We start from the raw sequence: 57238 nt of genomic DNA, 5'->3' as shown, positions 1-57238 counted from the left end.
CGACGACGTCGAGCGATCCCCCGCCGGCGCGCGACAGCTCGACGCAGCTCGGGCACGTGCCGCACGGCACGTCGGTCGGTCCTTCGGCGCAGTTCAGGCATCGCGCCAGGATGCGCGCCGAGGTCGTCTTGCCGCAGCCGCGGGGTCCGGAGAAGAGGTACGCGTGGCCGACCCGGTCGCCGCGGAGCGCGGTCATGAGAGGGTCGGTCACCTGGGACTGCCCGATCATCTCGCCGAACGACTCGGGGCGGTAGCGGCGGTAGAGGGCTGTGGTCACCACTCCAGCCTACGGCGTGCCGCCGACATCGAGGCAGGCCGAGCGCACAGCATCCGCCCTCCGATCCTGTGGGGTCGCCGACGACCGCGTGCACGCCGAGACACCCCTCTGCCGCGCGTGCGCCCGAGGGGCGTCAGCAGGCAGAGGGGCGGCGGCGCACCGGCGTGCGCGCGGGACTCAGTCGGTCGACTCGATCACCGGGATCGCGGTCGTGATGACGGGCACCGACGCCGACAGACGCGTGCCGTCCTCACGGAGCGCATCGGCGAACTGCCGCAGCGTGGGGCGTCCCGGCAGGATCGGCCCCTGGTCGGCCAGCGGAACCACGACGTCCTCGCCGACCGCCGCGATGTAGGCGACGTCGCGCACCGTGAACGGCACCGGCTCCCCCGTGCTCACGTGCACCCGCAGCTCATTCGCGGTGATCGTCACCTGCAGCGCCGACCCCTGCCACTGCAGCGGGTACGACAGCGACGGCCAGTCCGCCGGCAGACGCGGGTCGAAGCTCAGCTCGCCCGCGTAGTCGCGCATGCCGCCGAAGCCGCACACGAGAGCCGTCCACACTCCGCCGGCCGAGGCCACGTGCACGCCGTCGGCCGCATTGTGGTGCAGATCGTGCAGGTCGACGAACAGCGACTGCCGGAAGTACTGCAGCGCGAGGTCCTGGTAGCCGACCTCGGCGGCCAGGATCGACTGCACGACGGCCGACAGCGTCGAGTCGCCCGTGGTGAGCGGGTCGTAGTAGTCGAAATCGGCCTTCTTCTCCTCGGGCGTGAAGTGGTTGCCCTGCAGGAACAGCGCGAGCACGACATCCGCCTGCTTGAGCACCTGGAACCGATAGATCACCAGCGGGTGGAAGTGCAGCAGCAGCGGGCGCTGCTCCTTGGGCGTGTGCGCGAGGTCCCAGACCTCGCGCTCGAGGAACAGCGAGTCCTGCGGGTGGATGCCGAGGCTCTCGCTGAACGGGATGAACATCGCGTCGGCCGCACGCTCCCAGCCCTCGGCCTCACCCTCGGCGAGTCCGGTGCGCTCGACGACCCTCGCGAACTCCTCGCCGTTCGCCTCGCGCGCCTCGCGCACGACCCTCGCCGCATAGCGGAGGTTGTAGCGCGCCATGACGTTCGTGTACAGGTTGTCGTTGACGACCGTCGTGTACTCGTCCGGCCCCGTGACCCCGTGGATGTGGAAGGTCTCGACGCCGTCGTCGTTCGTGTCGGCGACCAGGCGCGAGGTGCGCCAGAAGCCCAGCGTCGCCCACAGTCGCGCCGTCTCGATCGCGATGTCGATGCCCTCGCGCCGCAGGAAGTCGTCGTCTCCCGTCGCACGCACGTACTTGCCGAGGGCGAAGCTCACGTCGGCGTTGATGTGGTACTGCGCGGTGCCGGCGGCGTAGTAGGCCGAGGCCTCCTCGCCGTTGATCGTGCGCCAGGGGAACAGTGCGCCGGCCTCGTTGAGCTGCGCCGCCCGGCGACGGGCGGCCGGGAGCATCAGCACACGCGCACGCAGCGCGTTGCGCGCCCACTGCGGCGACGTGTAGGTCAGGAACGGGAGCACGTAGATCTCGGTGTCCCAGAAGTAGTGGCCGCTGTAGCCCGACCCCGAGACGCCCTTCGCGGGCACACCCGTCCCGTCGGCGCGAGCCGATGCCTGGGCCAGCTGCAGAAGGCACCAGCGCGTCGCCTGCTGGATGTCGTCGTGCCCGCCGATCTGCACATCGCTGCGCTCCCAGAACGCGGCGAGCCAGGCGGCCTGCCGCTCGAACTGGGCGTCGACGCCCTCGACCCGCACCCGGTCGAGCGAGCGACGGCACCGGTCGACGAGCTCACGCGGGGGCACGCCGCGCGAGGTGTGGTAGCTGACGAGCTTGGTCACCGTGATCGGCACACCCGCCTTGGCCTGCACGCGGAAGACGTTCTTCGAGATGTCCTCCTCGATGAGCGTGCGCGAGGTGTAGTCGTTCTCGGTCTCGATCACGTGGTCGGCCACCACCGCGACCGTCATTCCGGATGCGGCCACCGAGTACGACAGCGCGGAGCGGAGTCCGTCCTGCCAGTGCTCGGCCGGCTCGAGCACGCGCTCGGCGATCTTCTCGGCCTTGCGCGGGTCGAAGCCGCTCTTCGCCTCGGCGGGGGTGCCCGCATAGACGCCGGCACCGTCCTGGCGGTTGATCATCTGACAGCTGACGGTCACCGGGGCGTCGGCGTTCTCGACGACGACCTCGAGGCGCAGCACGGCCAGGTGCCGCTCTTCGAAGCTGACGATGCGCTCGTCGCGCATGCGCACGCGCTTGCCGGACGGGGTCTCCCACACGACGATGCGCTCGAGCACGCCCGTGCGCATGTCGAGCGTGCGCCGGTACTCGCGCACGTCGGCCTCGTCGAACGAGATCGGCTCGTCGTCGACGTACACGCGCATGACCTTGGCGTCGGGAGCGTTGACGATCGTCTGCCCGACCTCCGCGAAGCCGTACGCCTGCTCGGCGTGACGGATCGGCCAGGTCTCGTGCAGCCCGTTGATGAACGTGCCGTGCTCGTGCGCCCCGCGCCCCTCGATGTGGTTGCCGCGCAGACCGAGGTAGCCGTTGCCGACGCTGAAGAGCGTCTCCCCCACCCCGTTCTCGGAGTAGCGCGTCTCGATGAGACGCCAGGGGTCCACGGGGAAGCGGTCGCGGTCGATCATGCGGTCTCCTCGGAGTCGGGTCGGGTCTGCGCGTCGGCGGGCGCGTCGGAGTCGGAGAGGAAGGCGTCGAGATCGTCCACGACGACGGTCGCGCCCGCGGCGCGCAGCGCATCGGCGCCGGTGCCGCGGTCGACGCCGACGACGGTCGCGAATCCCGCGGCCGCGGCGGAGGCCGCGCCGGAGGTCGCGTCTTCGACCGCGACGCTGGTGGCGGGGTCGACGCCCAGCGCGACGGCGCCCGCGGCGAACATGTCGGCGGCGGGCTTGGAGGCGAGTCCGTCACGTTCGGCGACGACGCCGTCGACCACGATGCGGAAGAAGGAGCGGATGCCGGCGGCTCCGAGCACCTCTTCAGCGTTCTTCGAGCTCGAGACCACGCCGAGCGGGATGCCGGCGGCGGAGAGCTTCTCGACGAGCGCGAGGGAACCGGGGTAGGGCGCGATGCCCTCGGCACGCAGCGAGGTCGCGAACGCGTCGTTCTTGCGGTTGCCGATGCCGCAGATCGTCTCCGCCTCGGGCGGATCGTCGACCGCTCCCCAGGGCACCTCGACGTTGCGGCTGTGCAGCAGGCTCGCGACGCCGTCGTAGCGCTTCTTGCCGTCGACGTAGTCGAAGTAGTCGGCGTCGGTGTACGGCGGCTCGATGCCCCAGCGGGCGAACACGTCGTCGAACACGACCTTCCAGGCGCGCATGTGCACCTCGGCCGTGGGCGTGAGCACGCCGTCGAGGTCGAACAGGACACCGTCGGCGCGGAGCAGATCGGGCAGTGCTTCGGGCACAGGAGCCTCCAGGAGAAGGACGAGGGGTTCCGGCACCTCTCCGTGCCACTGTGCAAGCGTAGTTGCGGCGAGGCATCGGCGGTAACCCCCGAACGGGATTCCGGTGGCCGGACGGACGATCGGTCTATGCCGCTCAGAGCATCCGCGCGGTCTGGCGGGCGATCTCGAGCTCCTCGTTCGTGGGGACCACGAGGACCGTCACGGGCGAGGCGTCGGTCGAGATGCGGCGGATGCCGCGCTCCCGCGCCGCATTGCGGCCGAGATCCATCTCGACGCCCGCGAACCCGAGCGTCGCCATGGCCTCGGCGCGCACGGGAGCGGCGTTCTCGCCGACTCCCGCGGTGAACGAGATGACGTCGACCCCGCCGAGCTGGGCGATGTACGAGCCCGCGTAGGCGCGCAGCCGGTGGATGTACACGTCGAACGCCAGCGTGGCCGCCTCGTCGCCCGCCTCCCGTCCGGCGAGGATGTCGCGCATGTCGCTGCGTCCCGCGAGACCCTGGAGACCGCTGCGGGAGTTCAGCAGCGCGTCGAGGTCGTCGATCGAGTACCCGGCGCGGCGCGACAGGTGCACGAGCGCCGCGGGATCGAGGTCGCCCGAGCGCGTCCCCATGACGAGCCCCTCGAGCGGCGTGAGGCCCATCGACGTCTCGACGGAGCGGCCCCCGTCGATCGCGGTGACCGAGGCGCCGTTGCCGAGATGGAACACGAGCTGGCGGAGCGTGCCGAGGTCGCGCCCGAGGAACGCGGCCGCCGACTCGCTCACGAACTGGTGGCTGGTGCCGTGGAAGCCGTAGCGGCGCACGCGGTGGCGCGCTGCGAGCTCGGCGTCGATCGCATAGGTGTAGGCCGCGGGCGGCAGCGTCTGATGGAACGCCGTGTCGAACACCGCGACGTGCGGGACGTCGGCGAACACGGCCTTCGCGGCGAGGATCCCGGCGAGGTTCGCGGGGTTGTGCAGCGGGGCGAGCACCGCGAGCTCCTCGATCTGCTCCTCGACGTTGCGCGTCACGAGGGTCGGCGCGTAGAAGCGCGCTCCGCCGTGGACGACGCGGTGCCCGACCGCGGCCGGGGCGTGCTCGACGAGGGACGGGCCGTGCGCCTCGAACTGCTCGAGCATGACCGAGAAGGCCGCCGCGTGATCGGCGACCGCGCGCTCCTCTTCGTACGACGCGTCGAGCATGGCGACGACGGCATCCGCTGTCGTGTCGGGCCGCACGGTGTGGGTGATCGCACCGGCATCCTGCCCGATGCGCTCGATCAGGCCGCTCGCCAGCTCGTTCTCGTTCTCGATGTCGAGCAGGCTGTACTTCAGCGAGGACGACCCGCTGTTGATGACGAGGATCGCGGTCACGATGCCGTCCCTTCGGCCTGGGCCTGGATCGCGGTGATCGCGACGGTGTTGACGATGTCGTCGACCAGCGCGCCGCGCGACAGGTCGTTGATGGGCTTGTTGAGCCCCTGCAGCACGGGCCCGATCGCGACGGCGCCCGCAGAGCGCTGCACCGCCTTGTAGGTGTTGTTGCCCGTGTTGAGATCGGGGAAGACGAAGACCGTCGCACGTCCCGCGACCGCGGAATCCGGCAGCTTCGCCTTGGCGACCGCGGCATCCGCCGCGGCGTCGTACTGGATGGGCCCCTCGACGAGCAGCTCGGGAGCCCGCTCGTGCACGAGCGCCGTCGCGGCGCGCACCTTGTCGACGTCGGCGCCCGAACCCGACTCCCCCGTGGAGTACGACAGCATCGCGATGCGCGGCTCGATGCCGAACTGTCGGGCGGTCGCCGCCGACGAGATCGCGATGTCGGCCAGCTGCTCGCTGGTCGGATCGGGGATCACCGCGCAGTCGCCGTAGACGAGCACCCGGTCGGCGAGCGCCATGAGGAACACGCTCGAGACCACGTTCACGCCCGGCTTCGTCTTGATGATCTCGAAGGAGGGACGGATGGTGTGCGCCGTGGTGTGCGCGGCTCCCGACACCATCCCGTCGGCGAGACCCAGGTGCACCATCATGGTGCCGAAGTACGACACGTCGGTCACGGTGTCGGCGGCCTGCGCGACCGTGATCCCCTTGTGCGCGCGCAGCCGGGCGTACTCGGTCGCGAAGCGCTCGACCATCTCGGGGTCGGTGGGGCTGATCACCTGGGCGGCGGTGATGTCGACACCGAGCTCGACGGCGCGGGCGCGCACGGCGGCTTCGTCGCCGAGGATCGTGAGGTCGGCGACCTCGCGAGCCAGCAGGGTCGCGGCGGCGCGCAGGATGCGGTCGTCGTCGCCCTCGGGAAGCACGATGCGCCGGCGGTCGGCGCGCGCCCGCTCGATCAGGCCGTACTCGAACATCAGCGGAGTGACCACGCGCGATTCCGCGAGGCCGAGCTGGGTGGTGAGCTCGGCGATGTCGACGTGCGTCTGGAACAGGCCGAGGGCGCGGTCGTAGCGCGTGCGCGACTCGGGCGAGATGCGCCCCCGCGCGCCCATGACCCGCACGGCGGTGTCATAGGTGCCGAGGTCGGTCGCGATGATGGGCACGGTCGAGGGGAACCCGTCGAGCAGCTGCACGATGGGCTCGGGCAGCGGGAACGGCCCGTTGAGGATGATGCCCGCGACCCGCGGGAAGGTGCCGGAGGCGTCGGCGAGCAGCGTGGCGAGCAGCACCTCGGTGCGGTCGGCGGGGATCACCACGACCGCCTCCTCGGTGAGGCGCGGAAGCACGTTGACCATCGACATGCCGGCCACGACGATCGTGAGAGCCTCGCGCGCGAGCCGGTCGGGGTCGCCCTTGATCAGGCGCCCCTCGACCGCCGAGAGGATGCCGCGGATCGACGGCGCGACGAGGGTGCGGTCCTCGGGGATCGCCCACACGGGGGTGCTGCGCGCGGGACGCACCGCCGCGACCGCCGCCTCGATGTCGGCGAGCGCGTCGGGGTCGGCGCGGTTGACGACGACCGCGAACAGCTCGGCCCGCTCGGCCTCGAGCTCCGCCAGCGCCAGAGCGCCGATCTGCCCGACGGCCGCTGCCGTGCGCGCGGTCGTCGTGCCGAGCTGCTCGGCCTGACGCTGCTGGTCGCGACCGCTGAGCACCAGCAGGACCGGCGCCGCCAGGTTCGCGGCGATGCGGGCGTTGTAGCCGAGCTCGGCGGGACTGGCGACGTCGGTGTAGTCGCTGCCGATGATCACGACGGCATCGCACTGGGCCTCGACGGCCTTGAACCGGGCGACGATGGTCGACAGCGCCCGGTCGGGGTCGTCGCGCACGTCGTCGTAGGTGACGCCGATGCAGTCCTCGTAGTCGAGCTGCACGCCGTCGTGCGCGAGCAGGAGCTCGAGCACCTCGTCTCGCTCGGTCACGGAGCGCGCGATCGGGCGGAACACGCCGACCCGCGGGGTGACCCGCATCAACGCATCCAGGACGCCGAGGGCGATCGTGGATTTTCCGGTATGGCCTTCGGCCGAGGTGATGTAGATGCTCTGCGCCACGCCCCCAGCTTAGGTGCACCTCACCATGGATTCGCTGGGTCTCCGACCGTGAGAATCACGGCTCCGCGACGACGGCTCTCCGGTCGTCAGCCCGCGACGACGATCAGCACGCGGCCGACAGCGCGTCGACGACGGTGGTCGCGTCGGCGCCGTAGCGCGAGTAGTACATCGGGTCGAGATTGATCTGCACCCGGTGGATCGCCAGTGACGGCTCGAGCGCGTGCCAGTCGGGCACCCGCGCGAGCCGCTCGTAGAAGAGGGTCGCGGCGGTCGCCGGATCCATCCGCTGCTCGGCGCTGCCCCACCACTCCTGCTGCTGGAACAGTCCGATGCTCGTGGTGCGGCTGCCGTCGGGGTTCGTGAACCCGCTGGTCTCCCAGTCGCCGTAGTCGATGTTACGCAGGCTGCTCTCGCCCATCGCCGTCATCACCCCGAGGATCTGGCCGTCGCGCCCGAACCCCAGAGCGGATGCCGTCTGCATGATCGTCGCGGCGTTCTCGAGCTGCTCGCCCTCCCAGCCCGCGATGCCGGCCTGCGGGAAGGTCGTCGGGTCGCTGAGGCAGATCGCCACGGGCTTCTCGTGCGCGAGGCTCAACGGGATCGCCACGGCGGCGGCTCCGGCGACCACGAGCACCACCGCGGCGGAGATCGCCAGCCGGCGCAGCATCCGCCGACGCTGCAGGCGCTGCTGCGCCCGGCGACGCGGCGACACCCGTCGGCGTGCTCCCGCACGCGGACGTCGGCGCGCGGACGACCGCGATCGCGACGGCGCGCGCTTCTTCGTGGTGCCGGCTCTCGGACTCACGGCGATGCCGTCGTCATGCGCGGCGACCCCGACCGCGGCCGACGAACGCCGCGAGACCGCCGCCGATCGCGCCGAACAGGTGCGCCTGCCAGGAGATGCCGTCGCGCACGCCCACGACACCCGCGATCATCGAACCGCCGTAGAGACCGATCACGAGGAGCGCGATCACCGCGTAGAGGATGCGGTGCGAGACGCGTCCGGGGGCGAAGACCCGCATCACGGTGTAGCCGAAGTATCCGAAGACGAGGCCCGATGCTCCCACGGTGAGCGCGCCGGGAGCATTGACGATCCACGTGCCGACGCCGCCGATCACCGCCGCGAAGGCGGTCACCGCCCAGAACCTGCGTGCGCCCTCGACCGCCACGAGGCAGCCGAGCACGAGGAACGGCACGGAGTTGGCGATCAGATGCGCCCAGCTCGCGTGCAGCAGCGGAGCGAGGACGATGCCGGGAAGCCCGGAGAGATCCCAGGAGCGGAGGCCGAAACCCGTGAAGGACACCGGGAGGATCGCATCCACGAGCTGCACCAGCCACATGGCGGCGAGCAGGAGGACCGGCGAGGCGAAGCGTCCGAGGGCACTCGCACGCGGGGATCCGGCGGTGCTGGTCATGTCGGGCCTGGTCACATCACGATCCTGGCAGGGCTGACCCGGAGGACGCTGACAACCCGGCGACGGACTCGGGGCCGCGGGGGCTGAGCGCCCCGGACACGGCCGGAAAAAGAAAGTGACTCTCCGCGCACCCAGCAGAGCCCGGTTACCCTTGCTGCGTTTCCGCCCTGGGGGAATTGGCCTGGATGCCGCCACGCGGAGAGCCGAGAACAGTCTAGCCGATCTCCGCACCCGCTCTTTGACAGACTGGGCAGGTCATGGACTCCGCCACCGCCGCTCCCCTGTCGACCTGGCGTTTCTCCGGCACGCTGCGCACCTACCAGGCCGAGGTGCTCGAGCGACTCGCCCCCGGAGCCGCCGGCCCGCTGCACATCGTCGCCCCGCCGGGTTCGGGCAAGACCCTGCTCGGCCTGCTCCTGGCGGCCCGCGAGGGCCACCGTGCACTCGTGCTGTCGCCGACCGTGACGATCCGTCAGCAGTGGCTGCGCACGGCTGCGGACCTGGCCCCCGAGCAGGCATCCGTCTCCGACGACCCCGAGCGGCTCGGCGATCTCACGGTCCTCACGTATCAGCTGCTCAGCGTGACCGGCGACGGGTCGCCCTTCGACGAACTCGCACGGTCGCTGTGGATCGACGAGCTCGTGGCGAGCGGCCGCGCCGAGGCCGACGCCGCGACCTGGCTCGCCGAGCTCGCGGTGGACAATGCCGGCCGGTATCGATCCGGCCTTCGACGCCGCGCACGGCGTCTGCGCTCGCAGTTCGCGCGGCGGCGGCCGGATGAGCTCGCCCGTGTGCTGCATCCGAACGCCGTCGCGCTCATCGACCGGATCGTCGCGGCCGGAGTGCGCACGGTCGTGCTCGACGAGTGCCACCACCTGCTCGACCACTGGGCGATCGTGGTCGCCTACCTGGCGGGACGCATCCGCGAGACCGGCGTCGACCCCCTGCTGATCGGACTGACCGCGACGCTGCCCTCGCCCGATGACGAGACCGAGTTCGAGAACTACAGCCAGCTTCTCGGCGAGGTCGATTACGAGGTGCCGACGCCGGCCGTGGTGAAGGAAGGCCACCTCGCGCCGTACCGCGACCATGTGCTGTTCACCGAGCCCACGCCCGCCGAGGCCGCGTTCATCCGACGGCACGAGAGCCTGCTGCACGATCTCATCACGCAGGTGCTCTCGACGCCCGATGCCGTGTCGCACCTCGAAGCGCAGCTGCAGCCGGCCGACGCCGAGGCTCCCGGCGGCGAGGGCGACGATGGGGATGCCGGCGGTGACGGGGACGGCGATGACGACGAGACCCGACGGGCCCGACTCGACCGGGCGTTCTCGGCGGACTTCGCCCTCACGCGGGCCAGCGCCGTCGTGCTCCGGCAGATCGCGCCGCAGCATCCGCTCGTCGCCGCGATCCCCGCGGTGCTGCTCGACCGCTGCACGACCGACGATCTGCTCACCGTGCTCGCACGCTTCGCGCACACCCGTCTGCTCGCCGATCCCGCAGCCGCGCGGCAGTGGGAGTACGTCCGCCGCTCTCTCGCCGACTTCGGCTACGCGCTCACCGACCGCGGCATCCGTCGCGGGCGCGATCCGGTCGAGACCACGCTGGCGTTCTCGGCGTCCAAAGACCATGCGGCGGTCGAGATCCTCCACCGCGAGCTCTCCGGAGCCGACGGCGAGCGCATCCGCGCCGTCGTGGTGACCGACTTCGTCGAGCACGGCAACACCCGAGGTCTCGCCGGCGACGCTCCCGCCGGCGCGCTGCGGACGTTCGATCGGCTCGCCGCCGACCCGGTCATCGCGCGTCTGCATCCGGTGCTGCTCACCGCCCGGCATCTGCGCGTGCGTGCCGAGGATGCCGCTCGTCTCGCGGAGTCGCTCTCGGAGATCCTCGGCGCACCGGTCGAGCCGCTCGACGGCGTCGGCCCCGTGCGCGATCTGCAGGCGCGCGGCGTCGGCAGCGGGCGCGTGGTGAGCGCGGTGTCCGAGCTGATCCGTCGAGGCGACGTGCGTCTGCTCGTGGGCACGCGCGGTCTTCTCGGCGAGGGGTGGGACTGCCCCGCCGTGAACACCCTCATCGACCTCACGACCGTGGCCACCGCCTCGGGCACGCAGCAGCTGCGCGGACGCACGCTGAGACTCGACCCCGCCTGGTCGGAGAAGGTCGCCCACAACTGGTCGGTCGTGTGCCTGATCCCCTCGGACGTCGGCCTCGACGACGGCTCCGAGTCCGCGCGGCTGCGTCGCCGGCACTCGCATCTGTGGGGGCTGAGCGCCGACGGCGACGGACGGATCGTGAGCGGAGTGGCCCATGCCCTCCCCACCGCGGGCATCGAGGCCTGGGAGCGCGTGCTCGACAAGGATGCGTCGACGTCTGTGGCCGATCTCGACGCGCTCCTGCGCCGGCAGTCGCCGACGCGCAGCGAGACCCGGCGGCAGTGGCGCATCGGCGACCCGTACGAGGCGCGCGAACGCGAGGTCGTCTCCGTGCGCCGCACCGCGCGCGCTCTGCTGCTGCGCACCGGCCGGACGGCGAGCGCAGGAGCCGTCGGCGCCTTCGTGCTCGGCGCCGCGGGCGCGGCGGCGATCGTGGGGATCCTGGCGATCCTGGGACTCGGCGCGCCAGGGCCTGTGGCCGTCGGGGTCGCGGCGGGAGGGGGCCTGCTCGCGGCCGCGGCGTGGGGCCTGCGGATGCTCGGCCGCGCGCTGCGTGATCGGTCACGGCCCGCCGAGGTCTACCGGTCCGCGGCGACGGCCGTCGCCCGCGCCCTTCGCGATGCGGGGCGCATCGGCCCCGTCGACGAGACGGCGATCGTCGCTCGGCCCGACGGCGCCGATCCGACGCGCATCCGCATCGAGCTGGGCGCCTCGGCGGACGATGCCCGCGTCATCGCGGCTGCCGTGGAGGAGCTCTTCGCGCCCGTGCGCACACCGCGCTTCCTGCTGCGCGTCGACGCCGCGGGCCTGCCGCGGCTGCGCGTCGTCGAGCGCCTGGCCGATCGCCTCTCCCCCGGCCGCACACTGCTCGCCGTGCCTCGGCTGATCGCCCGCCGTCGCGGCGACGCCGAGCGATTCCGAGAGCACTGGCAGGAGCTCATCGGCAGCTGCTCTCTGCATGAACTGACGGGGATGCAGGGTCTGGCGCTACTGCGCGTCGCCCGCAGCGCGGACGGCCGTCTCGACAGCGCAGAACCACGGGGACGGGTCTGGGGCTGAGGCTGCCGTGGGTTCCTCCGGTTGTCACCCCATCCGCAGGGAGCGGCGATACGATCGGTTCACGCGCACCGCAGCGCCCACGTGAGAGGGAACGCATGCCAGAGAATCCGCCCCTGATCCCGACCGTCGTCGGCGCCGACCAGTTCGCCGCGCAGACCTCGGCCATCATCGACTCGATCGGACGGGTGATCGACGGCAAGCCGGATGCCGTGCGGAGCGCGATCGTGTGCCTTCTCGCCGAGGGGCACCTGCTCATCGAGGACGTGCCGGGTGTGGGCAAGACCATGCTCGCCCGAGCACTGGCCGCGAGCATCGACGCGACGGTGCGCCGCATCCAGTTCACCCCCGACCTTCTTCCCGGCGACGTCACCGGCGTGAGCGTGTACAACCCGGTCGACCGCGAGTTCGAGTTCAAGCGCGGCGCGGTGTTCGCGCACATCGTGATCGCCGACGAGATCAACCGCTCGTCCCCCAAGACGCAGTCCGCGCTGCTCGAGGCGATGGAGGAGGGACAGGTCACGGTCGACGGATCGACTCACATGCTCCCCGACCCCTTCCTCGTCGTGGCGACCCAGAACCCGCTCGAGATGGAGGGCACCTACGCCCTGCCCGAGGCGCAGCGCGACCGCTTCATGATGCGCATCTCGATGGGCTATCCGGATGCCGCGGCCGAAGCCGAGATGCTGCGACAGCGCGACACGGTCAACCCGCTGGCATCCGTGCGAGCCGTCGCCGATGCGGCATCCGTCTCGGGTCTGATCGCCTGGGCGCGATCGGTGCACGTGGCACCCGCGATCGAGGAGTACACGGTCGCGCTCGCGCAGGCGACCCGCACCGACCCGAACCTGCACCTCGGCGCGAGCCCGCGGGCGACCCTGCAGCTGATCCGCGCGGCGAAGGTGTGGGCGGCGCTCGACGGCCGCGACTTCGTGATCCCGGATGACGTCACCGCCCTGCTGATCCCCGTGCTCGCCCACCGGCTGCTCCCCGCGCGCGGCGCCCACCGCGCCGGCGCCCAGCCCGTCGAGTCGGCGCTGCGTCAGATCGCCGAGCGGGTGCGCGTGCCTGTGGCCGTGCGCTCCTGATCCCCCTCTCCGTCATGCGTCGCCGTCGCACTCTCACCCTCCGGGGCACGGGTGCGCTTCTCGCCGGGCTCGGCTGCGTGATCGCGGCGAACCTCCTCGGCGCGGCCATCCTGCTGTACGTCGGTGTCCTGCTGCTGGCGCTCACCGTGCTGTCGATCCTCGTCGTGGTCCTGCCCCGCCGCTCGGGCACGGTCGCACGCCAGATCTCGACCGATCTGCTCACCGTGTCGGAGACCTCCCGCGTCACGCTGCGATTCTCGCTGCGCGCTCTGCGGATGCCGCGCGGCCTGTGGCGTGATGTGCTGCCCGACGCCGTGACCGGCGACGCCGCCGGCGAGTACCCCTCCGAGACCGGACGGCTGAGCTATCTCCTCACCGGTGTGCGCCGCGGCGTCTGGCCCGTCGGCCCCCTGGTGCTGCGCACGGTCGACCCGTTCGGGCTGGCGCAGCGCGAACAGGAGTTCGGTGAGACGCGCACGGTGACCGTGGTGCCCGAGGTGTTCACCCTCGCGCCGCTGACGGTGCGCGTCGGGGCCGCCGGGGGCACCGCGCAGACGTCGTCGAGCAGACTCGGACAGGGCAGCGACAACCTCTCGCCGCGGCGCTACATCTCGGGCGACTCCATGCGACGCATCCACTGGCGAGCCACCGCTCATCGCGGGCAGCTGATGGTGAGGCAGGAAGAGGAGGAGTCGAGCCCCGACGCCCTCGTGGTGCTCGATCGCAGCGCCGCGCGCTGGAGCGACACCGGGACCGAGGTCGACCTCGCGTTCGAGACCGCCGTGTCGCTGTGCGCCTCGGCCGCCGTGCACCTGATGCAGGAAGGCTACGGGGTGGACGTGATCGACAGCGCCGGCGTGCTGCTCGGGACCCTCCGCGGGCACGAGGACGATCGTGACGGGCTGCTCGTCGCCCTCGCACTGGTGAGCCCGCGGGGCGACTCCCGCGATCTCGCCGCCCTGGTCGGGGGCACGCCTCCCGGCCCGCTCGTCTACATCACCGGCGAGATCGACGAAGAGGATGCCGCGCTGCTGCGACCGTCCGGTGCGGCCGCGCCGATGCTGTTCGCGACCGCACCCCAGCGCGGTGCCGAGGCGGCCGCGACGCAGCTCGGGTGGCGATTCGCGGTACTGGGCGACGACATCGCCGAGGCATGGGAAGACGTGCTGCCCGAGCGGCAGACCATGTCGACGGCGGATCGTCGGGGGGATGCCGATGTTCAAGGCTGAGGCCACGACACCGCCGACCGCACCCGCATGGCATCGCGAGCACGACCTGCCCCCGAGCGTGATCGTGCCCTCGGTGCTCGCGGCGGCGGCGGCGCTCGTCGCGATGTGGCCGTACACGTCAGTGATCGCACCCGGCGCCTGGTCGGCCACCGTGCTGCTGATGATCGTCGTCACGGCGCTGACCGGCATGATCATGCGCACCCTGCTGCGGCGCCGTCGGGCGTGGCAGCGTGACCTGGCGACGATGGCGGTGCAGGTCGTCGTGGCGTGCGGCACCCTGACCCTGCTCGTCGCCGGGGGCACCGCTCTGTTCGGCGTGATCCCGACCGAGAGGACGCTCGTCGTCTTCCAGGGACTCGCCGTCTCGGCGTGGGACGAGGTCGTGCACGGCGTCGCCCCTCTCGAGGCGTCGCCGGGGCTCGCGGCCGTGATGGGCCTGGGTTTCGCGTTCGTCGCGATCGTGCTCGATGCCCTGGTCGCGCAGCGCGGCGCGGTCGTCGCCTCGCTGCTCACGGCCGCCGTCGGTGCGACGCCGATGATCGCCACCCTCGGAGACGCGAACATCGTGTGGTTCGTGGTGCTCGGGGTGCTGATCCTCCTGCTGCTGCGATACACGAGCGTGCAGCATCCCGAGTCGCCCCGGCGCACGTCGACCGCGCTGGCCGCCGGCGTCGGTGTCGCCGCCCTCGCCTCGACGATCGTGATCGCCCCGGCGCTGCCGCTCGGCGCCGGCGTCGCCGGCACGGGAGTGGGCGTCACCGTCGATGCGTCGCTGCGTCTCGGCGACGACCTGCGACAGCCGAACCCCGTCGAGGTGCTCACGCTCGCCACCACTGCCGACACCGCCCCCTATCTGCGCCTCACCACGCTGTCGCAGTTCGACGGCCGAGTCTGGGAGCCCGATCGCGGTGACCTGCAGGCGCAGAGCGAGGGTTTCGGCCCCGACGAGTGGAGCCCCGACATCGCGACGAAGGAGCAGAACACCTCGATCCGCGTCATCCGGATGTCGAGTTCGTGGCTGCCTGTGCCCTACCCCGCGACGAGCATCCAGGGGGTGCCCTCGACCTGGCGGGTGAGCCCCGAGAACCGCACCCTCGCCTCCCGCACCGCCGATGCCGTCGGCAACGACTACACGGTGCGGTCGACCCGCGTCATCCCGACGCTCGAGCAGATCAGGGCCATCCCGGCCGCCGAGCCGGATGTCGACCCCGATGCCGAGCCGGTCGAGCTGCCCGAGGTGATCGCCGCGACCGCGCAGGAGGTGACAGCCGGGGAGACCAACGACTACGACCGTCTGATCGCCCTGCAGTCGTGGTTCCGCGGCCAGTTCAGCTATTCGCTCGAGACGCCCGTCGACGAGGGCTTCGACGGGACGGGCGCCGACGCGGTCGCGCGGTTCCTCGAGGTGCGCTCGGGCTACTGCATCCACTTCGCCGGGGCGTTCGCACTGATGGCCGAGAGCCTCGGGATGGACGTGCGCATCGTGGTCGGGTACCTGCCGGGCGCCCTCACCGACACGAGGCGCGGAGACGAGGCCGTGTACTCGGTCTCCAGCGATCAGCTGCACTCCTGGCCCGAGGTCCTCTTCCCGGGCGTCGGCTGGGTGCCCTTCGAGCCGACGGCGTCGCTCGGCGTGCCGACGGCCTTCGCGGCGGGCGCCACCACCGGGGGTGGGGGCACCGGAACGACCGCGCCCGCTCCGACGAGCGCGCCGAGCACCGAGCAGACCACCGCTCCCGAGATCGACCGCGGCGACGCCGGCGACAACGCCGGCACGACCGGCGAGCTGCGTCGGCTCGATCCGACTCCGGTCGTGCTCGTCACGCTCGGCGTGCTCGTGGTGCTGTTCCTGCCCGCCGTGATCCGCCTTTCGATCGGCGCGGTGCGCCGCGGGCGCGCGCGGGACGGTGATGCGGCGTCGGCGTGGACCGAGCTGCGAGCGACCATGCTCGATCTCGGCGTCGCGCTCTCGGACGCCGAGAGCCCACGCATGCGCGGAGACGATCTCGTGCGCGACAACGGGGTGGACGCCGCGGCGATGCGCGCCCTGACGGATGCCGTCGAGCGCGCCAGCTACGCACGCCCCCACCCCGACTCCACCCGCGCTGATTCGGCCCGCCCTGAGGCGGCGGTCGACCTGGACGCGCCGTTGCGCACGGTGCTCCGCCAGCTCAGACGCAGTGTCGACACGCGGACGCGGGTGCTCGCGTTCCTCGTGCCGCGATCGCTGTTCGTGGCGCGGCGCTCCGACGGGGTCTTGGCGGCCTGACCTGGCCCTGATCCCTGGCCTTCGACCCCTGAGTCCTGTCCTTCGGCCCCTGAGTCCTGGCCCTGATCTCTGCGCGGGTCAGGCGGCGGCGTGTGCGTCGCAGCGCACCTGGTCGCACGACTCACAGACCACGAACTGCGTGCGGCACGACGGGTCGGGGCAGTTCGCCGTGCGCTTGGTCGCGGTGCCGCATCCGACGCATTCGCCGATGACGGCGGCGTGGTCGGAGAAGTCGACCGATCCGCGCTTGTCGAACACGTAGAGCGACCCTTCCCACAGGCCGTCGTCGCCATACTGCTCGCCGTAGCGGACGATGCCGCCCTCGAGCTGGTAGACCTCGCCGAAGCCCCGCGACGTCATGAGGCTCGAGAGCACCTCGCAGCGGATGCCGCCGGTGCAGTACGTGACCACGGGTTTGCCCTTGAGATCGTCGTAGGCGCCGGAGTCGAGCAACTGCACGAAGTCGCGCGTGGTCTCGGTGTCGGGGACCACGGCTCCTCGGAATCGCCCGATCTCGGCCTCGAGCGCGTTGCGCCCGTCGAAGAACACGACCTCGTCGCCCCGCTCGTCGATCAGCTCGTGCAGCGCCTCGGGTGTCAGGCGGGTGCCTCCGCCGACCACGCCGTGCTCGTCGACGCGCAGCTCGCCCGGAGCTCCGAACGACACGATCTCGTCGCGCACCTTGACGCTGAGTTTGGGGAAGTCGGTGCTGCGACCGTCGGCATCGACCCCGGTCCCCTCGCTCCACTTGATGTCCGCATCGGCGAACGGCGCGTACGAACGGAAGGAGCGCGCCCACTTCTTCAGAACAGGCAGGTCCCCGCCGATGGTGCCGTTGACGCCGTCCTTCGAGATGATCAGTCGCCCGCGGAGCCCGAGCGCCTCGCCGAGATCCCGCTGCCACACCCTGATCGCCTCAGGGTCGGCGAGCGGGGTGAACACGTAGAAGAGGACGATCTTGGGGGTTGCCACCCAGCGATTTTACGTGCTCAGGCTGCGGCTCGGTCCGCCCTCCGCTGCTACGTCACGTCTCTGCTCAGGAACGAGACCCCGCCGGAGGCGACCGCCACGAACACCCACCCTGCCGTCACCAGCACGGCGGTCGTGTGGTCGAGAGCGCCCGCCGACCGGATGCCCAGGGCCGTGACGTCGAAATGGAAGGCCTCGAGGATCGCGAGGAGGGGCAGGTAGACGGCGCCGTCCGCCCAGAGCATCGCGACCAGGAGGGCGACTCCCATCGACATCGGCACGACGAAGAGCGCGAGCAGATGAGCCTGCACCACCATCCCGAGGCCCATCCCCCAGAGACCCGCCACAGCGCCGATCACGAGGGTGCGCCCGACGGATGCCCCCTCCACCGGGATCCCTCCCATCGTCACGGCCAGGGCGGTGTGGCCGCCGACGACGGCGGCGAGCGCGACGAGGGCTCCGCCGAGGACCGACGTGGGCACCCTGACGAGCAGAGTCGCCCGCCGCGACTGCAGCATCAGGCGCTGGGCGATGACTCCGTCGCGACGGTCGACGGTGTACCGGAAGGAGCCGTACACCGCCGCGAGCACGGCTCCGTATGTCGCGAGCACGGCGCTGAAGGGCGTCGTGAGCGTCTCGCGCACGCCGGCCGGCGCGTCCGCGAACTCCGGCGGGATGCTCGTCGCCAGAGAGAGGGACATGACGAGGGCCGCGGCCGCCACTCCGACGAGGACGATGTCGCCACCGAGGCTGCGCGCCTGAGCGCGAAGGGCGCGGCCGATCACGAGCCCCTCCGTCGTTCTCGCGCCCAGGCGACCGCCAGCAGACCGACGACCCAGACGAGGGCGACGCCGAGGGCGGGCACGACGTCGAGCAGCCGGTCCTCGTAGCCGGGAACGCTCAGCGCGGCCAACGCCAATCCGGGCGAGAACCTCGCCATCTCGGGCGCCGTGCGCAGCAAGGCAAGCTCCACGGCCATCGGATAGACGAGGACGAGCGCCGCGGTCGTGTAGTAGTTGCGGGTGATCCAGCCGACGGCTCCTCCGATGAGCGCACCGAGGACCGTGCCGGCCACGGCACCGGCGTAGATGCGCCACGCGTCCGGGGTGAGAGTGAGGCCCAGCCCGGCATCCGCCAGGAGGAGGGAGGCACCCGCGGTCCAGAACACGAAGATGCACAGCCAGAGCCCGAGCGACACGAGCACTCCGGAGACGAGCTTCGCCGAGAACGCGCGCCCAAGGCCGACCCCCGTCAGCGTTCGATCCATCGAGGCGTAGTAGCACTCGCGAGTGACGCCGTAGGCCCCGACGAAGGCGGCGGAGATGCCGCACCAGGCGAGCGGTTCGAGCAGGCGGACGGTGGCGGCGCCCGCATCGAGGGCGCCGACGTCGAATCGTGAGCCGTCGGAGACCAGCACAAAGACGGGCATGAGGATCGCGACGAGGTACACCGCCACCAGGGAGAGCCCGCTCACGGAGCGCAGCAGTTCGCTTCGCACGGCGTACATCATGCGGAGGCCCCCTCGACGAGATCGAAGTACTTGCTCTCGAGAGAGTCGACCTCACTCGTGACGAGGTCGCCGAGCCGCCCCGCGAACAGCGCCCGCTGCTTGATGACGACCACCTCGTCGACCACCTGCTCGAGCTCGGAGAGCTGATGGCTGGCGATCAGAACGGTGCCTCCGGTCTCGGCGTATCCGCGGAGGAACCTGCGCAGCCACCGGATGCCGTCGGGATCCAGCCCGTTCGCCGGCTCGTCCAGGATGAGCGTCCGCGGAGAGCCGATCAGCGCGGCGGCCAGGCCGAGCCGCTGGGCCATCCCCGTCGAGAAGGTCCGCACACGGCGTCGGGCGTCAGCGGCGAGACCCACCTCGTCGAGCACCTCGTCGACGCGGCCGCGTGGCGCGCCCGCGGCGAGGCGGCAGATCTCCAGGTGCCGCCGCGCCGTGATGCCTCCCTCGAAGCCGAAGCCGTCCATGTGCACGCCGACGTGCGACGCCGGCTCGTGGAGCGCAGCGAACGGCGAGCCGTCGATCAGGCTGTCGCCGCTCGTCGGCGCGAGCAGACCGACGATCATGCGCAGCGTCGTCGACTTGCCTGCTCCGTTCGGCCCCAGAAGCCCGACGATCGATCCGCGTGGCACCGCGAACGTCAGATCGTCGACGGCGATCCGGCGTCCGTATCTCTTCGTGAGGCCCCTGACCTCGATTGCATGCGCGTTCATCTTCATCCCTCTCTACTTCTCGTCCTGTCGTCCCGAGAGCGGCAGCACCACACCGGTCGTCCAGAGCGTCTGCCACAGGTTTCTCGTGCCGAACTCGACTCTCGCCTGCCCCGTCGGCGGCAGCTCCGCGCTCGGTCCGAGCAGGTCCACCCGCGCGACGATGGTCGCGGAGATCGTCACGCCGTCGGCTTTCACGGGGAACAGGGCGTCGACCGGAACCGTCGTCGGCTCCGCTCGCTGCGGCTGGACGGTACCCTCGCCGACCTGGCCGTTCGCGAGGATCCCGTTGCTCAGCAGCACCACCGGGGCGCCCTCGGGCACCGTGCGATCGACCTCGCCACCTCCGCGCACGAGGAGGACGCGGTCGCCGTCCACGACGAAGCCGTACGTCGCCGCGACCGGCATGGGGATGACCGATCCTGCGAGCACGACCCCCGCGACCAGAGCGATCCCGACGGAGACGAAACGGACGCGCGATACCCCCGACCGGAGCACGCGATGCAGCGCCCCGGCCACGAGGGCGACGCCGACGAGGGCGACGGCGGCCTCGAGCGCGACGACGAGCAGACCGAGAACCGGTCCGCCCCCGGCGAGCGCTCGCGCGATGCGGGCGACCGCGAAGAGCACGAGCACGACGGGGGTGAGAAGGCTCGCCAGACCGAACGGCACACTCCACCAGGTGGTGAGCGCCGGTCTGGTCGGCGGTCCCCCGAACAGGAGACGGGTCACGAAGTCCGCACCGTCGCGGATGGTGCGGCCGCGGAGATTGGGCTCGTCGAGAGCGCTCATGAGAGCGATGTACCCGTCGAACCGCACGAACGGGATCAGGTTGAGCACGACGATCGCGGCGCAGGAGAGCGCCAGCAGCAGCAGGGTCTCGCGGAGCGGCGGATGGCGCAGCACCAGCGCGGCGAGCAGCGCGAGGGCGGCGACGACCGCGTGCACGGCGGGGCCGGCCAGCGCGACCGCGACGCGGTGCCGTCGGTCGGGCAGGCGCCAGCCGTCCGTCACGTCCACGAAGAAGGCCGGGGTGAGGTAGAAGAGCATGACGCCCGCTCGGCGAGGCCTGCCACCGAACCTCGTGAGCGTGAGTCCGTGGGCGCCCTCGTGCAGCAGGGTGATGAGCGAGAGCACCACCACGAGGACCACGAGGCCGGACAGCGACATCGGCGCGATGAGCACGTCGTGCAGCTCGTGCCGCTGGAGGAGCGCGGCGAGAGCACCGAGCACGAGAACGACGACCAGGGCCACCATGACCGTACGGCGTGAGAGCGAGACGATCAGACGATCCAGCCGACGGAACAGGGCGGGCGCACGCAGCGTCGCGATCTGCACCGTGAACGGGGGACGGTAGCTCAGGCGACCGGGAGGGCGCGTCGTCTGCCCCTCGAAGAGACCACTGGCACGGAATCGCTCGATCAGAGGGAGGAAGCTCTCCCAGGGTTCGGACGCGGCGAAGCGCCCGTGCAACTCGCGGAGGGCCGTCTCGCCGTCCATCGCTCGGAGCAGGGCGACGACCGCGCGTGAGACCCTCGACGACGGCACGCCGTGGAGCACCGCGATCCAGACGGCGTCATCAGCCGTGGGCTCGAACGCGACGCCGGTCGCGAGACGAGGACGGGTGTCCGGCGTGAGAGGGGTGAGCGCACGGGAGCGGCGACCGCGGGAGAGGCTAGTCGGAGGCATGATCCTCCCCTCCGCTGTGGGCGCCCGCCCACGTCGTCGTCAGCAGCAGGATGTCGTCACCGCGATGGGTGCGCACGGGCTCCACGTCGGGTTCGGCGAAACCGGCGCCGGTCAGCTCTCGCGCGAGGACCTCGGCGCTGAGCACTCGTAGACGGCTCGTGAGCACGGTCACCTCGCCGCCGTCGGCGAGATCCGAACTGCGCGCCCAGTTGACCAGCCGTGCCGCACCGTCCTCCTCCATCTGCTGCGAGAAGAGATAGGGCTCGTCGCCGTCGGGCCCCGGCACTCTGATCTCGAGCTCTCGCGACACGGCGAGTTCCGCCGCGGCGGCACCGCCGGCGACGGTGAGGGCGAAGACGCCGCCGTCGGCGAGGTGACGCCGCACGTTCGCGTAGAGAAGCGAGCGCCCCGCCCGATCGAGCACGGTGATCGACGTCGCGCCGATGATCACCAACCCGTAGCGGTGCGCCAGCGAGAAGTCCCGCATGTCGGCGACGATGCACTCCACCGACGGGTGCTCGGGCAGCGCACGTCGGAGGTGGGAGAGCATGTCGTCGGACAGATCGATCGCGGTCACCCTGTTCCCCGATCGCACCAAAGGGATCGTCACTCTGCCGCTCCCCGCGGCGAGATCGAGGATCGGCCCCTCGGTGCGCCGGGCGAGCGCCAGCACTTCGCGGATCTCGGCGCGGTCGGGGCCGACCAGACGCTCGTAGAACTCCGTGCCGGCGCCTTCATACAGGTCGTGCACGCGGGGAACCGCACCCGACGCCTCGAGTCTCGCCCGCATGGCGGCGGTGAGAGAGCCTGACATCCGCACACCGTTTGACATCCGCACACCGACTGACATCCGCACCTCGCCTTTCATCGTGCGCACCGCCTTTCATCGAGAGAGGACTCGGGATCGAGTCGAGAGGGATGGGGTGCGGGCGTGTGAGGGCCGCCCGCACCCCTCGGTCAGGTCGCGATCGCCGCCGCGCCACCGATGATGGCGATGATGTAACTCGCGTGCTCCCACCACTCGAGCGGCGCGTCGATGTGTTCGAGTTCGAGGAACTCGAGCGACTCTGCGTGCATGTCCTACCTCCTCAGTTCATCTGCGAGCACTGTGCTCAGGTCAGGGCGAGAATCCCGATGATCACGCCTACGGCAAAGCCGCGAACGTAGTCGTCCGTGTCATTCAGCGCTTCCATGGCCTCGAGTTCGACGAACTCGAGCGTCGGCTGTGTTGCTTGCATCTCCACCTCCTCTCGGTGCGATCTGCTCGTCGTCGGTCGCGGTCAGGTCGCCGCGGCCGCGCCGATGCCGATGAGCACGAGTGCGCTGATCGCGCCCCGGTAGAAGCTGTCCCAGCTGGGCGCATCCATCTGGTCCAGTTCCTCGAACCGGATCTGCATGTCGGTGCTGCTCTTCATCTCTTTCACCTCCTCCGCATCGATCGTCGGATGTCGGCACGGAGGGGCCGACCGGCTGAGTGCTCCACTGGGAATCGCGGAGCAGGTCACGGAAGTCGTCGGCGACGAGCCCGGGAAGCATCGGGTACCGATCCCCCCAGGACTCCTCGGTGGCGGCGGCGATGCGATCGATGTCACCAGCGGTCGGCCGCGGCGGGAGCGGTATCTCCCAGCGTTCGAGAAGCGCGGAGATGCCGGCGGCCGGATCGAGCGGCAGCGCCACCCCGGGCGCGACACCCGACCAGAACTCGTCGAGGCTCGTCCGGTCACCCCAGCGGAGATCGCCCGCGGAGATGCGACGCCAGACCGCGGCGACGACAGCCGCCGTCGCGACGATCTTGCGGCTCTGCAGCACGAAGGAGACCTCGTTCGCGACATACCAGTGGCGGGCGCTGTAGGGGTCTCGGCCCCGCAGCGCCGCGCTGCGCTGCGTCGCTGCGCTCAGACGCGCGAGACGCAGTCGCGACCCCGCAGAGGTCGTGTCGCGTGTGGCCGTCTCGAGCAGCGCCTTCCCCAGGGCGACGGCGTCGCTGTGCTCCCTGGCGCCTCTCTGCGGACTCGTCGATGCCCCCGCCAGTCGCAGAAATGCCTCCATCGCCCCTTCCCTGACCGTCGCGGGAGCGAGGGTCATCAGGTTGCCGGGATCGATGATGGCGTGGCGCGGTCGCAGAGCGCGCCCGACGATGAGACGGTAGCCGCTCCCGTTCTTGAGGATGCCGACGCTGTTGGTCTCGGACGAGGTGCCGAGCGTCGTCGGAACCGCCACGACATCGACGGGTGACGGACCGTCGGGCAGGAAGGTCAACGCCGACCTCGTCGCGCGTCCGACGGCGAAGTCCAGCACCCGACCGGGGGCGAGCGCGAGCGCGGCGATCTTGCTCGCGTCGAGAACGGTCCCGCCTCCGACGGCGACGATCACCGTCGGTCGTCGCCGGGCGATCTCCCCGGCGAGCGAGACGACCGTCGACACGTCCGTCGAACGAGCATCCACGCGTATCGTCCTGCCCGATCTCCCGGTGATGACGGGGACGTCCGTCTCCGAGTCCGCGATCACCAGAGCGTCACGCCCCGCGGTGAGTCGCGTCGTCATCGCACGCGTGAGCCCGATCCCGTGCCAGAGCGTCGGGACCCGGCCCGTGAACGGCGCCGTCATGCGAACACCTGCGCTGCCTGGTCGAGCCCCGTGCGCACGGCGGAGTCCAGCTCGTACAGCTCGTCCGGAGCGAAGGCGTACGCCGGGATCAGCTCGATGGCGCTCGGGCCGGGATGCACCAGCACGCCGTTCTGCGCGATCGCGGAGACGACCCGATGCACCTCCGCACCGGAGAGCAGACTCCCGTCGTCGTGACGGAGGGAGAGCCCGAGAAAACAGCCACGGCCCGTGACCCCGGCGATCAGACCCTCTTCTCGCCACTGCCTCGCCCGCCGCGACAGAGCAGCCGCGAGCTCCTGCGTGGTGGACTCGACGTCGATGCGCTGCAGCTCGTCGATCACCGCGACGATGGCGGCCGTGCACGCCGGTGTCCCTGCCTGCGTCTCGCCGTGCACGAACGTCCAGCCGCCGCGCACGAAATCGGACGCGACGCGGTGCCCGACGAGGAGCACGGCGGCTCCCATCGCCCCGTTCGTCAGAGCCTTCGAGAGGATGAGCACATCGGGCGCAGCGGCCCAGTCGTCGGTGGCGAACATGCTCCCGGTGCGGCCGAATCCCGTCGCGACCTCGTCGGCGACGATCAGGAACCCGTACTTCTCGCGGAGCGCGAGGAGGCGGGCGACGAACGCGTCGGACAGTGCGTGCGCGCCGCTGCCGAGCACGGGTTCGACCACCACCGACGCCACCCGGGGCCCTTCTCTCGTCAGCAGCGTCTCCAGCTCCTCGCCGTCGTCGGTGTGGGACACATGCCTCACCGATCGGCGATCGACGGCGTAGACCGACTGCAGCAGGTCGTCGCCGCTCAGTGCATGACTGCCGTACATCGTGCCGTGGTAGCTGCCCCTCAGGCCGACGACCAGCGACCGGGATCCTGCTCCCTGCTGCGCCCAGTACTGGCGCGCGAGCTTCATCGCGGAGTCGTTCGCCGCCCCGCCCGAGGTCGAGAAGATGACGCGGCTGTATCTGCGCGGATTCGCGAGCTCGATGAGCGCCTCCGCCGCGACCTCGGCATGCCGATGGGGTGTACGGAACAGGGACAGATACGACGCGTCGTGCGTCGCTCTGCTCACCGCGTCGGCGACAGCCGGGTTGCCGAAGCCGAGAGGGACGTTCCACAGTCCGCTCGTCGCGCAGAGGCGAGTGGACCCGTCGGCGAACTCGATGCGGTTCCCCGCGGCGCCGACGGCCACCTGATCGCTCGTGAAGGTCGCGTCTGCGGGCACCATCGAGGTCCAGAGCGCATGCGGACCGCTCGTGCTCCGGGCTCCCCCGTCGGGCCTCATGCGTCGACCCGCCCGCCGACGTGGATACCGAGCCTCGTGGCGGCTTCTCGGCAGAGATCGTCGGCGTCGGAGAACGGGAGGTCGAGGATCCGGGCGATGCGCTCGGCCGCCACCCCGGGGGCGCTCGACGTCTGCATGACGGCGACGACCTGGGCTGTCACGGGCGACAACAGCTGCCGCCGCAGCGTCGTCGTGTCGGCGAGCACGAGGCCGTCGGCGGTCTCGAGCAGGAACGGATCCGCGGCCAGCGGCTCGGCATCGGCCCGGCCGTCGTCGTCGTCGATGAGATGCCAGCCGAATCCTGAGATCCGCGCGGTGCCGTTCACGAGTCGGAGCATCTTCATCAGGTCCGTGGCGAGGAGATACCGTCTGATTCCCTCGCGAGAGGTCAGCTCGGCGACGAACTCGGTCTTCGACTCCCCGGCTCCCAGTGCGACCGCGCGGGGCAGCGGGGTCGCGAGCACGGCGGGGAGGTCGGCGATGCTGCCGACCACGTCACCCCGCACGCCGACGCTGACCTGCCCGTCGCCGTGCACTCGGAGAGCGCTCGGGAGCTCGAGTTCCGTCGGCGCCGCGAGCGCGTCGCGGCCCGCGAGGAGGACGCGCGGGTCGATCAACGCGGACGGGAAGACCCCGGTGCGACGAGCGAGTGCGGCGTCGTCGAGGAACGCCCGTCGGCTCGGTCCGTCGAGGAGGCACACCGCGGTGGGACCGACGATCTGCACGTAGGCGGCCGCGACATAGTCCTGGAGCTCGACGCCTCGCTCGCCGAAGAACAGCTCGTCTCCGATCTCGGTCAGCTCGCCGCGGTAGCGCAGGGCACGAGCGGGTCCGTCATACGGTTCGCTCTCGACGGGCAGGAGCAGCAGATCATCGTCGCCCACCACCGGGACGAGGACGCTCGTCGCGACGCCGCTGTCGACGAGGAACACCCGCGCGTACCGGTCCCGCTCCCCCGTGATCCACTCGCGGAGCCCTCGCGCGCCGACGACCTCGGAGTCGTCCTCGCCGCCCCCGCGTGACGTCGTCATCGTGTTCGCCTGCATGTCGCCCCCCAGAGATGTGATGCGTCGTGTGACTGCGATGAGCAGTCATCTGACGATATAAAGATGCGCGCAGAGCTGCAGTATTCTTCGCACAGGGTGAAGATCCGCCCGTGTCAGACGTCGCGGAAGAGCCCGGACGGGCGCGCACCGAGCAGTCGATCGACGTGCCGATGGATGAGCGGGACGAGCGTCCCATGCTCGCCGCCGTCCGCTCGGGTCAGGAGCTTGGTCATGACGAAGAGCTGCGAGACGACCCCGGCATCGGTCTCGAGGTCATCGCGGAAGCGATGCGTGATCTCGTCGGCGATCGTCGGAACGGCGAGCGAGTGCCCGAGCAGGAAGGCGGCGTCGTATCCGCGGGGCGCGAGGCCCCAGGCCTCCCAGTCGGCGATGCCGAACGGATCACGGTGAACGGTGCGCCAGTGCAGCTCGCCATGAGCCGGCAGCAACGCGGCGGTGTCGAGACGCACGTCGATCCCGAAGAACACCGCGAGACGTCGCCGTACGACCTCGGGGTCGAGCGCCCGGCGCTCGGTGGGCGCATCGGCGAGGCGGGTGAGGTGGGAACGCAGACCGTTCCACCACTCCTCATCGACCGCCGGCGGTCGATCGATCACGGCACGTGGTGCGCACGGCCGCCCCGGCAGCATGCTCGACACCTCGGCACGGTAGACCACCGCACCGTCTTCCCATCCCCGCACTTCGAGCATCCGAGGGGCCGCGACCCCCGCCAGCGCCGCCGCCTCCTGGTTGCCCGTCCACCAGGGCCCGCGCGCCCACTCGCGGCGCGCTCGCACCACCCTCAGCCACCAGCACGACCCTCCGCGCCGCACGGCCGAGCCGATGGAGCGCTCACGCCGACCGATCTGCACCCGCCCCACGGCATCGAGCCCGAGTTCGGCGAGTGCGCGCTCATGCGCCCTTCGGAGATCTGCGCGCAGCGTGACCCGCTGCTCGACAGACGATGTCCTCATGCACGCCCCCAGACCCGTTCGACACCCCTCTCGTGGCCGAGAGAGCCGCGCACCATTCCATATGGCAGCGAAGCGTCGTCATACGACGATAGATACGGTGCGTGGCGGGGAGCAAGAGTTCGCGAGATCGCATATCGGTGCGACGACATCCTGCGTGGTCGGGGGCATCCGGCGCGATCGGATAGACTGGACAGGTTGTTCCCTGGTGACGTGTCCGAGCGGCCGAAGGAGCACGCTTGGAAAGCGTGTGTTGTGCAAGCAACCGCGGGTTCGAATCCCGCCGTCACCGCCACAACAGGAAGGGCCCCCGCATCAGCGGGGGCCCTTCCTGCTTTATCGAGCGGGTCAGCCGAAGCGCACTCCGTAGCTCTGCCCGCCTGGCTCCGCCGGAAGCTGCTCCATGCCCAGGCGCTCATAGAACGCGGCGGCGCCCGTGTTGTTCGGGTCCATGCCGAGGTGCAGCGCAGGCACTCCGCGGCGCGTGAGCTCGGCGAAGAGCGTCTCGATCAGCGCACGTCCGAGTCCCTGCCCTTGCGTCTCGGGCAGCAGATCGATGTGCAGGTGCGCGGGGTACTCGGCGGCATGGGGGTTCCGGCCCGGCGCCTGGCTGTAGCCGTACTCGATCATCCGCTCCTCGCGGGTGGTCGCGTCGACCGGTCGCGGATACCGCTCCTGCAGCCCCGGCCACCACTCGTCGCGGAACCATGTGACGAACGCCTCGGTGTCGTCGGTGGCCACGAGGTAGCCGATCACACGCTCGTCGTCGGTCTCGACCACCCAGGCGAGGTCGGGATGCCGCTCGACGTAGGGCACCGCGAACAGATCGCCCCAGAGCGAGTCGTCCGAGAGGATCCCGGTCGCATCGGCACCGGCATCCGCCGTCCTGGTGCAGACCTCGTACAGGGCGGCACGGTCGGACGGGCGATACGGACGGATGCGGGACACGACGGCTCCTCGATGAGATGGGGTGTTCCGTCAGCCTATCGGCGCGGTGCGCGACTCGCGGCGAGACGCGGTCTGCACCCACGGCAGCAGCCACGCGGCCAGCACCAGCACGACTCCCGCGCCGACGAGCGCCCCGCCGATGGTGTCGGTCGCCCAGTGCACCGAGAGCAGGGTGCGGGAGATCGCCATCGCGACGATCCAGACGATGCCGACGACCGCTGTCCACACCCGAGGGAAGACGAGCCACAGCACCACCGCGATCGTCGCGGCGTTCGCCACATGCCCCGACGGGAATGAACCGAAGTCGCTGAGCACGATCATGTCCTCCGGGCGTGCACGGCCGAAGAGGTGCTTGAGAAGCTGCACCGCACCGGCACTCGCGAGGAAGGCGGCTGCGGCGAACACCGCCGCCTGCCACCGTCGCACGATCAGCAGCGCGATGATCACGATCAGCGGCACGACGAGGATCGCGACCACACCGCCGCCGATGTCATTGAGGATCAGCGCGGCCGTCAGCATCCAGTCGGCGCGATGCGCGGCGATGGTGACGTTCCACCAGCTGTCGAAACCGGGAGGTTCGGTGTAGCCGAACACGATCATCGCTCCGAGAAGCGTCGCCGCGACCAGCATCCCGATACCCCACCACAGCAGCGCGCGTCGTCTCATCGCTCCATTCTGCCGGTCGGATGCTGAGAATCAGGGAGCGAGCATGCCGACGGTGCGCGGACGCACGATCAGCCAGAGCGACAGCACCCCGATGACGGCGCATCCGACCATGACGGAGGCCATGGTCGTGGCGGTGATGCCGGCCCCCTGCGAGACCCATCCGACGATCGGCGAGATGAGCCCGGCGACGCCGAAGTTGGTCGCCCCGATCACCGACGCGGCGGTTCCTGCGGCCTTGCCGTGGCGGTCGAGCGCGAGCACCTGGACGTTCGGGAAGGTGAACCCGCACGCCGTCATGAAGAAGAACAGCGGGACGACCGTGCCCCAGAGCCCGAGACCGAGCTGGTCGGTGACGATGATCGCGGTTCCGGCGATCAGCAGCGCGGCCGTCGAGTACGCCATGACCCACTGCGGGCCGAACCGCGCCGCGAGCCGCGACGCCGTCTGCACGCCGATGACCACGCCGAGGGAGTTGACCGCGAAGAGGATGCCGTACTGCTGCGCGTCGAGACCGTGCGTCTGCTGGAACAGGAACGGCGACGCCGACAGGTACGAGAACAGGCCGGAGAAGGTCATGCCGCCGATGATGAGCACGCCGATGAAGACCCGGTCGGAGAACACCGAGCGGTAGCGCTGCAGCACCGTCGCTCCGCCCTTCTCCTGACGACGGGCGGCGGGCAGCGTCTCGGGGATGAAGATCAGGGTCGTGATCAGCATGACCACGCCGTAGAGGGCGAGCACCACGAAGATGCCCTGCCACGGCATGAGCGTGAGCAGCCACGACCCGATGAGCGGGGCGATCACGGGGGCGACCCCCGAGACGAGCGCGAGCCGCGAGAGCATCACGACCAGGCGCCGGCCGCCGAACAGGTCGCGGACGATCGCCATCGCGACCACGCCGCCGGCCGCCGCACCGATGCCCATCAGCACGCGCGCGCCGCTGAGGAGAGGCAACGTCGGGGCCCACGCGGCCGCCGCGCTCGCCAGCACGTGCAGCGCGGTGACGGCGATGAGCGGCAGTCGACGGCCGACCTTGTCGCTGAGCGGCCCCACGATGAGCTGTCCGAGCGCGAAGCCGATCATGGTGCCCGTGAGCGTCAGCTGGATCGCCGCCGCCGTGGTGTCGAAGTCGCGCTCGAGCACCGGGAACGCGGGCAGATACAGGTCGATCGTGAACGGGCCGAGCGCGGTGAGCGCCCCGAGCAGCACGATGTACAGCGCCCGGCGCCCGTTCGAGATCGAGTCGCCCGGGTGCAGCATGATCGGCGCCGTCGCGGGGTTCGAGCCGAGGGTGCGGATCGCGCCCGTGGACGACGGGACCCGGATGCTGCCGGTCGCCGTCCGCTCGGGAGCGGGAGCGGTCGGGATGGAATCGGTGCGGGGCGCGTCAGACACAGGTACTTCCGAGATCGGGGGTTTCAGTTCGAATCGATTCGAACCGGGCGAAGTGTCCATGGTATCGCCCTCGTCGCGTCACGGATGCATGACCGACTCCCCCGCAGACGGGAGGAGTCCGCGGCGACCTGCCCTGACGCGCGGGATCAGCGGGAGATCGTCGCGAGCCCCCGCTCGAGGTCGGCGATGAGGTCTGCGACATCCTCGATACCCACCGACAGCCGCACGACGTTCTCGGGCACAGCGAGCTCCGTGCCGCGCACCGAGGCGTGGGTCATGTCCGGCGGGTAGCCGATCAGCGACTCGACGCCGCCGAGCGACTCGGCGAGCTGGAAGAGCTCGGTCGACTCCGCGAAGGCCTTCGCCGCGCCGGCCCCGGCAGACAGTCCGAGCGAGAGCATCCCGCCGAAACCGCTCATCTGGCGCGCGGCCACCTCGTGGCCCGCGTGCGAGGCGAGCCCCGGGTAGTACACCGTCGCGAACTCGGGGCGCTCTGCTGCCCACTCGGCGATCGCCTGCGCGTTGGCCGAGTGCTGGCGCACCCGCACCGCGAGGGTCTTGATGCCGCGGGTCGTCAGCCACGCGTCGAGCGGGGCCGACACCGCGCCGACCGCGAACTGCTGGAACTTGATCTGCTCGAAGAACCTGTCGTCGGCGAACACGACCGCACCCCCGAGCACGTCGGAGTGCCCGCCCAGGTACTTCGTGGTCGAGTGCACGACGAGGTCGGCGCCGAGCGACAGCGGCTGCTGCAGCGCGGGCGAGGCGAACGTGTTGTCGACGACTGCGATCGCACCGGCCGCGTGCGCGATCTCGGCCACGAGGGCGATGTCGACGATCTTCAGGAGCGGGTTGCTCGGCGTCTCGATCCAGACGATCTTCGTCTCGGGGCGGATCGCCGCACGCACGGCGTCGACGTCGGACAGCTCGACCGTCGAGAACTCGATCCCCCACGGCGCGAGCACGCGCGCAAAGAGCCGGTACGTGCCGCCGTAGACGTCGTTGCCCAGCACGACGTGGTCGCCCGGCTTCAGGATGCCGCGCAGAAGAGCGTCCTCCGCGGCGAGGCCCGACGCGAACGACAGCGCGTTCGCGCCGCCCTCGAGCGCGGCCAGCTGCGTCTCGAGCGAGGAACGGGTGGGGTTGCCTGCGCGGTTGTATTCGTAGCCGTCGCGGAAGCCGCCGATGCCGTCCTGCACGTGCGTGGACGCCTGATAGATCGGCGGGATGATCGACCCCGTGGTCGGGTCGGGCTCCTGACCTGCGTGGATGGCTCGGGTGGCGAAGGCATGCTCGGACATGCGTCTCAGCCTACGTCCGCCGCCACCCCGGCAGCCCGTCCTGTTACGCCGGGCGTCATCTCAGCGCGAGATGTACGACAGCAGATCCTGGCGCGTGAGCACGGTGTGGGGCTTGCCGCCCTCGGTGACCAGCAGCGCGTCGACGTCGGCGAGCGCGGCGCGGGCCTGTGCGACGGGCGCGTGGATGCCGATGAGCGGCAGCCGCTCCCCCACGTGCGCTCCCACGGCGTCGGTCGGCTTGGCGTCGCCGCGGAAGAGGAGGTCGAGCAGCCCCTTCTCGTCGACCGTCCCGACGACCTCGCCCATCATGACCGGCGGTTCGGCGCTCAGCACGACGAGCTGCGACACCTCGTACTCGGTCATCATCCCGATGGCCTCGAGCACCGTGTCGGTCGGATGCGCGTGCACCAAGTCGGGGAAGCGCACCCCGCCCTTCGGACCCTGGTCCTGTCGCTGCGACCGCAACTCCAGCACGTCGGCGACGGTCTCGCCCTCCTCGATGTCGCTGAAGCCGTACGAGCGCATCCACCCGTCGTTGAAGATCTTGCTCAGATACCCGCGGCCCCCGTCGGGAAGCAGCACCACCATCACAGCATCCGCCGGGAGGTCTCGGGCGGCGCGCAGCGCTCCCACCACGGCCATCCCGCTCGACCCGCCGACGAGGATGCCCTCTTCGCGAGCCAGTCGCCGTGTCATCGCGAACGCCTCGGCGTCGCTGACCGCCACGATCTCGTGAGGAACCGTCGGGTCGTAGGAACCCGGCCAGATGTCCTCCCCGACGCCTTCGACGAGGTACGGGCGGCCGGTTCCGCCGCTGTAGACGCTGCCCTCAGGATCGATGCCGATGATACGGACCCGCTCCTCCGACACCTCGCGCAGGTAGCGGCCGGTGCCGGTGATCGTGCCGCCCGTGCCCACCCCGGCGACGAAATGCGTCACCCGGCCGTCGGTGTCACGCCAGATCTCGGGTCCTGTCGTCTCGTAGTGACTGCGCGGTCCGTTGGGGTTCTCGTACTGGTTCGGCTTGAACGCCCCGGGGATCTCACGTGCGAGGCGGTCGCTGACGCTGTAGTACGACTCGGGGCTGTCGGCGGCGACCGACGTCGGCGTGACGACGACCTCGGCGCCGTAGGCCCGCAGCACGTCGATCTTGTCCTCGCCGACCTTGTCGGGCACGACGAAGACGCAGTCGTAGCCGCGCTGCTGGGCGACGAGGGCGAGGCCGACCCCGGTGTTGCCGCTCGTCGGCTCGACGATGGTCCCGCCCGGCTTCAGGTCACCGGCGGCTTCGGCCGCGTCGATGATGCGCGAGGCGATGCGGTCCTTCGACGAGCCGCCCGGGTTGAGGTACTCGAGCTTGACGAGCACCGTGCACGCGACGCCCTCGGTGACGTGCTGCAGCTTCACGAGGGGCGTGTCGCCGACGAGGTCGACGATCGATTCTGCGTACTTCATGGTCACAGCGTACGTGCAGGAATGCCGCGGTCGGGGCTGTGTTGCGCCCGACCGCGGCATCCGGTGCTGCGTGTCCTGCGGTGTCGCCGATGCCGCCGTGGCGGTCTAGCCCTTCGTCGACCCCGCGAGCAGCCCTCGCACGAAGTAGCGCTGCAGCGAGAAGAAGACGATCAGCGGGATGATGATCGACACGAACGCACCCGCGGTGAGCAGGTACCAGTCGTTGCCTCGGGTTCCGGTGATCTCCGCGAGCAGCTTCGTGATCGGAGCGGCAGCGCCGTCGGCGAACACGAGAGCGACCAGCAGATCGTTCCAGACCCACAGGAACTGGAAGATCGCGACCGAGGCGATCGCCGGCATCGTCAGCGGGAGCACGACGCGGAAGAAGATCTGTCCGCGGGATGCGCCGTCGACGCGGGCCGCCTCGATGATCTCGCCCGGGATCTCCGACATGAAGTTGTGCAGCAGGTAGATCGCCAGCGGCAGTGCGAACATCGAGTGCGCGATCCACACCTGTGCGTACCCCTGCGACGCGTCCAGCGGCAGCGTCACCTGCACCCCGAAGAGGTTGATGCCTCGGGAGAACGAGCTGAGCAGGGGCACGAGCGCCATCTGGATCGGCACGATCTGCAGCGCGAACACGAAGATGAACAGCGCGTTGCGTCCCTTGAAGTCGATCCACGCGAAGGCGTAGGCCGCCATCGACGCGATCATCAGCGGGATCAGCGTGGCCGGGATCGTGATCGCGATCGAGTTGACGAACGACTCGAGGATCGTCAGCTGCGTGGTGCCGGACTGCAGCACCTGCACGTAGTTGTCGATCGTGACCTGCGGGTTCGCGAAGAACTCCCACCACCCGCTCGACTGGATCTGATCACGCGGTCGGAACGACGAGATGAACAGTCCGAGGGTCGGTATCGTCCACAGGACCGCGATCAGGATGGACGCCACCGACGCCCAGGGGCGGGACAGCTTCTTGCGTGCGCGGCCGGCTGCGCCGTCGAGGCCGCCCCCGGTCGTGATGGCTCGAGTGCTGGTCGAGTCGGTCTGGGTCTTCAGCGTGTCGCTCATCGGACCTCCCGCTGCTTCTTGATCTGGCGCGCGTTGTAGATGACGATCGGCAGCACCAGGATGAACAGGATGACCGAGAGCGCGGCGCTGCGGCCGGCCTCGAACTTGGAGAACTGCGTGTACATCTCGTTCGCGAGCACCGAGGTGCCGTAGTTACCGGCGGTCATCGTGCGCACGATGTCGAACACCTTCAGCGACGCGATCGAGATCGTCGTGAGCACGACGATCAGCGCCGGGCGGATCGAGGGCACCGTGACCGCCCAGAACCGCTCCCACGCGTTCGCGCCGTCGAGCTCTGCCGCCTCGAGCAGCTCGGCCGGCACGCCCTTGATCGATGCCGACAGCACGACCATCGCGAATCCGGTCTGCACCCAGATGAGCACGACGATGAGGAAGAGGTTGTTCCACGGTTCGTTCAGGAGCCACTGCTGCGGCTCGCCGCCGAACCACACCAGGATCTGATTCAGCAGACCGATCTGCTTGAACTCGGGACCCCGGTACTCGTACATGAAGCGCCAGATGATGCTGGCGCCGACGAACGAGATCGCCATCGGCATGAAGACGAGCACCTTGTAGATCTTCTCGCCGCGGGTGCGGTCGATGAAGACCGCGTACGCGAGACCGACCAGGGTCGACACCGTCGGCACCAGGAGCACCCAGATGATCGAGTTGATCACCGACGTGATGCCGTCGGACTGGGTGAAGATCCAGAGGTAGTTGGCGAAGCCGACGAAGTCGTTGCCGGAGGAGTTGAAGAACGAGGTGTACATCGTCTGGATCGACGGGAGGATGAGCCCGACGAGCAGGAGCAGCATGGCCGGGGCCATGAAGGCGACGAGCTGGATGAGGTAGCCGGCGCCGTCTCGCGAGCGGTAGTCGAGGAAGAAGAACAGCGCCCCCACGGCGACCGCCACTCCCATGGCCCAGTAATAGGAGCTGAAGAAGAACATCACCGCGAGTGGGATGAGCAGGCACATCGCCAGTCGCACCCAGGTGTAGATCGCTCCCTTGCGCGGAGCGATGTCCACGAGCAGCAGGATGACGGCGACGACCACCGCGAAGGCGATGACGACGGCGACGGCCTGCAGGAACGGCGGGAGCATGCCGATCCATTGGAAGAATTGAGTCGCGTTCACGGAATCCCCTTCATGACGCGTGAGGGAGTTGCGGTCGGCGCGGCCGTGCGCGGACCGGGTGAGGAGTGAGGAGGGCCGCCCGCAGGGGCGACCCTCCTCGATTCGATCAGCTGGACGGCCAGCCGGTCTCGATCTGCGTCAGGACCTCATCGGTGGAGGTGCCGTTCACCCAGGCGACGATGCCCTTCCAGAAGGTTCCGGCACCGACGGCACCGGGCATCAGGTCGGAGGCGTCGAAGCGGAACGTGGTGTCCGGGTCCTGGAGGATCTTGATGGTCTCCTGCAGGATCGGGTCCTTGGCGTTGGCCGGGTCGAGGCCGTTGTTGGCCGAGGTCACGCCACCGAGGCTGACGCGGCTGTTCGCCCACTCAGGGCTCGACAGGTACGCGAGCACCTTCTGGGTGGCCTCGGAGTCGCTGAACGCTCCGACGATCTCACCGGCACCGGTGACGGCCTTGTCGTCTGCGCTCTCACCCGGGAGCATGAAGGCCCAGATGTCGCCGTCTTCGGCGATCTCGGTGCCCTCGGGGAAGAAGCCCGACAGGAACGAGGCCTGGTGCGTCAGCGCGCAGCTGCCCTCGGCGAGTGCCGGGGCGACGTCGCCGAACGCGGTCGAGTTGATCGAGCGCACGTCGCCGAAGCCCGCGTTGACGTTGGCCGGGTTCAGGAGCACCGAGCCGACCGAGTCGAACGCCGTCTTGATCTGCGGGTCGGTGAACGGGATCTCGTTGGTCACCCACTGGTCGTAGACGTCAGGACCGGCCTGGCGCAGCACGTAGTCCTCGACCCAGTCGGTTCCGGGCCAGCCGGTGGCCGTGCCGGACTCGAATCCTGCACACCACGCGGGCGTACCGGTCGCGGCCTGGATCGTGTCGGTGAGCGCGGTCATCTCGTCGAGCGTGGTCGGCACCTCGACACCCCACTCGGCGAACTTCGCCGGGGAGTACCAGATCCAGCCCTTGACGTTGGCCATCAGCGGCGCACCGTAGAAGGTGTCGTCGACGGTGCCGTACTTCACCCAGTCCTCGGTCCAGTACTCGTTGGCGTTCTTCTCGACCTCTTCGGGCGCGGGCTTCAGGAAGTCGCGCTTGGCGAAGTCGGCGAACAGACCGGGCTGCGGGAAGATCGCGATGTCCGGCGGGTTGCCGCCCTGTGCGCGCGTCCCGAGCTGCGTCTCGAAGTCCTGGCTGCCCTCGTACTTGATCTCGATGTCGTTCTCCTCGGCCCAGTCGGCCCAGGATTCCTGGAGCAGTTCCGCCTCGGAGTCGACGATCGTGCCGTAGATGGTGACGGTGTTGCTGTCGCCGCCGGAACCGCTGCCGCCGCCGGCCGCGCCACCGGGAGCACCACAGCCGGCGAGCGCGATACCCGCGACTCCCAGCAGAGCGATCGGCGCGTAACGCCGGGAACGCTGTGACAGACCCATGTGAATTCTCCTCTTCGAGTTTCACGGTCCCCCGCTCATTCTGCGCCGCCCCTCGGCACAGAATCGGGAACCGATTCCAGGACAACCTATCGGGGTCCGCACGCCAGGCACAATAAGCGTTGGTCACAAGCTCGCAACCTTTCGGGGCGTCGACTCCGGTCCGATGGGAGCGCTCCCTCGCGATCGGCATGGAACCGGTTCCTTTCTCACGGCCGAGCGGCTACGCTGACATCGGCGCGACCGGGTGGGGCCGCCGCGCGAAGAACTGGTCGAGGAGGACCGATGAGCACGATCGCTGATGTCGCAGCGCGTGCGGGCGTGTCGAAGGCCACCGCCAGCCGCGCGCTGAGCGGACGCGGATACGTCTCCGACACGACTCGTCAGCGAGTCGAGGATGCGGCGGGCGAGCTGTCGTACGTCGCCCACTCCTCCGCCACCAGCCTCGCCACCGGGCGTACCCGGACGGTGGGAGTGATCATGCCCCCGGTCGACCGGTGGTTCTTCGCCGAGCTGCTCGCCGGCATCCAGGAAGCCCTGTTCGAACGGGACTACGAGCTCGCCCTGTACGGCATCCGCGAGGGCAGCGAGACGCGCGAGCGGCTCTTCGACACCGTGCTGCCGGGGCGCCGCTTCGACGGGATCATCGCAGTCGGCATCCAGCCCAGCGCGCAGGAGCTCGAACGACTGCAACGCTCGGAGCGACCGCTCGTGAGCGTCGGGCCCTACAGCGAGGGATCCAGCGCGGTGTCGATCGACGACGTCGCCGCCGGACGGATCGCCACCGAGCATCTCATCGAGCTCGGCCACACCGAGATCGCCTTCGTCGGCGGCTCGGCCGACGCGGAAGCCCAGAGCTTCGGCGACGCGCGGCGCATCGTGGGGTATCGCGAGGCGCTGGCCGCGGCCGACCTCGCCGACCGCGTGCGCATCGCGCACGCGCCTCCGACCATGCCCGGCGGCTATGCCGCGGCCGTCGAGCTGCTGGGCGACCGCCGCCTGCGGCCGACCGCGGTGGTGGGAGTGTGCGACGAGGCGGCGATCGGTGCCATGGTCGCGGCTCGACGCCTGGGGATCGCCGTGCCGACGGAGTTGAGCATCGTCGGCGTCGACGACCACGAGCACGCCGACATGTTCGCGCTGACGACGATCCGTCAGGCGCCCCGCGAGCAGGGGCACGAGGCCGTGCGGCTGCTGGACCAGCAGATCGAGCACCCGGACTCGGAGCTCGAGCGCATCGTCTCGGCATCCGTCCTGGTCGTGCGCAGTTCGACGGCCGGCCGGCGCTGACGCCCGTCCTCCTCCCCCGGATCGCCCACGACCCCGCCCGGACGCACGAAAGCCCCGGGCGGACCCGGGGCTTTCGTGAAGCGTTCAGACGCTTCCAGGGCGAGGCGCGAGGCCACGACCTGGAACGGATTACTTGAGGGTAACCGTGGCGCCTGCCTCTTCGAGGGCAGCCTTGGCCTTCTCGGCTGCTTCCTTGTTCGCGCCCTCGAGCACGGCCTTGGGAGCACCGTCGACGACAGCCTTGGCCTCGCCGAGACCCAGCGAGGTGAGCTCGCGGACGGTCTTGATGACCTGGATCTTCTTGTCGCCAGCAGCCTCGAGGATGACGTCGAAGGAGTCCTTCTCCTCAACCTCTTCAGCAGCTCCGCCACCTGCGCCGGCAACGGCGACGGGGGCAGCAGCGGTGACCTCGAACTTCTCCTCGAACGCCTTGACGAAGTCGTTGAGCTCGACGAGGGTCAGGCCGGCGAACTGCTCGAGCAGCTCCTCAGTGGTGAGCTTAGCCATGATGTATCTCCTAGATAGATGGGTTTTGTTGAACGAGAACGTCAGGTCGCTTACGCGGCCTCGGCGGTCTCCAGCTTTTCGCGAAGAGCATCGATGGTGGCGGCAGCCTTGCCCATCGTGGCCTTCATCATGCCCGCAGCCTTCGCCAGCAGAACCTCACGGCTCTCGAGCGCGGCGTACTTGTTGACCTCGTCGGCAGAGAGGGCGTTGCCCTCGAAGATGCCGGACTTGATCACGAGAAGCGGGTTGGCCTTGGCGAAGTCACGAAGAGCCTTGGCAGTGGCGACGAAGTCACCGTGCACGAACGCGACGGCCGACGGACCCTTGAGGTCGTCGTCCAGCGCGGTGATGCCAGCCTTGTTGGCGGCGATCTTGGTCAGCGTGTTCTTCACCACGGCGTACTCAGCGTCCTGACGGATGCTGTTGCGCAGCTCCTTGAGCTGGGCAACCGTCAGACCGCGGTACTCGGTCAGCAGAACGGCAGTCGAGTTCTCGAATGACTTCGTGAGCTCGGCGACCGATGCATCCTTCTGCGCCATGGTCACTCCTTGGTGTGTACGAGGTGCCTCACGGCGGTGAGGCACCGGTTCCGACCCCTGGCAACAGAAAAGCTCCGGCGCAAGCGCACGGAGCTTTGGAAAGTTCGTGTCCTGCGCGGGCCCCTGCTGAGCAGAGCTTCGATCCTCATGCACTCACGCGCACGACGATGACCAGCGGTCTTCGGTTACGACAACTGTACCCCACGGCTCCCCCGGCCCCAAATCGGGCAGGATCACCGTCGGTGGGCCGCACGGCCTCCGTGGCCGGCGAGTGCATCGGCGGCGCGGATCAGGCTCAGATGCGAGAGCGCCTGCGGGGTGTTGCCCGCCTGCCGGGCCCCGCCGACGTCGTACTCCTCGGAGAGTATGCCGAGGTCGTTCGCCAGGCCGATCAGCCGCGCCATCAGGTCACGGGCCTCGTCGACGCGCCCGCTCGTCGCATACTGCTCGACCAGCCAGAAGCTGCACGCGATGAAGGGATGCTCGCCACCGTCGAGCCCGTCGACGCCGGACTCCGTCCGATACCGCCGCAGGAATCCGTCCGTGAGCAGGGTGCGCTCGATCTGCGCCACGGTGCGGAGCATGCGCGGGTCGTCGGGCGCGCAGTACCCGACCTGCGGCAGCACGAGCAGCGAGGCGTCGACCTCGGTCGAGCCGTAGTGCTGGACGAAGTACCCGTGGTCGGCATCCACCCCGCGCTCGTCGATCTCGCTCCGCAGCGCGTCGCGCACCGCCGCCCACCGATCCGCGTCACCCGGCAGAGCGTGCTCCCGCACGGCGCGCACACCCCGATCGAGGGCCGCCCACATCATGACCCGGGAGTGGGTGAACCACTGCGGCTCGCCGCGGATCTCCCAGATGCCGTTGTCGGGGCGGTCGACGGACGCGATCACCTGCTCGATGAGCGCGCGCTGCAGCGGCCACGAGAAGTCCCCTTCCTCGAGACCGGCGATCCGGGCCGCTTCCAGCGCGACGAGCACCTCTCCGATCACATCGCCCTGGTACTGGTCGACCGCGCCGTTGCCGATCCGCACGGGCGCGGCACCTCCGTAGCCGGGCAGGCTCGTGAGCTCGCGCTCGATGAGGTCGCGCTCACCGGCGATCCCGTACATGATCTGCACCTCGTTCGGCTCGCCGGCCACCGCCCTGAGCAGCCATCGCCGCCAGTGGTGCGCCTCGGTGAGGAAGCCGTGTGCGATCAGGGCCTCGAGCGTCAGCGCGGCATCCCGCAGCCAGACGAAGCGGTAGTCCCAGTTGCGCGAGCCGCCGAACTCCTCGGGAAGCGATGTCGTGGCCGCGGCCACGATGCCGCCGGTGTCCCTGTTGGTGAGCGCCCGCAGCACGAGCAGCGATCGCACGACCTCGGCGCGATACGGGCCCTCGTGCTCGATGCCGCTCGCCCAGCCCTGCCACCACGCTCGGGTGGCGGCGATCGCGTCGTCGACGTCGAGCGGCTTCGGCGGATGCTCGTGCGAGGGGAACCAGCTGAGCGTCAGATCGCGGACCTCCCCGGCCGAGACCGTCAGCGTCGCCCGGTGCCGGTGGTCCTCGGCGACGAGCCGCACCCCGCGCACGACCACCGCCTCCGGCCCCGCCGTCGCGCGCAGAGCAGGCTCCTCGGCCGTGCCGACCTGCCGCACCCAGGGAAGTCTGCGGGAGTAGTCGAAATGCAGCCGCAGCTCCGTGACGAAGTCGACGTGACCGGAGACGCCGACGATCCGGCGGACGACATCGCTGCGCGAGGGGTGCAGCGGCATGAACTCGTGCACCTCGGCGATGCCCTCGGCCGTCTCCCACCGGGTGACGAGGATGAACGTGTCGGACACGTAGTGCCGCGCGGAGGTCGCCGTCTCGTCGACGGGCCGCAGACTCCAGCATCCGTTGCTCGCCTCTCCGAGCAGCGCTCCGAACAGCGACGGCGCATCGAAGCGAGGAAGGCACAGCCAGTCGATGCTGCCCTCCTTCGAGACGAGCGCGCCGGTGCGGCAGTCGCTGAGCAGGGCGTAGTCCTCGATCGGAGCGGGCATCGCCCGATTCTGACACGACTGCCGGTCGGGTGGACGGGTTACGGTGGGTTCATGGCCGATGCGACGACGCTCGTGATCTTCGGAGCCGGCGGCGATCTCGCCTCCCGTCTCCTCCTGCCCGCGCTGGGACAGCTGCTCACGCGGGAGCCCTCCCGCGCGGTGCGCATCGTCGGCGCCGATCGCGAGGACTGGACGGATGCGGATCTCGACGCCGTCGTCCGCACCGCGTTCGCGACGATGGATGCCGACGACGCCGCCGCGCGCGTGGAGGTGTCGTACGTGCGCACCGACATCACCCGACCGGACGACCTGCGCGCACTGCTGCCGGACTGCACGGGGCAGGTCGCGCTCTATTTCGCCGTGCCTCCCTCGGTCGCTGCGGCGTCGATCGCGGCGCTGACGCCCGACATGCTGCCCGACGGCGCCGTGCTCGTCATGGAGAAGCCCTTCGGCACCGACGAGGCGAGCGCGCGCGAGCTGAACCGCACGCTCACCGCCCTCGTCCCCGAGAGCCAGGTCTTCCGGGTGGATCACTTCCTCGGCCGGTCGACGACCCTCAACCTGCTCGGCGCACGGTTCGCGAACCGCATCCTCGAACCGCTGTGGTCGGCCGAGAGCATCGAATCGGTCGACATCGTCTACGACGAGTCGCTGGCACTGGAGGGACGCGCCGGCTACTACGACTCCGCCGGGGCCCTGGTCGACATGATCCAGAGTCACCTCCTGCAGGTGCTCGCCGTGCTCGCGATGGAGGAGCCGACCACTCTCGACGAGCTCGACTTCCGTGCGGCGACCAGCGCGGTGCTGCGTGCGACCACGGTGTGGGGCGACGATCCGGTGGCGTCGTCCCGTCGGGCGCGGTACACGGCCGGCACCGTCGGCGGCGCCGAGAAGCCGTCGTACGTCGACGAGCCGGGAGTCGATCCCGAGCGCCGGACCGAGACCCTCGCCGAGGCCACGTTCGAGGTGCGCAACAGCCGCTGGGCGGGAACGCCCTTCCGGCTCCGCTCCGGCAAGGCCCTCGGCACGCCGGCGACCGAGATCGTCGTGCGCTTCCGTCCCGTCAGGCACGTGCCGACGGGTCTCACCGGATCGTCCGACGGTGCCGTGCTCCGATTCTCCCTGGGCCCCGACCGCATCTCCCTCGAGCTCAACCTCAACGCGGCCGAGGACCCCTTCGAGCTGGAACGCGCGACCCTGTCGGCCGAACTCGGCGAGGGAGCGCTCAAGGCCTACGCCGAAGTGCTGTCGGGCGTGCTCGACGGCGACCCGCTCCTGTCCGTGCGCGGCGATGCCGCCGAGCAGTGCTGGCGCATCGTGGCACCCGTCCTCGAGGCATGGCATCGCGACGAGGTCCCCCTCGAGGAGTACACCGCGGGCTCCGCCGGGCCCGAGGGCTGGTCAACGCTCGGCTGATCGCTCGCCTGCCGCGGACGAGGGATGCCGGGTGCGGCGTGTACGGGACCGGAGCGTCGGCGACCGGGGTTACGCTCGATGGGTGACTCCGGAACTCCAAGCTCGCATCGTCGCGGACTCCCGTGACCGCGTGGCCTGGATGCGGGCCCGTTCGCGCGGGATCACCGCGACCGACGTGGCGGGGCTGACCAGTGAGCGGTCGATCGCCCGTGCGGCGGACTCCAAACTCGGCGGCGGACCCCGTTTCGGCGGCAATGCGTACACCGACCACGGGCGTCGCCGCGAGCCCGAGATCGCCGCCTGGGTGGCGGCGACGCACGGCATCCTCCCCTCCTCCGCCCTGTTCCGCGCCGAGGTCGAGCACCGCCATCTCGCCACCCCCGACGGCATCGCCGTCGATGCGGACGGCCGCGTGAAGCTCGCCGAGATCAAGACGACGAACAAGGCCTTCCGTGGCATCCCCCGCACATACCTGCGCCAGGTGTGGTGGCAGCAGCACGTGCTCGGCGCCGAGCGCACCCTCTTCGTCTGGGAGGAGCACGTCGACTTCGCGCCGGTGCACGACGAGCCCCGGTGCGTCTGGATCGACAGGGACGACCGCGAGATCGCGAAGCTCGTCGGGCTCGCGACCGATCTGATCGACGAGCTCTACCGTCGTACGACGGGCATGCAGGTGCCGACCCGGATCGCCGAGGCCACCGCTGCCGCCGCGGCGAGCCGCCGCGAGCACCTGCGCGAGCGCGACGCCTTCCGGGCTCTCGCCCTGGCGGACTGACCTCGCCGACCGACCGCGCCGCCTGACTGCGCCGAGTGACCTCCCGTTCGCCGTCGACGGCGGCTCAGTAGCTGAGGGCGGTGCTCATCACGCACGCCGGGTTCGCTCCGAGCAGCCCGAACGAAGCGGTGGCGACCAGCCAGTGCGACTTCCATCCACCGGGTCCGCTGAAGCGGATCGCGAGCGTCTTCGAACCTCCGAGGATGTTGGCGAGCAGGGCTCCGCTGATCGTCGTCACATACGCCGAGGAGGTGCCCGTCGTGCTCACGTTCTGCAGCAGGTTGCTGAGGATCGGCTCGAGCAGTCCCTGGTTGTTGGCCAGTCCGAATTCGGCGTTGGTGAGCGAGTAGCCGGTGACGCCGACCGGAACCCGCCAGTAGATCGTGACCGTCGGGTTGACACCGGCCAGCCCGCTCTGCGCGGTGCACCCCGGCGTCTGAGAGCTCACCGGCTCCGGCACGTCGATCGCCGTGAACGTCGCGGTCGCAGTCTCGCGATCCGTGAAGGCGGCATCGGTCACCTGGGCCGCCGGCGTGAGCCCCACGGCCACCACCAGCGCGGCTCCGGCCACGGCCGCGAGCACCCGGTGCCGACGCGGCGCGGTCATGAGTCCTCCTCCGGCGCATCCGGCGGATCCTGGGGCCGGCGGAGGAAGGCGAAGGCCGTGCCGGCGACGAGCAGCACCCCGCCCGCGGCGAACGCCCACCGGGTGTGCGGTGACAGGCCCGTGGCCGCGAGACCGCCGTCGGTGCCGCCGCCGGGGCCGATGACGGCCGACTCTCCGGCTCCCTCCGCATGCACGCGCATCTCCGTGCTGCCCTCAGCGGGTCCCTCGAGCGCGATCGTGAGCCGCAGATGCGCCACCTCGGCGTCGCCCATCTCGACGAGAGGCACCTCGCTGCCGTCGCGGGGCACCGACCACCCGGATCGGAGGGGGCGCGCCCCCTGCGGACACTCGTCCCCCTGCCAGGGTTGCATGCAGACGCGGGCGTCGACGAGCAGGGGCGCGTCGCCCCGCGCGCTGACGCCGATCCGCACGGTCCCGGGGTCCGGAGCATCGGCGCTGACCGTCACGGTCCACTCGATCGGCTGTCCCGGACGCAGACTCGACGCGGCCGCCCAGTCGGCGACCGACTCCAGCCGCAGCACGGTGCCCTGCACCACATCGGTCGTCTGCGCCGCCAGCGCCGGGCCCGCCGCGACGCCACCCCCCAGCGCGGCGACCACGACGACCGTCGACACGACGATCGCCTTCGGCAGCAGCATCCCCCGTCGGCTCATCCGCGGCCCTCGCGCGGCGCACGGGGCCAGAACGCCCACACCACGAGCACGGTCGCGCCGACGGTGAGGCCGCCGAGCACGAGCGGATCCCCGAGTCCCGCGATCACGGTCGCGATCCCGGGGACGGAGAAGAGCACGACGCGCACCGAGCTCACCGGGTACGGGAACGGATCGTCGTCGGCGTTCGCGTCGCCGCGCATCGTGATGATCCGCTCCGCCTCGTCCGCGCCCGCGGCGACCGAGGTGACCCGGTGCGTCACCGGCAGATCGCCCGCACGATCGACGGTCACGACGTCGCCGACCCGGATGTCGGATGCCGGAACCCGCTGCACGACGGCGACGGAGCCCGCGGGGATGGTCGGCGACATCGAGCCGGTGCGGAACATGATGAGGGTGATGTTCGCCGTGAGGGCGAGGATCACGAGCACCATGCAGGCGACACCCGCGACGGCTGCGATCCAGAGAGCGACGTCCGCCAGTGCCCGCCCGACGCCCCGTCGTCTACGCCGCGGTGCGGGCGCGGGCGCCTGCGCGGATGCGGGCGCGGAGAGAGCCCGGGACTCCGCTGCCTGCTCGCGAAGGGCCCTCCTCGTGATCGGTGTCGTCATCGCCGTCTCCGCGCCCTCGTCATTCTCCGCACGTCTCCTCCGTCGCTCTCAGGACGCCGTTCCGAGGACCTGCCATGTCTGCACGGCAGTGAGCCCCTGCGCCGTGTTGTCGGTGGCCGCCGGAAGCGAGACCGCGAAGCAGTAGTTCACGGTCGACCCGGAGTTCGCCGTGACCGCCTGCGTCGCCGTGCCCGCGGTGTTCATCGCCGAGTTGTCGGGGACCACCGACGTCCCGGCCGCGAACGTGGTGGCGTTGCAGGCGGTGCCGGCGATCGTGCGCACGCCGTAGCGCAGGAACGTCGCGAGGCCCGTACCGGTGGTCGACGCGACGCTCAGCTGCAGCGAGCCCGCGACCGACGGGTTGGCCGTCCGCACGCTGAAGAGCGAGTAGACGGTGCTGCCGGGCACCATCGCATTGAACGGCGCGGTGAATGAGAGCGCAGCAGGTGTGCCGACCGGATGGCTCGAGAAGGTGCTGCCGTCGGTGGAGCCCACGATGTCGAAGCGCCCCGCCGTGAAGGTCGTGCTGCCGTACTCGGAGTCGTTCCAGGCGGCGAGGGTCATGGTCGCGCCCACTCCGAACACCAGCCCGGACGCGAGTAGAGCACGTATCCGGCGGGAGCGCAGCCGCTTCGCCTCCCGCATGCCGCTGCGGGTGTCAGCCATGATCAGTTGTCGATGGAGGTGGCCGTGAACTCCCACGTCGCGACGGCGGTGTCACCCTGATCGAGTCCTGCGCCGGCGGTGACGGCGAAGCACAGCTGCACCGGCGTGCCGGGCGTTCCGGCCGTCGCGCCCTGCGTCAGAGGCACCGAGGTGGCGCCCGTCTGCGCGCTCAGCGTCGCGCCCGTGGCGACCACGTCTCCGGTGGCCGTCGCGTCGCAGGTCTCTGCGGCGTCGATCGCGGTCACGGTGTACGACAGGTTCGCCTCGTTGCCGCCGGTCCCCGCGGTGATACCGGCGGGAAGAAGCGTGGCGTCGTTGGTGGTGGTGCTGTCGAGACGCACCCAGAACGGGGCGTAGACCACATCGCCGGGCGCCATCGACGACGCGACCTCGGGCAGCTGAAACACGAGCGAGGCCGCCGTGTCGCCGTCATCGACGTTGTGCTCGGCGTACCCGGCTGTGGCGCTCGTCGTCGAGCCCTCGAGGTTGAACGAACCGGCCGTGAACGTCCCGGTCGCGAACTCCGAGTCGTTCCACGCGGCGAGTGTGACGCCGACGCCCACACCGAGCACGACACCTCCTGCCAGAACCGCCAGAACCTTGCGTTGCGTGTCCTTCGTAGCCATGTTCTTCCCCCTCAGGAATCGGCTCTCGCGGACGCCTGGGAATGGCCACCCCCTCGGTGACCTGCATCCACGTGTTCAGATGTTTCGAGCCATCTTGATCGAGATAATGGCCGATCACAAGGGTTATCGGGATATCGATTGAACATTCATTCAGTGAAAATGCGCTCCCATCAGGCGATACCCGGAGATCGCCGGAGATCGCCGCCGCATCACCGCACGAGCACCCGTCGAGCCTCGGCGGCGACCTCGGCCGCGATCGTGTCGAGCAGGTCGGAGCGCAGGTTCCACTGCTGCCAATAGAGTGCGACCCGCACCGGATCGCCGCCCAGCGGCACGAGCGCGTCGTCGTGCTGCAGGATCGGCACCATTCCCCACCCGAGCCCCAGACGCACGGCAAGGGCGAAGTCGTGGGATGCCGGAACGTAGTGGCGCGGGACTCCGTGGGCCGCCACTCCCCTGGTCCGGAGCCATTCGTGCTGCAGGGTGTCGCGCCGGTCGAAGTCGACGAACGGCGCGACCGCGAGAGCCTCGGGCGTCGCCCCGTCGGGGAACCAGCGCTCGGCGAAGCCCGCTTCCGCCATCGCCCGATACTCCAGCACGCCGAGCGGTGTGACCGAGCATCCGGCCACGGGTGTCTGCTCACTCGTGACCGCCGCCATGACCGTGCCCGACTCGAGCAGCCGGGCCGTGAAGTTCTGATCGTCCCTGTGCAGGTCGACGTCGATGTCGTGCGCGGCGGACAGCCGGGCGATCGGTCGCAGGAACCAGGTGGCCATCGAGTCGGCGTTGACCGCGAGCGGGATGCGGATGCGCGGCGCGTCGCCGTCGAGGCCGAGGCCGCCGAGTGCGTCATGCTCGAGCAGCTCGATCTGGCGTGCCAGCCGCACCACAGCTTCCCCCGCTTCGGTGAGTCGGGCGGGCTTCGAACGCACGACCAGAACCCGGCCGAGCTGCTGCTCGAGCGTCTTCAGGCGCTGACTGACCGCCGACGGGGTGATCTGCAGGACACGGGACGCCGCATCGAGCGTCCCCTCGTCGGCGACGGCCGCCACGGTGGACGCGAGCTCCGGATCGATCTTCACATTAGTCAGACTAATGTTTCACAAGGAATCCTCGCTGGAGCTGTTGACACTCCCGTACCTACGGTTGATCCATGCTCTCCGTCTTCTCGGGCCTCGGACTCGGTCTCTCTCTCATCGTCGCGATCGGCGCGCAGAACGTCTTCGTGCTGCGCCAGGGCATCCGCCGAGAGCATGTCCTGCCCGTCGTCCTCGTGTGCGCGCTCTCCGATGCGCTGCTGATCGCGGCGGGGGTGGCAGGGCTGGGCGTCGTGATCTCGGCGGCTCCCTGGCTCGTCGTGATCGCCCGCTGGGCGGGGGCGGTCTTCCTGCTCGTGTACGGGATCCTCGCCGCGCGACGCGCTCTCCGCGGCGGTGAGGAGCTGCACGTGGACGACGCGACCTCCGTGGCACCCGCGTCGCCGGGACTCGCGACGACCACGACGTCGACCCGCACCGCACTCGCGCCGGTGCTGCTCACGGTCCTCGCCCTCACCTGGCTGAACCCGCATGTGTACCTCGACACCGTGCTCATGCTCGGATCGATCGCGGCGACGCACGGCGACGACCGCTGGCTGTTCGCGGCGGGGGCGATCGCCGCCAGCATCCTGTGGTTCACCGCTCTCGGGTTCGGCGCCCGCCACCTCGGCCGGTGGCTGCGCACCACACGGTCGTGGCGGATCCTCGACGGGATCATCGCAGTCGTGATGGTCGCGATCGCGATCAGCCTCGTGCTGCCGGTGCTCGGCGGCTGACCACCGACCCCTCTGTGCGGGCTCACCCGTCGTGCGGGCTCAGTCTCCGTCGAGCGGTCGCAGGATGCGGGTGAGGAAGCGCTTCGTGCGCTCGTGCTGCGGCGCTCCGAAGAGCTGCCCCGGAGAGCCCTGTTCGATCACGACCCCGCCGTCCATGAACAGTACATGGTCGGCCGCCTCGCGGGCGAAGCTCAACTCGTGCGTGACGACCACCATGCTCCACCCGTCGTCGGCGAGCTCCTTGATCACCAGGAGCACCTCGCCGACCAGTTCCGGATCGAGCGCGCTGGTCGGCTCGTCGAAGAGCAGCAGGTCGGGCCGCAGGGCCAGCGCGCGCACGATGCCCACGCGCTGCTGCTGTCCGCCCGACAGCTCATGCGGCCGCGCATCGGCCTTGTCGGCAAGCCCGACCCGGGCGAGAAGCGCCTGCGCCTCGGCCACGACTTCGGCCTTCGGGCGGCCCTGCACGCGCCAGGGACCTTCGATCACGTTCTGCAGCACCGTGAGGTGGGGGAACAGATTGTGGTGCTGGAACACCATGGCCGAGCGGTCACGCAGAGCCAGCCGCTTCTGCTTCTGCACTCGCGCGGGCACTCTCTCGGTCGGCGCGAAGTCGATGTCGGGGCCGCCGGCCACGACGATCTCACCGGCATCCGGCGTCTCCAGGCCGTTGAGCGCACGCAGCACCGTCGTCTTGCCCGAACCGCTCGGGCCGATCAGCACGACGACCTCTCCCCGGTGCAGGGTCAGATCGATGCCCCGGAGCACCTCGTTCTCGCCGAAGCTCTTGCGCAGCCCCCGAGCGGTCAGCAGCCGGTCGGCCGTCGACGTGCGATCATCAGCGAGCGACATGACGGTCGAGCCTCCTCTCGAGCGCGCTCTGCCCGAACGACAGAACGAGGCAGATCACCCAGTAGACCAGCGCGGCCGCCAGATAGACGACCATGAACTCCAGGGTCGCTGCGGCGATCTGCTGAGCCACCTTGAAGAGCTCGGTGACGAGGATGAGCGACGCGAGCGACGTGTCCTTCACCAGCGAGATGAACGTGTTCGACAGCGGCGGCACCGACACCCGCGCGGCCTGCGGGAGGATGACCCGCGTGAGGGTGCGCGTGCGGTTCATGCCCACCGTGTAGGCGGCCTCCCACTGCCCCTTCGGCACCGAGAGGATCGCCGCGCGGACGACCTCGGCCGCGTACCCGCCGACGTTGAGCGAGAGCGCGATGACCGCACTCGGCCAGGGGTCGAGCGTGACCCCGATCGACGGCAGGCCGTAGAAGATCACGAACAGCTGCACCAGCATCGGGGTGCCGCGGATCACCGAGATGTAGAACCGGGCGATGCCCGACACGATCGGGTTGACCGAGATCCTCATCAGCGCGACGAGGATCGCGATCACGAGGCCGAGGGCGAACGACAGCAGCGCCAGCGGCACCGTCACCGTCACCCCCGCCAGGGCGATGGGCCCGAGCGAGTCGAGGAACAGCTGCCAGGGGTTCTCCATGGACTACTGCGTGACGTCTTCGCCGAAGTACTTGTCGCTGATCTCGGCGAGCGTGCCGTCGGCACGCAGCTCGTCGAGAGCGCCGTCGATCGCCTCGACCAGGTCGGTCTTGTCCTTCGTGAAGACGAACGCCTGCTCGCCCGCCTCGTCGGTCTCGGCCGCGATCTTCAGGCCGGACGGGCTGTTGGTGGTCTCGTAGTCGAGGAACGTCAGCTTGTCGTTGACGGTCGCGTCGACGCGACCCTGACGCAGCAGCTCGACCGCCTGCGCCCATCCCTCGACGCCCTCGACCGTGGCGCCCGACTCGGTGGCCAGCTCGTACCAGTTGCTGGTGAGGGACTGCGCCGTGGTCTTGCCGGCGAGATCGTCGAACGACGAGATCGAGTCGTCGTCCTCGGCCACCACGATCACACCGGGAGACACCGTGTACGGAGCGCTGAAGAGGTACTTGGCCTCACGCTCGTCGTTGATGCTCACCTGGTTCGCGATCAGGTCGAAGCGCCCGGCGTCCAGGCCCGCGAAGATCGCGTCCCACTGGGTCTCCTGGAACTCGATCTCGAGGTCGAGCTTGTCGGCGACCGCCTCGATGATCTCGACGTCGAAGCCGGTCAGCTCTCCCGCCCCGTCTTCGTCGTGGAAGCTGAAGGGACGGTAGGTGCCCTCGGTCGCGACCGTGAGGACGCCGTCCTTGAGCAGACCGAGGTCGCTGCCCGAGCCCTCTCCGCTCGAGCTGCTCTCTGCGGGCGCGGTGCTTCCGCTGCATCCGGTGAGCGCTGCGGCGGCGACGACGAGCGCGGTGACGGCGATGAGGCGACGGGACATGGAAACCCTCCTGGGGTGCGGTGAGACGCGAGTGCTGTGGCGCGGAACTCACCCACAGTACGCGGACTGTCGCCAGCATCCCACATCGCGTGACGTCGGATGTCGATCCGGGATGCAGAAAGGCCCCCGCAGCTGCGGGGGCCTTTCCGGAATCACACTCAGATGGAGTTGACGTCCAGCGGGATGCCGGGGCCGAACGTGGTCGACACGGCGCCCTTCTGGATGTAACGGCCCTTCGAGCTCGACGGCTTGAGGCGGACGATCTCCTCGAGCGCTGCGCCGATGTTCTCGTCGAGCTGCTCAGCGGAGAACGACGACTTGCCGACGACGAAGTGCACGTTGGCGTGCTTGTCGACGCGGAACTCGATCTTTCCGCCCTTGATCTCCTCGACGGCCTTGGCCGTGTTGGGGGTCACGGTGCCGGTCTTCGGGTTCGGCATGAGTCCACGCGGACCCAGGACCTTTCCGAGACGGCCGACCTGGCCCATGAGCTCCGGGGTCGAGACGGCCGCGTCGAACGCGGTCCAGCCTGCGGCGACCTTCTCGATGAGCTCGGCGCCGCCGACCTCATCGGCACCGGCGGCGATCGCAGCCTCGGCCGCGGGGCCGGTGGCGAAGACGATGACGCGGGCGGTCTTACCGGTTCCGTGGGGCAGGATGACGGTGCCGCGCACCATCTGGTCTGCCTTGCGGGGGTCGACCGAGAGCTTCAGCGCGACCTCGACGGTCGAGTCGAACTTCGACGAGCCGGTCTCCTTGGCGAGGGCGACTGCCTCGGTGGGAGTGTAGAAACGGTCTGCCTCGATCTTCTCGGCGGCAGCCTTGTAAGCCTTGGACTTCGTAGCCATGATTATTCTCCTCAGCCCTCGACCGTGATGCCCATGGAACGGGCGGTTCCGGCGATGATCTTCGAGGCAGCCTCGATGTCGTTCGCGTTCAGGTCGGCCTGCTTGGTCTCGGCGATCTGACGGACCTGGTCCTTGGTGATCTTCGCGACCTTGACCGTGTGAGGCGTCGACGAGCCCTTGGGCACGCCGGCGGCCTTCTTGATGAGCTCCGCAGCAGGCGGGGTCTTCAGGACGAAGGTGAAGCTGCGGTCCTCGTAGACGGTGATCTCGACGGGGATGACGTTGCCGCGCTGCGACTCGGTCGCGGCGTTGTACGCCTTGCAGAACTCCATGATGTTGACGCCATGCTGACCGAGCGCGGGGCCGATCGGCGGCGCCGGGTTGGCTGCACCGGCGTTGATCTGAAGCTTGATCAGGCCGGTCACCTTCTTCTTCGGTGCCATATCCTCTTCCTTTCATCGAACGGATGCCGGTTGCATCCGCTCTCCCGCGAACCCGGCATCTCCGGGCTGCGGTCGTCTGCACGCACGCCGAAGCGGCACGCAAACCACACAAGTCTACCTGATCCGGTGCGTGGTGGAGTACTGCGCCCACCGCGCATCGGACGGCAGCGCTCGACGGGATCCGCCGGGAACGCGAGAACGGCCGCCCCGAAAGGGACGGCCGTTCTCGAGAGGCGTGTGTCAGACCATCTTGGTGACCTGGTCGAACGACAGCTCGACCGGGGTCTCGCGCTCGAAGAGGGAGACGAGCACGGTGAGCTTGCCGCTCTCCGGCTTGATCTCGCTGATCGAACCGGGAAGACCCGCGAACGAGCCCTCCTTGATGGTGATCGTCTCGCCGATCTCGAAGTCGACCTCGGCGGGCAGCGGACGGGCGACGGCGACGCCGCCCTTGGCCGCGATGTTCTTGGCGGTCGGAGCGTCCTTGACCTCGACGAGCGACTTCAGCATGTTGAAGGCCTCTTCGAAGCGCAGCGGCGTCGGGTTGTGGGCGTTGCCCACGAAGCCGGTGACACCCGGGGTGTGGCGCACGACCGACCAGGTGTCTTCCGTGAGCTCCATGCGCACGAGCACGTAGCCCGGGATGCGCACGCGGGTGACCATCTTGCGCTGGCCGTTCTTGATCTCGACGACGTCCTCCATCGGGACCTCGATCTGGTAGATCTCGTCCTCGACCTCGAGCGTCGACTTGCGCTGCTCGATGTTCGCCTTGACCTTGCGCTCGAAGCCGGCGTACGAGTGGATGACGTACCACTTGCCGGGGAGCATGCGCAGGTCGAGGCGGAAGGCCTCGTACGGGTCTTCCTCGGCGTCGTCCTCGTCGTCGGACTCGGAGTCGTCGCCCTGCTCGTCATCGGCACCGAGGTCGGGGCCGTCGTACGGGGTGACCTCGTCGGCCTCGGCGGCCTCGAGCTCGGCGGTCTCTTCCGCCACAGAATCATTGAGGACCTCAGCGGCAGCTTCAGACTCAGCCGCTTCGTCCAGGTTGAGAGCGTCGTTCACGATCGCGTCCGCCTCCGGGTCGTCGATTTCGATGTCGGTGTCATCGTCGGTGCTGTCGTCTTCCTCGCCGTCGACGTCCTCGATGTGGAGGGCGACGTGCTCGGCCGACGTGACGGAGCGCTCTTCGGCGGCGAGGACGTTGCCCTCCTGGGCCTCGTCCTCTTCGCTGGACTGCTCAGCGGCAGTCGCCCAGTCGGCGTCGTCGGAATATCGTTCAGACACGTTGTTTCTTTCCAATCACTGCGGCACGAGCCGCAAGGGCATCAGGCGCCGGGAACTCCGAAAACAATGTGCGTCACCCACGCGAACAAGGTGTCCAGTCCGTAGACGATGCCCATGACGATCAGAACGAAGACCAGCACGACCGCGGTGAACTTGACCAGCTCCTTGCGGGTCGGGGTGACGACCTTGCGAAGCTCTGCGATGACCTGACGGAAGAACAGGGCGATGCTCCCGAAGAAGCCGAGGGGCCCGCGCTTCTTCTCGCGGGTGGCGCCGGCCGCGACGACATCGCCGCGCGGTTCGTCCTGATCCATCCTGAATGTACCTTTCGTGTGTCAGCGTGCGCTGACGCGCAGGGCGGACAGGAATCGAACCTGCAACCTGCGGTTTTGGAGACCGCTGCTCTGCCAATTGAGCTACCGCCCTAGAGACCGGTGGTCTCGGGGTGTCGCCTTCATCCTGCCACCGATACCGGACCGGAAGGACCGGGGCACGGCGAAAGAATGCAGACAACAACTGCTCGTCAAGCATACGGCATCCCCCGGCCGGTTCCGAACCGGCGGCGGCATCCGTGTTGTTGTTAGGCTCGAGCGGGTCCGACGGGAGGGGATGCGGGTGAGTGCTGACGTGCAGCAGTTCCAGGTGGATCTGCGCGGGGTCGTCGACCTGCTGAGTCGCCACATCTATTCGAGTCCCCGGGTGTACCTGCGAGAGCTGCTGCAGAACGCCCGCGACGCGGTCACGGCACGCCGCGAGGTCGACGGCGCGGGCGGCCGCATCCGGATCACGCCCCTCAGCGACTCCTCCCCCGAGTTCGTGCTGCGCGACGACGGCGTGGGCCTCACGGCCGGCGAGGTGGCGGATCTGCTCGCCACCGTGGGACGCAGCTCGAAGCGCGACATCTTCGACCTCCCCCGCAGCGACTACCTCGGCCAGTTCGGCATCGGACTGCTCAGCTGCTTCATGGTGGCCGACACGATCGTGATCCGCTCCCGCAGCGCCCGAGGCGGCTCCGCCGTCGAATGGACGGGCAGCGCCGACGGCACGTTCCGCGTGGTCGAGATCGACGACGACCTGCCCGTCGGCACGAGCGTGCACCTCGTGCCGCGCTTCGACGCCGACGAGCTGCTCCGGCCGGCCGCGGTGCGCGAGCTCGCCACGAGCTTCGCCGAGTTCCTCCCCGTGCGGGTGACGATAGACACTCCGAACGGCGAGCTCGACGTCACGCGTCGCGCGCCCTTCCTCGATGCCGCCGCGCAGCCCGACGAGGCGGTGGAGTACGGCCGCGACCTTCTCGGCGCGTCACCTCTCGATGTGATCGAGCTGAGCGAGCCGGCCACCGGCACGCGCGGCCTGGCGTACGTGCTCCCCTATGCCCCGCCGCCCGGAGCGCGGCAGGCGACGCGCATGTACCTGGGACGGATGCTGCTCGCCGAGCGTGTCGACGACGTGCTGCCCGACTGGGCGTTCTTCGTGCGGGCCGTGGTCGACTCGACCGGCCTCGCACCGACCGCCAGCCGGGAGTCGCTCGTCGACGACGCGGCGCTCGAGCGCGTGCGCGAGCAGCTGGGCGCCGGCATCCGCCGATGGGTGCTCGAGCTGGGGCTGCGCGAGCCGCACCGCCTCGCGCAGTTCGTGGCGATCCACGAGGTCGGCCTCAAGTCGCTCGTGCGGCACGACGAGGAGCTCGCCCGGTTCATCACGCGGTGGCTGACCCTCGAGACCACGCACGGCACGATGCGCATCGGCGACCTCGTCGAGCGGTTCCCGCACGTGAGGTACGCCGCGACGGTCGACGAGTTCCGGCAGGTGGCCGGGATCTCGCCGGGTTCCGAGGTGCTCGTGAACGGCGGCTACCTCTACGACGCCGATCTCGTGCGCATGCTGCCCGACCTGTACCCCCAGGTCACCGTCGAGGCGGTCGACGTGACCGGCGAGCTCGATCGTCTCGACCCTCCCCCTCTCGACGACCGCGACCTCGCGGTGGCGCTCGAGACGCGGGCGGGCGATGCGCTCACCGCATCCGGCTGCTCGGTGACCGTGCGCTCGATCGATCGGCCCGACCTCTCCGCACTGTACGTGGCCGACCCCGAGGTGCTCCGCCGCATCGATCGGGGGCGCACCAAGGGCATCACCGGATCGCTCTGGGGCGGGGTGCTCGACCGCATCGACAGCACCCTCTCGGCCTCGCGCGACGACGATCCGACCGCGCGTCTGTGTCTGAACTGGTCGAACCGGGTCGTCCGCTCCCTCGTGCGCGTGCAGGACGACGCGGTGTTCGCACGGACGGTGCAGCTGCTCTACATCCAGGCTCTCCTCGCGGGGCACCACCCGCTCTCCGACGCCGACCGCGCTCTGATGACCACGGCGCTCACCGACCTCGTCTCGCTCTCGGCCGGCATCGAAGGGGACGCGATCCCCTTCGGCGACGTGCTCTGACGCTCTGACCTTCTGATGCTCTGACCCTCCGAAAGGGAACCGACGATGGCCCGTCCGAAGAAGCGCTTCCAGCAGCTCATCGAAGAGATCGACCGCACCCCGTGGGGTCCGGCCGAGCAGGCGCTCGTGTCTGAGGCCGTCGCCCTGGCCGTCGAGATCGGCGACGAGCAGCTCGAGTACGAGGCGAGGATGCGGCAGACGGCGTCCGCCAACATGAACGGCGCGACCGATGTGATGCTGAACTCGTTCGCGTGGTGCCTGGCTCGCCACGATGCCGACCCGCAGCGGTTCCCGGCCGACCTCGACTACGGCGGGGCCGACCTCATGTGGCAGTTCAAGTGGATGGCCTCCGCCCTGCGCTCGTCGCCGGCCTTCTCGGTCGAGCAGATCGCGGCGGTGCTCGACGACATGGAGACCCACTACCGCACGGCGGGACTCGGCCTCAGCGGAGTGCTCACCGCGCGGTTCGAGGATGCCTGGGATGCCGGTCGTTTCGAGGACGCCGAGTCGCTGCGTGTGCGCCTGGAGGCCACACCGCGCGATGAGCACAGCCACTGCGATGCGTGCGGACGCAGCCAGTTCGCCGGCTTCTTCGCGGAGACCGACCGCGACGCCGACGCGATCCGGCTCGTCGAGGAGATGCTCGAGGGCGGCTTCTCGTGCGGCGAGGAGCCCGAGCACGCCCTCTCGCGCGTGCTGCTCCCCTACCTGCGCGCCGGCCGCTTCGACGAGGCGAAGAGCGCTCACCTGCGCAGTTACCGTCTGGCGAAGGACAATCCGGACAATCTGCGCATCGTCGCGAACAACATCGTGTTCGCGGCCGTCACCGGCAACGAGGCCAGAGCGCTCGCCCTGGTCGAGCGCCACCTGGCCTGGCTCGCACACGACGGGCTCAACGTCGACGCGCACTTCGCCGCCCTCGCCGCGTTCGCCTTCGCGCTCGACAGGGTCGCGGACGCCGGTCACGGCGACACTCCCGTGCGCGGCGCGGAGTCTCCCGCCCTCGCCCCGTTCTTCGGCGCGCACGACGGATCGTGGACCGCATCCGATCTCGCTGCCGCGGCGTGGGCGACCGCCGAGCGCATCGGCGCCGACTTCGACGACCGCGACGGCACCGAGGGTCACGCCCGCAGCCTCGCCCGCATCCGCGCGCTCGCGGGCGAGCGCTATGAGGTGCCGATCCGATCCGACGCCTTCCTCACCACCGCCGACGCCGCGACGCCGGCCGACGCCGACGCGTGGTTCGACCGCGCGATGGACCTCGCCCAGTTCGGCGCCGAGCATGAGACCCTGCAGGCCCTCCCTCACGCCCTCGCCGTCGAGGACCCCGCCAAGCGCGCGCAGCTGATGTCGATGCGACTCGGGATCCTGATCGCGCTCGACCGCGCCGAGGAGGCTGCCGAGCTGCTCCCGGCCCGTATCGACGCGCTGAGGGCCGCAGGGAAGCACGAGCAGGCCGATCTCGAGCAGCGCCTGGGGCTCGCGACCTTCGGGCTGAACACCCCCGAGGCCGCGGCCGCCCTCGAGCACGAGCTGCGGTCATCGGACGCGCTGCCTGCCTGGTCACGGGGCGACCTCGCGATCAGCCGTGCGTCGCTGCACATGCACGCCGACGAACCCGATGCCGCCCTCGACCTGGCCGAACGGGCTGCGCGCGCGTTCGCCGAGGCCGAGGACTCCCGCCTCGTGAACACCACGACGCTCGTCGCGATCGCGGCCGTGCTGCAGAAGGGCGACACCGAGGCGGCATC

The 57238-nt window shown here is 69.9% G+C and carries 53 protein-coding genes, 2 tRNA genes, 1 other RNA gene and 1 pseudogene (2 of these 57 running past the window's edge); 11 read left to right on the top strand and 46 right to left on the bottom strand.

Annotated features, from left to right (window positions below; all coding sequences use genetic code 11):
• The 8 genes from HWD99_RS11865 to ffs form a co-directional block, all read right to left on the bottom strand.
• Positions 1–277 carry part of the coding region annotated (locus HWD99_RS11865; RefSeq protein ID WP_241796424.1) for a DNA polymerase III subunit gamma and tau on the bottom strand (this coding region is incomplete at its 3' end). The annotated region extends 979 nt beyond the left edge of the window, so 277 of the 1256 annotated nt are shown.
• 177 nt (positions 278–454) lie between these two features.
• A complete protein-coding gene (locus HWD99_RS11860) occupies positions 455–2956 on the bottom strand; it encodes a glycoside hydrolase family 65 protein (RefSeq protein ID WP_241796423.1) in 2502 nt (833 codons plus the stop codon).
• Positions 2953–3735, bottom strand: a complete 783-nt coding sequence (locus HWD99_RS11855; protein WP_241796422.1) for an HAD family phosphatase — start codon at positions 3733–3735, stop codon at positions 2953–2955. Before HWD99_RS11855 ends, HWD99_RS11860 begins: the two co-directional genes overlap by 4 nt.
• 133 nt (positions 3736–3868) lie before the next feature.
• Positions 3869–5089, bottom strand: coding sequence for an acetate/propionate family kinase (locus HWD99_RS11850; protein WP_241796421.1), 1221 nt, complete (start codon positions 5087–5089; stop codon positions 3869–3871).
• Positions 5086–7209, bottom strand: a complete 2124-nt coding sequence (gene pta / locus HWD99_RS11845; protein ID WP_241796420.1) for a phosphate acetyltransferase — start codon at positions 7207–7209, stop codon at positions 5086–5088. Before pta ends, HWD99_RS11850 begins: the two co-directional genes overlap by 4 nt.
• A 103-nt stretch (positions 7210–7312) precedes the next feature.
• A complete protein-coding gene (locus HWD99_RS11840) occupies positions 7313–8014 on the bottom strand; it encodes a hypothetical protein (RefSeq protein WP_241796419.1) in 702 nt (233 codons plus the stop codon).
• Between the two features lie 13 nt (positions 8015–8027).
• Entirely contained in the window at positions 8028–8639 is a 612-nt protein-coding gene (locus HWD99_RS11835; RefSeq protein WP_241796418.1) for a rhomboid family intramembrane serine protease, read from the bottom strand.
• Positions 8640–8735: 96 nt separating this feature from the next.
• Positions 8736–8832: signal recognition particle sRNA small type (gene ffs / locus HWD99_RS11830), an RNA gene on the bottom strand.
• 49 nt (positions 8833–8881) lie between these two features.
• Here ffs and HWD99_RS11825 point away from each other — a divergent pair.
• The 4 genes from HWD99_RS11825 to HWD99_RS11810 all read left to right on the top strand — a co-directional run bounded on the left by HWD99_RS11825 (position 8882) and on the right by HWD99_RS11810 (position 16419).
• The gene (locus HWD99_RS11825) at positions 8882–11836 is read left to right on the top strand and encodes a DEAD/DEAH box helicase family protein (RefSeq protein ID WP_241796417.1); all 2955 of its coding nucleotides are present in this window, start codon (positions 8882–8884) and stop codon (positions 11834–11836) included.
• Between the two features lie 95 nt (positions 11837–11931).
• Complete coding sequence (locus tag HWD99_RS11820; RefSeq protein WP_241796416.1) at positions 11932–12921, top strand: MoxR family ATPase; 990 nt, start codon at positions 11932–11934, stop codon at positions 12919–12921.
• A 14-nt stretch (positions 12922–12935) separates the two neighbouring features.
• Positions 12936–14150 (top strand): DUF58 domain-containing protein, encoded by a 1215-nt coding sequence (locus HWD99_RS11815; RefSeq protein WP_241796415.1) that lies wholly within the window; start codon positions 12936–12938, stop codon positions 14148–14150.
• Entirely contained in the window at positions 14131–16419 is a 2289-nt protein-coding gene (locus HWD99_RS11810) for a DUF3488 and transglutaminase-like domain-containing protein (RefSeq protein ID WP_241796414.1), read from the top strand. Before HWD99_RS11815 ends, HWD99_RS11810 begins: the two co-directional genes overlap by 20 nt.
• Before the next feature lie 78 nt (positions 16420–16497).
• Here HWD99_RS11810 and HWD99_RS11805 read toward each other — a convergent pair whose 3' ends face one another.
• From HWD99_RS11805 to HWD99_RS11760, 13 genes and pseudogenes are all read right to left on the bottom strand, one after another.
• On the bottom strand, positions 16498–17391 hold the full coding sequence (locus HWD99_RS11805; RefSeq protein ID WP_241796413.1) for a rhodanese-related sulfurtransferase: 894 nt from the start codon (positions 17389–17391) through the stop codon (positions 16498–16500).
• Between the two features lie 47 nt (positions 17392–17438).
• On the bottom strand, positions 17439–18173 hold the full coding sequence (locus tag HWD99_RS11800) for a hypothetical protein (protein ID WP_241796412.1): 735 nt from the start codon (positions 18171–18173) through the stop codon (positions 17439–17441).
• Positions 18170–18898, bottom strand: a complete 729-nt coding sequence (locus HWD99_RS11795; RefSeq protein ID WP_241796411.1) for an ABC transporter permease — start codon at positions 18896–18898, stop codon at positions 18170–18172. The genes HWD99_RS11800 and HWD99_RS11795 overlap by 4 nt, the downstream gene beginning before the upstream one ends.
• Positions 18895–19611, bottom strand: a complete 717-nt coding sequence (locus tag HWD99_RS11790; protein ID WP_241796410.1) for an ATP-binding cassette domain-containing protein — start codon at positions 19609–19611, stop codon at positions 18895–18897. The genes HWD99_RS11795 and HWD99_RS11790 overlap by 4 nt, the downstream gene beginning before the upstream one ends.
• 12 nt (positions 19612–19623) lie before the next feature.
• On the bottom strand, positions 19624–21297 hold the full coding sequence (mpaP, locus tag HWD99_RS11785; protein ID WP_241796409.1) for a daptide biosynthesis intramembrane metalloprotease: 1674 nt from the start codon (positions 21295–21297) through the stop codon (positions 19624–19626).
• The gene (mpaM, locus tag HWD99_RS11780; protein ID WP_241796408.1) at positions 21284–22111 is read right to left on the bottom strand and encodes a daptide-type RiPP biosynthesis methyltransferase; all 828 of its coding nucleotides are present in this window, start codon (positions 22109–22111) and stop codon (positions 21284–21286) included. Before mpaM ends, mpaP begins: the two co-directional genes overlap by 14 nt.
• Before the next feature lie 143 nt (positions 22112–22254).
• Entirely contained in the window at positions 22255–22374 is a 120-nt protein-coding gene (gene mpaA3 / locus HWD99_RS18685) for an MpaA3 family daptide-type RiPP (protein WP_308220723.1), read from the bottom strand.
• Positions 22375–22409: 35 nt separating this feature from the next.
• Positions 22410–22490 carry an MpaA2 family daptide-type RiPP gene (gene mpaA2, locus HWD99_RS18780; RefSeq protein WP_374205468.1) on the bottom strand — a complete coding sequence of 27 codons (81 nt, stop codon included), beginning with the start codon at positions 22488–22490 and terminating at the stop codon, positions 22410–22412.
• Positions 22491–22577: 87 nt separating this feature from the next.
• Complete coding sequence (mpaA1, locus tag HWD99_RS18775) at positions 22578–22664, bottom strand: MpaA1 family daptide-type RiPP (RefSeq protein ID WP_374205467.1); 87 nt, start codon at positions 22662–22664, stop codon at positions 22578–22580.
• A gap of 130 nt (positions 22665–22794) precedes the next feature.
• Positions 22795–23841: pseudogene (gene mpaC, locus HWD99_RS11775) on the bottom strand (daptide-type RiPP biosynthesis dehydogenase); the annotation flags it as partial.
• 59 nt (positions 23842–23900) lie between these two features.
• Positions 23901–25187 carry a daptide-type RiPP biosynthesis aminotransferase gene (gene mpaD / locus HWD99_RS11770; RefSeq protein ID WP_241796406.1) on the bottom strand — a complete coding sequence of 429 codons (1287 nt, stop codon included), beginning with the start codon at positions 25185–25187 and terminating at the stop codon, positions 23901–23903.
• Positions 25184–26218, bottom strand: coding sequence for a daptide biosynthesis RiPP recognition protein (gene mpaB, locus HWD99_RS11765; RefSeq protein WP_241796405.1), 1035 nt, complete (start codon positions 26216–26218; stop codon positions 25184–25186). Before mpaB ends, mpaD begins: the two co-directional genes overlap by 4 nt.
• Before the next feature lie 128 nt (positions 26219–26346).
• Positions 26347–27207, bottom strand: coding sequence for a hypothetical protein (locus tag HWD99_RS11760; protein WP_241796404.1), 861 nt, complete (start codon positions 27205–27207; stop codon positions 26347–26349).
• A 204-nt stretch (positions 27208–27411) separates the two neighbouring features.
• On the opposite strand from HWD99_RS11760, the gene HWD99_RS11755 reads away from it, so the two are divergent.
• Positions 27412–27499 (top strand) — tRNA-Ser (locus HWD99_RS11755).
• A gap of 53 nt (positions 27500–27552) precedes the next feature.
• Here the strand turns inward: HWD99_RS11755 and HWD99_RS11750 are convergent.
• From HWD99_RS11750 to HWD99_RS11715, 8 genes are all read right to left on the bottom strand, one after another.
• Positions 27553–28152: a GNAT family N-acetyltransferase gene (locus HWD99_RS11750; protein ID WP_241796403.1), complete on the bottom strand. Its 600-nt coding sequence runs from the start codon at positions 28150–28152 to the stop codon at positions 27553–27555.
• Between the two features lie 30 nt (positions 28153–28182).
• Entirely contained in the window at positions 28183–28818 is a 636-nt protein-coding gene (locus HWD99_RS11745; protein ID WP_241796402.1) for a phosphatase PAP2 family protein, read from the bottom strand.
• Positions 28819–28848: 30 nt separating this feature from the next.
• Complete coding sequence (locus tag HWD99_RS11740; RefSeq protein ID WP_374205465.1) at positions 28849–30213, bottom strand: multidrug effflux MFS transporter; 1365 nt, start codon at positions 30211–30213, stop codon at positions 28849–28851.
• Between the two features lie 146 nt (positions 30214–30359).
• Positions 30360–31514, bottom strand: coding sequence for a cystathionine gamma-synthase (locus tag HWD99_RS11735; RefSeq protein WP_241796401.1), 1155 nt, complete (start codon positions 31512–31514; stop codon positions 30360–30362).
• A 60-nt stretch (positions 31515–31574) separates the two neighbouring features.
• A complete protein-coding gene (locus HWD99_RS11730; protein ID WP_241796400.1) occupies positions 31575–32969 on the bottom strand; it encodes a cystathionine beta-synthase in 1395 nt (464 codons plus the stop codon).
• A gap of 105 nt (positions 32970–33074) precedes the next feature.
• Positions 33075–34040 carry a carbohydrate ABC transporter permease gene (locus HWD99_RS11725; protein ID WP_241796399.1) on the bottom strand — a complete coding sequence of 322 codons (966 nt, stop codon included), beginning with the start codon at positions 34038–34040 and terminating at the stop codon, positions 33075–33077.
• Positions 34037–35176: a carbohydrate ABC transporter permease gene (locus tag HWD99_RS11720; protein ID WP_241796398.1), complete on the bottom strand. Its 1140-nt coding sequence runs from the start codon at positions 35174–35176 to the stop codon at positions 34037–34039. Before HWD99_RS11720 ends, HWD99_RS11725 begins: the two co-directional genes overlap by 4 nt.
• A gap of 106 nt (positions 35177–35282) precedes the next feature.
• Positions 35283–36602 (bottom strand): ABC transporter substrate-binding protein, encoded by a 1320-nt coding sequence (locus tag HWD99_RS11715; RefSeq protein WP_241796397.1) that lies wholly within the window; start codon positions 36600–36602, stop codon positions 35283–35285.
• Positions 36603–36884: 282 nt separating this feature from the next.
• Between HWD99_RS11715 and HWD99_RS11710 the strand changes: the two genes are divergently transcribed.
• On the top strand, positions 36885–37889 hold the full coding sequence (locus tag HWD99_RS11710) for a LacI family DNA-binding transcriptional regulator (RefSeq protein ID WP_241796396.1): 1005 nt from the start codon (positions 36885–36887) through the stop codon (positions 37887–37889).
• A 129-nt stretch (positions 37890–38018) separates the two neighbouring features.
• Here HWD99_RS11710 and rplL read toward each other — a convergent pair whose 3' ends face one another.
• The 3 genes from rplL to HWD99_RS11695 form a co-directional block, all read right to left on the bottom strand.
• The gene (gene rplL / locus HWD99_RS11705) at positions 38019–38396 is read right to left on the bottom strand and encodes a 50S ribosomal protein L7/L12 (protein ID WP_042539579.1); all 378 of its coding nucleotides are present in this window, start codon (positions 38394–38396) and stop codon (positions 38019–38021) included.
• A 50-nt stretch (positions 38397–38446) separates the two neighbouring features.
• Positions 38447–38935 carry a 50S ribosomal protein L10 gene (gene rplJ, locus HWD99_RS11700; RefSeq protein ID WP_053097428.1) on the bottom strand — a complete coding sequence of 163 codons (489 nt, stop codon included), beginning with the start codon at positions 38933–38935 and terminating at the stop codon, positions 38447–38449.
• Between the two features lie 233 nt (positions 38936–39168).
• Positions 39169–40962, bottom strand: coding sequence for a glycoside hydrolase family 15 protein (locus HWD99_RS11695; RefSeq protein ID WP_241796395.1), 1794 nt, complete (start codon positions 40960–40962; stop codon positions 39169–39171).
• Positions 40963–41013: 51 nt separating this feature from the next.
• Here HWD99_RS11695 and HWD99_RS11690 point away from each other — a divergent pair, with 51 nt between their 5' ends.
• Both HWD99_RS11690 and HWD99_RS11685 read left to right on the top strand, forming a co-directional pair.
• Complete coding sequence (locus tag HWD99_RS11690; RefSeq protein ID WP_241796394.1) at positions 41014–42378, top strand: glucose-6-phosphate dehydrogenase; 1365 nt, start codon at positions 41014–41016, stop codon at positions 42376–42378.
• A gap of 82 nt (positions 42379–42460) precedes the next feature.
• Positions 42461–43153: a YqaJ viral recombinase family protein gene (locus HWD99_RS11685; RefSeq protein WP_241796393.1), complete on the top strand. Its 693-nt coding sequence runs from the start codon at positions 42461–42463 to the stop codon at positions 43151–43153.
• A 64-nt stretch (positions 43154–43217) separates the two neighbouring features.
• Here the strand turns inward: HWD99_RS11685 and HWD99_RS11680 are convergent, their stop codons facing one another.
• The 6 genes from HWD99_RS11680 to HWD99_RS11655 form a co-directional block, all read right to left on the bottom strand.
• Entirely contained in the window at positions 43218–43760 is a 543-nt protein-coding gene (locus tag HWD99_RS11680) for a hypothetical protein (protein ID WP_241796392.1), read from the bottom strand.
• Positions 43757–44434, bottom strand: a complete 678-nt coding sequence (locus HWD99_RS11675; RefSeq protein WP_241796391.1) for a hypothetical protein — start codon at positions 44432–44434, stop codon at positions 43757–43759. Before HWD99_RS11675 ends, HWD99_RS11680 begins: the two co-directional genes overlap by 4 nt.
• On the bottom strand, positions 44431–45042 hold the full coding sequence (locus HWD99_RS11670) for a signal peptidase I (protein WP_241796390.1): 612 nt from the start codon (positions 45040–45042) through the stop codon (positions 44431–44433). Before HWD99_RS11670 ends, HWD99_RS11675 begins: the two co-directional genes overlap by 4 nt.
• A 48-nt stretch (positions 45043–45090) precedes the next feature.
• Positions 45091–45708 (bottom strand): SipW-dependent-type signal peptide-containing protein, encoded by a 618-nt coding sequence (locus HWD99_RS11665; protein WP_241796389.1) that lies wholly within the window; start codon positions 45706–45708, stop codon positions 45091–45093.
• Between the two features lie 2 nt (positions 45709–45710).
• Positions 45711–46334, bottom strand: a complete 624-nt coding sequence (locus HWD99_RS11660) for a SipW-dependent-type signal peptide-containing protein (RefSeq protein ID WP_241796388.1) — start codon at positions 46332–46334, stop codon at positions 45711–45713.
• Positions 46335–46543: 209 nt separating this feature from the next.
• Positions 46544–47416, bottom strand: a complete 873-nt coding sequence (locus tag HWD99_RS11655; protein WP_241796387.1) for a LysR family transcriptional regulator ArgP — start codon at positions 47414–47416, stop codon at positions 46544–46546.
• A gap of 71 nt (positions 47417–47487) precedes the next feature.
• Here HWD99_RS11655 and HWD99_RS11650 point away from each other — a divergent pair, with 71 nt between their 5' ends.
• Positions 47488–48147, top strand: coding sequence for a LysE/ArgO family amino acid transporter (locus tag HWD99_RS11650; RefSeq protein ID WP_241796386.1), 660 nt, complete (start codon positions 47488–47490; stop codon positions 48145–48147).
• A 39-nt stretch (positions 48148–48186) separates the two neighbouring features.
• Here the strand turns inward: HWD99_RS11650 and HWD99_RS11645 are convergent, their stop codons facing one another.
• The 8 genes from HWD99_RS11645 to HWD99_RS11610 all read right to left on the bottom strand — a co-directional run bounded on the left by HWD99_RS11645 (position 48187) and on the right by HWD99_RS11610 (position 53474).
• Entirely contained in the window at positions 48187–48999 is an 813-nt protein-coding gene (locus HWD99_RS11645) for an amino acid ABC transporter ATP-binding protein (protein WP_274618184.1), read from the bottom strand.
• On the bottom strand, positions 48986–49651 hold the full coding sequence (locus tag HWD99_RS11640; protein WP_241796385.1) for an amino acid ABC transporter permease: 666 nt from the start codon (positions 49649–49651) through the stop codon (positions 48986–48988). Before HWD99_RS11640 ends, HWD99_RS11645 begins: the two co-directional genes overlap by 14 nt.
• A 3-nt stretch (positions 49652–49654) precedes the next feature.
• A complete protein-coding gene (locus tag HWD99_RS11635; RefSeq protein ID WP_241796384.1) occupies positions 49655–50473 on the bottom strand; it encodes an amino acid ABC transporter substrate-binding protein in 819 nt (272 codons plus the stop codon).
• Positions 50474–50631: 158 nt separating this feature from the next.
• Complete coding sequence (gene rplA, locus HWD99_RS11630) at positions 50632–51321, bottom strand: 50S ribosomal protein L1 (RefSeq protein WP_056514047.1); 690 nt, start codon at positions 51319–51321, stop codon at positions 50632–50634.
• Positions 51322–51332: 11 nt separating this feature from the next.
• Positions 51333–51764, bottom strand: coding sequence for a 50S ribosomal protein L11 (gene rplK / locus HWD99_RS11625; RefSeq protein WP_091226625.1), 432 nt, complete (start codon positions 51762–51764; stop codon positions 51333–51335).
• A 240-nt stretch (positions 51765–52004) separates the two neighbouring features.
• A complete protein-coding gene (nusG, locus tag HWD99_RS11620) occupies positions 52005–53048 on the bottom strand; it encodes a transcription termination/antitermination protein NusG (RefSeq protein WP_241796383.1) in 1044 nt (347 codons plus the stop codon).
• A gap of 41 nt (positions 53049–53089) precedes the next feature.
• On the bottom strand, positions 53090–53362 hold the full coding sequence (secE, locus tag HWD99_RS11615) for a preprotein translocase subunit SecE (protein ID WP_194765229.1): 273 nt from the start codon (positions 53360–53362) through the stop codon (positions 53090–53092).
• A gap of 39 nt (positions 53363–53401) precedes the next feature.
• Positions 53402–53474: transfer RNA gene (locus tag HWD99_RS11610), tRNA-Trp, on the bottom strand.
• Positions 53475–53663: 189 nt separating this feature from the next.
• On the opposite strand from HWD99_RS11610, the gene HWD99_RS11605 reads away from it, so the two are divergent.
• Both HWD99_RS11605 and HWD99_RS11600 read left to right on the top strand, forming a co-directional pair.
• Positions 53664–55487, top strand: coding sequence for an HSP90 family protein (locus tag HWD99_RS11605; RefSeq protein WP_241796382.1), 1824 nt, complete (start codon positions 53664–53666; stop codon positions 55485–55487).
• A gap of 45 nt (positions 55488–55532) precedes the next feature.
• On the top strand, positions 55533–57238 hold the 5' portion of the coding sequence (locus HWD99_RS11600) for a hypothetical protein (RefSeq protein ID WP_241796381.1). 1093 nt of this gene lie beyond the right edge of the window; the window shows 1706 of its 2799 coding nt (coding positions 1–1706); its start codon is at positions 55533–55535; the stop codon falls past the right edge of the window.

The organism is Microbacterium sp. C5A9, assembly GCF_022627955.1.
Lineage (GTDB): Bacteria > Actinomycetota > Actinomycetes > Actinomycetales > Microbacteriaceae > Microbacterium.
Note: the sequence above shows the minus strand (reverse complement) of the source record. Positions and strands in the feature narration are given on the sequence as shown.

Coding starts and splice junctions, on each gene's coding strand:
- HWD99_RS11860 (WP_241796423.1), bottom strand. CDS start 2,956: ATGATCGACCGCGACCGCTTCCCCGTGGACCCCTGGCGTCTCATCGAG.
- HWD99_RS11825 (WP_241796417.1), top strand. CDS start 8,882: ATGGACTCCGCCACCGCCGCTCCCCTGTCGACCTGGCGTTTCTCCGGC.
- HWD99_RS11820 (WP_241796416.1), top strand. CDS start 11,932: ATGCCAGAGAATCCGCCCCTGATCCCGACCGTCGTCGGCGCCGACCAG.
- HWD99_RS11815 (WP_241796415.1), top strand. CDS start 12,936: ATGCGTCGCCGTCGCACTCTCACCCTCCGGGGCACGGGTGCGCTTCTC.
- HWD99_RS11810 (WP_241796414.1), top strand. CDS start 14,131: ATGCCGATGTTCAAGGCTGAGGCCACGACACCGCCGACCGCACCCGCA.
- HWD99_RS11795 (WP_241796411.1), bottom strand. CDS start 18,898: ATGATGTACGCCGTGCGAAGCGAACTGCTGCGCTCCGTGAGCGGGCTC.
- HWD99_RS11790 (WP_241796410.1), bottom strand. CDS start 19,611: ATGAACGCGCATGCAATCGAGGTCAGGGGCCTCACGAAGAGATACGGA.
- mpaP (WP_241796409.1), bottom strand. CDS start 21,297: ATGCCTCCGACTAGCCTCTCCCGCGGTCGCCGCTCCCGTGCGCTCACC.
- mpaM (WP_241796408.1), bottom strand. CDS start 22,111: ATGTCAGGCTCTCTCACCGCCGCCATGCGGGCGAGACTCGAGGCGTCG.
- mpaA3 (WP_308220723.1), bottom strand. CDS start 22,374: ATGCACGCAGAGTCGCTCGAGTTCCTCGAACTCGAACACATCGACGCG.
- mpaA2 (WP_374205468.1), bottom strand. CDS start 22,490: ATGGAAGCGCTGAATGACACGGACGACTACGTTCGCGGCTTTGCCGTA.
- mpaA1 (WP_374205467.1), bottom strand. CDS start 22,664: ATGGATGCGCCCAGCTGGGACAGCTTCTACCGGGGCGCGATCAGCGCA.
- mpaD (WP_241796406.1), bottom strand. CDS start 25,187: ATGAGGCCCGACGGGGGAGCCCGGAGCACGAGCGGTCCGCATGCGCTC.
- mpaB (WP_241796405.1), bottom strand. CDS start 26,218: ATGACGACGTCACGCGGGGGCGGCGAGGACGACTCCGAGGTCGTCGGC.
- HWD99_RS11760 (WP_241796404.1), bottom strand. CDS start 27,207: ATGAGGACATCGTCTGTCGAGCAGCGGGTCACGCTGCGCGCAGATCTC.
- HWD99_RS11745 (WP_241796402.1), bottom strand. CDS start 28,818: ATGAGACGACGCGCGCTGCTGTGGTGGGGTATCGGGATGCTGGTCGCG.
- HWD99_RS11735 (WP_241796401.1), bottom strand. CDS start 31,514: ATGTCCGAGCATGCCTTCGCCACCCGAGCCATCCACGCAGGTCAGGAG.
- HWD99_RS11730 (WP_241796400.1), bottom strand. CDS start 32,969: ATGAAGTACGCAGAATCGATCGTCGACCTCGTCGGCGACACGCCCCTC.
- HWD99_RS11725 (WP_241796399.1), bottom strand. CDS start 34,040: ATGAGCGACACGCTGAAGACCCAGACCGACTCGACCAGCACTCGAGCC.
- HWD99_RS11715 (WP_241796397.1), bottom strand. CDS start 36,602: ATGGGTCTGTCACAGCGTTCCCGGCGTTACGCGCCGATCGCTCTGCTG.
- HWD99_RS11710 (WP_241796396.1), top strand. CDS start 36,885: ATGAGCACGATCGCTGATGTCGCAGCGCGTGCGGGCGTGTCGAAGGCC.
- rplL (WP_042539579.1), bottom strand. CDS start 38,396: ATGGCTAAGCTCACCACTGAGGAGCTGCTCGAGCAGTTCGCCGGCCTG.
- rplJ (WP_053097428.1), bottom strand. CDS start 38,935: ATGGCGCAGAAGGATGCATCGGTCGCCGAGCTCACGAAGTCATTCGAG.
- HWD99_RS11695 (WP_241796395.1), bottom strand. CDS start 40,962: ATGCCCGCTCCGATCGAGGACTACGCCCTGCTCAGCGACTGCCGCACC.
- HWD99_RS11690 (WP_241796394.1), top strand. CDS start 41,014: ATGGCCGATGCGACGACGCTCGTGATCTTCGGAGCCGGCGGCGATCTC.
- HWD99_RS11680 (WP_241796392.1), bottom strand. CDS start 43,760: ATGACCGCGCCGCGTCGGCACCGGGTGCTCGCGGCCGTGGCCGGAGCC.
- HWD99_RS11675 (WP_241796391.1), bottom strand. CDS start 44,434: ATGAGCCGACGGGGGATGCTGCTGCCGAAGGCGATCGTCGTGTCGACG.
- HWD99_RS11670 (WP_241796390.1), bottom strand. CDS start 45,042: ATGACGACACCGATCACGAGGAGGGCCCTTCGCGAGCAGGCAGCGGAG.
- HWD99_RS11665 (WP_241796389.1), bottom strand. CDS start 45,708: ATGGCTGACACCCGCAGCGGCATGCGGGAGGCGAAGCGGCTGCGCTCC.
- HWD99_RS11660 (WP_241796388.1), bottom strand. CDS start 46,334: ATGGCTACGAAGGACACGCAACGCAAGGTTCTGGCGGTTCTGGCAGGA.
- HWD99_RS11650 (WP_241796386.1), top strand. CDS start 47,488: ATGCTCTCCGTCTTCTCGGGCCTCGGACTCGGTCTCTCTCTCATCGTC.
- HWD99_RS11645 (WP_274618184.1), bottom strand. CDS start 48,999: ATGTCGCTCGCTGATGATCGCACGTCGACGGCCGACCGGCTGCTGACC.
- HWD99_RS11640 (WP_241796385.1), bottom strand. CDS start 49,651: ATGGAGAACCCCTGGCAGCTGTTCCTCGACTCGCTCGGGCCCATCGCC.
- HWD99_RS11635 (WP_241796384.1), bottom strand. CDS start 50,473: ATGTCCCGTCGCCTCATCGCCGTCACCGCGCTCGTCGTCGCCGCCGCA.
- rplA (WP_056514047.1), bottom strand. CDS start 51,321: ATGGCTACGAAGTCCAAGGCTTACAAGGCTGCCGCCGAGAAGATCGAG.
- rplK (WP_091226625.1), bottom strand. CDS start 51,764: ATGGCACCGAAGAAGAAGGTGACCGGCCTGATCAAGCTTCAGATCAAC.
- secE (WP_194765229.1), bottom strand. CDS start 53,362: ATGGATCAGGACGAACCGCGCGGCGATGTCGTCGCGGCCGGCGCCACC.